The sequence below is a fragment of the Pseudomonas sp. B14(2017) genome, from assembly GCF_002113255.1.
Lineage (GTDB): Bacteria > Pseudomonadota > Gammaproteobacteria > Pseudomonadales > Pseudomonadaceae > Aquipseudomonas > Aquipseudomonas putida_Z.
Map to the genome: position 1 here is coordinate 56,674 of NZ_NEJY01000023.1, position 57,671 is coordinate 114,344.

Annotated in this window: 44 protein-coding genes and 2 pseudogenes (2 of these 46 only partly in view); 29 read left to right on the forward strand and 17 right to left on the reverse strand. The window is 62.7% G+C overall.

Annotation, left to right across the window (positions count from 1 at the left end; all coding sequences use genetic code 11):
• Positions 1-27 carry the 3' end of a hypothetical protein gene (locus tag CAG34_RS22805; RefSeq protein ID WP_015268870.1) on the forward strand. It extends 201 nt beyond the left edge of the window, so 27 of the gene's 228 nt are visible here — the last part of the coding sequence; its start codon lies beyond the left edge, outside the window; it ends in the stop codon at positions 25-27.
• A 501-nt stretch (positions 28-528) separates the two neighbouring features.
• On the opposite strand, the gene CAG34_RS22810 is transcribed toward CAG34_RS22805, so the two are convergent.
• Positions 529-1,806 carry a flavohemoglobin expression-modulating QEGLA motif protein gene (locus tag CAG34_RS22810; RefSeq protein ID WP_085592546.1) on the reverse strand — a complete coding sequence of 426 codons (1,278 nt, stop codon included), beginning with the start codon at positions 1,804-1,806 and terminating at the stop codon, positions 529-531.
• 174 nt (positions 1,807-1,980) lie between these two features.
• Here CAG34_RS22810 and CAG34_RS22815 point away from each other — a divergent pair, with 174 nt between their 5' ends.
• Positions 1,981-2,910, forward strand: a complete 930-nt coding sequence (locus tag CAG34_RS22815; protein WP_085592548.1) for a malate dehydrogenase — start codon at positions 1,981-1,983, stop codon at positions 2,908-2,910.
• 59 nt (positions 2,911-2,969) lie between these two features.
• Here CAG34_RS22815 and CAG34_RS22820 read toward each other — a convergent pair whose 3' ends face one another.
• From CAG34_RS22820 to CAG34_RS22840, 5 genes are all read right to left on the reverse strand, one after another.
• Positions 2,970-3,287 carry a DNA-binding transcriptional regulator gene (locus tag CAG34_RS22820; protein ID WP_075043684.1) on the reverse strand — a complete coding sequence of 106 codons (318 nt, stop codon included), beginning with the start codon at positions 3,285-3,287 and terminating at the stop codon, positions 2,970-2,972.
• Position 3,288: 1 nt separating this feature from the next.
• Complete coding sequence (locus CAG34_RS22825) at positions 3,289-3,516, reverse strand: type II toxin-antitoxin system RelE/ParE family toxin (protein ID WP_237140965.1); 228 nt, start codon at positions 3,514-3,516, stop codon at positions 3,289-3,291.
• A 530-nt stretch (positions 3,517-4,046) separates the two neighbouring features.
• Positions 4,047-5,000, reverse strand: coding sequence for an arsenic resistance protein (locus CAG34_RS22830; RefSeq protein ID WP_085592550.1), 954 nt, complete (start codon positions 4,998-5,000; stop codon positions 4,047-4,049).
• 279 nt (positions 5,001-5,279) lie between these two features.
• On the reverse strand, positions 5,280-6,533 hold the full coding sequence (glyA, locus tag CAG34_RS22835; protein WP_025337620.1) for a serine hydroxymethyltransferase: 1,254 nt from the start codon (positions 6,531-6,533) through the stop codon (positions 5,280-5,282).
• Positions 6,534-6,817: 284 nt separating this feature from the next.
• A complete protein-coding gene (locus CAG34_RS22840) occupies positions 6,818-10,648 on the reverse strand; it encodes a bifunctional diguanylate cyclase/phosphodiesterase (RefSeq protein ID WP_085592552.1) in 3,831 nt (1,276 codons plus the stop codon).
• Between the two features lie 248 nt (positions 10,649-10,896).
• Here CAG34_RS22840 and CAG34_RS22845 point away from each other — a divergent pair, with 248 nt between their 5' ends.
• From CAG34_RS22845 to gdhA, 13 genes and pseudogenes are all read left to right on the forward strand, one after another.
• Entirely contained in the window at positions 10,897-11,304 is a 408-nt protein-coding gene (locus tag CAG34_RS22845) for a hypothetical protein (protein ID WP_085592554.1), read from the forward strand.
• Positions 11,305-11,514: 210 nt separating this feature from the next.
• Positions 11,515-13,245, forward strand: a complete 1,731-nt coding sequence (locus CAG34_RS22850) for a ShlB/FhaC/HecB family hemolysin secretion/activation protein (protein WP_085592556.1) — start codon at positions 11,515-11,517, stop codon at positions 13,243-13,245.
• A 23-nt stretch (positions 13,246-13,268) separates the two neighbouring features.
• Positions 13,269-26,420 carry a hemagglutinin repeat-containing protein gene (locus tag CAG34_RS22855; RefSeq protein WP_085592558.1) on the forward strand — a complete coding sequence of 4,384 codons (13,152 nt, stop codon included), beginning with the start codon at positions 13,269-13,271 and terminating at the stop codon, positions 26,418-26,420.
• Positions 26,417-26,968: a hypothetical protein gene (locus CAG34_RS22860; protein ID WP_085592560.1), complete on the forward strand. Its 552-nt coding sequence runs from the start codon at positions 26,417-26,419 to the stop codon at positions 26,966-26,968. Before CAG34_RS22855 ends, CAG34_RS22860 begins: the two co-directional genes overlap by 4 nt.
• Positions 26,969-27,232: 264 nt before the next feature.
• Positions 27,233-27,433: pseudogene (locus tag CAG34_RS22865) on the forward strand (hypothetical protein); the annotation flags it as partial.
• A 5-nt stretch (positions 27,434-27,438) separates the two neighbouring features.
• On the forward strand, positions 27,439-27,693 hold the full coding sequence (locus CAG34_RS22870; protein WP_075043697.1) for a MafI family immunity protein: 255 nt from the start codon (positions 27,439-27,441) through the stop codon (positions 27,691-27,693).
• A 119-nt stretch (positions 27,694-27,812) separates the two neighbouring features.
• Positions 27,813-28,667, forward strand: a pseudogene (locus CAG34_RS22875) (IS5 family transposase).
• On the forward strand, positions 28,600-28,914 hold the full coding sequence (locus CAG34_RS29520) for a DNA/RNA non-specific endonuclease (protein ID WP_085592562.1): 315 nt from the start codon (positions 28,600-28,602) through the stop codon (positions 28,912-28,914). Before CAG34_RS22875 ends, CAG34_RS29520 begins: the two are co-directional and overlap by 68 nt.
• Positions 28,914-29,243: a hypothetical protein gene (locus tag CAG34_RS22885; protein ID WP_085592564.1), complete on the forward strand. Its 330-nt coding sequence runs from the start codon at positions 28,914-28,916 to the stop codon at positions 29,241-29,243. Before CAG34_RS29520 ends, CAG34_RS22885 begins: the two co-directional genes overlap by 1 nt.
• Before the next feature lie 52 nt (positions 29,244-29,295).
• Entirely contained in the window at positions 29,296-29,670 is a 375-nt protein-coding gene (locus CAG34_RS28605) for a hypothetical protein (protein WP_143516531.1), read from the forward strand.
• Between the two features lie 225 nt (positions 29,671-29,895).
• The gene (locus CAG34_RS22895) at positions 29,896-30,270 is read left to right on the forward strand and encodes a barstar family protein (protein ID WP_085592568.1); all 375 of its coding nucleotides are present in this window, start codon (positions 29,896-29,898) and stop codon (positions 30,268-30,270) included.
• Between the two features lie 848 nt (positions 30,271-31,118).
• The gene (gene ettA / locus CAG34_RS22900; protein WP_015268893.1) at positions 31,119-32,786 is read left to right on the forward strand and encodes an energy-dependent translational throttle protein EttA; all 1,668 of its coding nucleotides are present in this window, start codon (positions 31,119-31,121) and stop codon (positions 32,784-32,786) included.
• Positions 32,787-33,100: 314 nt separating this feature from the next.
• Positions 33,101-34,441, forward strand: a complete 1,341-nt coding sequence (gene gdhA / locus CAG34_RS22905; protein ID WP_085592570.1) for an NADP-specific glutamate dehydrogenase — start codon at positions 33,101-33,103, stop codon at positions 34,439-34,441.
• A gap of 131 nt (positions 34,442-34,572) precedes the next feature.
• On the opposite strand, the gene CAG34_RS22910 is transcribed toward gdhA, so the two are convergent.
• The 4 genes from CAG34_RS22910 to CAG34_RS22925 form a co-directional block, all read right to left on the reverse strand.
• Entirely contained in the window at positions 34,573-35,070 is a 498-nt protein-coding gene (locus CAG34_RS22910; protein WP_085592572.1) for a GreA/GreB family elongation factor, read from the reverse strand.
• 67 nt (positions 35,071-35,137) lie between these two features.
• On the reverse strand, positions 35,138-35,494 hold the full coding sequence (locus CAG34_RS22915) for a hypothetical protein (protein ID WP_025337630.1): 357 nt from the start codon (positions 35,492-35,494) through the stop codon (positions 35,138-35,140).
• Between the two features lie 215 nt (positions 35,495-35,709).
• Positions 35,710-37,563: a DUF4105 domain-containing protein gene (locus tag CAG34_RS22920; RefSeq protein WP_085592574.1), complete on the reverse strand. Its 1,854-nt coding sequence runs from the start codon at positions 37,561-37,563 to the stop codon at positions 35,710-35,712.
• 74 nt (positions 37,564-37,637) lie between these two features.
• Positions 37,638-38,126 (reverse strand): DUF3015 domain-containing protein, encoded by a 489-nt coding sequence (locus tag CAG34_RS22925; RefSeq protein WP_003256313.1) that lies wholly within the window; start codon positions 38,124-38,126, stop codon positions 37,638-37,640.
• Between the two features lie 253 nt (positions 38,127-38,379).
• Here CAG34_RS22925 and CAG34_RS22930 point away from each other — a divergent pair, with 253 nt between their 5' ends.
• The 5 genes from CAG34_RS22930 (at position 38,380) to CAG34_RS22950 (ending at position 43,172) form a co-directional block, all read left to right on the forward strand.
• Positions 38,380-40,818, forward strand: a complete 2,439-nt coding sequence (locus tag CAG34_RS22930) for a Lon protease family protein (RefSeq protein ID WP_075043716.1) — start codon at positions 38,380-38,382, stop codon at positions 40,816-40,818.
• Positions 40,819-40,979: 161 nt separating this feature from the next.
• Positions 40,980-41,318 carry a hypothetical protein gene (locus tag CAG34_RS22935; RefSeq protein ID WP_003247487.1) on the forward strand — a complete coding sequence of 113 codons (339 nt, stop codon included), beginning with the start codon at positions 40,980-40,982 and terminating at the stop codon, positions 41,316-41,318.
• A 198-nt stretch (positions 41,319-41,516) separates the two neighbouring features.
• On the forward strand, positions 41,517-42,005 hold the full coding sequence (locus tag CAG34_RS22940; protein WP_003247486.1) for a TIGR00645 family protein: 489 nt from the start codon (positions 41,517-41,519) through the stop codon (positions 42,003-42,005).
• Between the two features lie 158 nt (positions 42,006-42,163).
• Positions 42,164-42,469 (forward strand): DUF6482 family protein, encoded by a 306-nt coding sequence (locus CAG34_RS22945; RefSeq protein WP_015268897.1) that lies wholly within the window; start codon positions 42,164-42,166, stop codon positions 42,467-42,469.
• A gap of 85 nt (positions 42,470-42,554) precedes the next feature.
• Positions 42,555-43,172 carry an FKBP-type peptidyl-prolyl cis-trans isomerase gene (locus CAG34_RS22950; protein ID WP_025337633.1) on the forward strand — a complete coding sequence of 206 codons (618 nt, stop codon included), beginning with the start codon at positions 42,555-42,557 and terminating at the stop codon, positions 43,170-43,172.
• A gap of 127 nt (positions 43,173-43,299) precedes the next feature.
• Here the strand turns inward: CAG34_RS22950 and CAG34_RS22955 are convergent, their stop codons facing one another.
• The 3 genes from CAG34_RS22955 to CAG34_RS22965 all read right to left on the reverse strand — a co-directional run bounded on the left by CAG34_RS22955 (position 43,300) and on the right by CAG34_RS22965 (position 45,127).
• Positions 43,300-43,545 (reverse strand): hypothetical protein, encoded by a 246-nt coding sequence (locus CAG34_RS22955; protein ID WP_003256316.1) that lies wholly within the window; start codon positions 43,543-43,545, stop codon positions 43,300-43,302.
• Positions 43,546-43,629: 84 nt separating this feature from the next.
• Positions 43,630-43,971 (reverse strand): zinc ribbon domain-containing protein YjdM, encoded by a 342-nt coding sequence (locus tag CAG34_RS22960; RefSeq protein WP_009686103.1) that lies wholly within the window; start codon positions 43,969-43,971, stop codon positions 43,630-43,632.
• A 187-nt stretch (positions 43,972-44,158) separates the two neighbouring features.
• Positions 44,159-45,127 (reverse strand): polyprenyl synthetase family protein, encoded by a 969-nt coding sequence (locus tag CAG34_RS22965; RefSeq protein ID WP_003256318.1) that lies wholly within the window; start codon positions 45,125-45,127, stop codon positions 44,159-44,161.
• Positions 45,128-45,371: 244 nt separating this feature from the next.
• On the opposite strand from CAG34_RS22965, the gene rplU reads away from it, so the two are divergent.
• The 5 genes from rplU (at position 45,372) to CAG34_RS22990 (ending at position 49,068) form a co-directional block, all read left to right on the forward strand.
• Positions 45,372-45,686, forward strand: coding sequence for a 50S ribosomal protein L21 (rplU, locus tag CAG34_RS22970; protein WP_003247466.1), 315 nt, complete (start codon positions 45,372-45,374; stop codon positions 45,684-45,686).
• Positions 45,687-45,724: 38 nt separating this feature from the next.
• Entirely contained in the window at positions 45,725-45,982 is a 258-nt protein-coding gene (rpmA, locus tag CAG34_RS22975; protein ID WP_003247464.1) for a 50S ribosomal protein L27, read from the forward strand.
• 189 nt (positions 45,983-46,171) lie between these two features.
• Positions 46,172-47,398, forward strand: coding sequence for an Obg family GTPase CgtA (cgtA, locus tag CAG34_RS22980; protein WP_025337634.1), 1,227 nt, complete (start codon positions 46,172-46,174; stop codon positions 47,396-47,398).
• A gap of 85 nt (positions 47,399-47,483) precedes the next feature.
• Positions 47,484-48,602: a glutamate 5-kinase gene (gene proB / locus CAG34_RS22985; RefSeq protein ID WP_025337635.1), complete on the forward strand. Its 1,119-nt coding sequence runs from the start codon at positions 47,484-47,486 to the stop codon at positions 48,600-48,602.
• Positions 48,603-48,624: 22 nt separating this feature from the next.
• Positions 48,625-49,068 carry a CreA family protein gene (locus CAG34_RS22990; protein WP_038407896.1) on the forward strand — a complete coding sequence of 148 codons (444 nt, stop codon included), beginning with the start codon at positions 48,625-48,627 and terminating at the stop codon, positions 49,066-49,068.
• Positions 49,069-49,210: 142 nt separating this feature from the next.
• Here the strand turns inward: CAG34_RS22990 and mksF are convergent, their stop codons facing one another.
• From mksF to mksB, 3 genes are read right to left on the reverse strand one after another with little or no spacing between them, the layout of a single operon-like run.
• Positions 49,211-52,045 (reverse strand): Mks condensin complex protein MksF, encoded by a 2,835-nt coding sequence (gene mksF, locus CAG34_RS22995; RefSeq protein WP_015268901.1) that lies wholly within the window; start codon positions 52,043-52,045, stop codon positions 49,211-49,213.
• Positions 52,042-52,749 carry an Mks condensin complex protein MksE gene (gene mksE / locus CAG34_RS23000; protein WP_025337638.1) on the reverse strand — a complete coding sequence of 236 codons (708 nt, stop codon included), beginning with the start codon at positions 52,747-52,749 and terminating at the stop codon, positions 52,042-52,044. Before mksE ends, mksF begins: the two co-directional genes overlap by 4 nt.
• On the reverse strand, positions 52,739-54,028 hold the full coding sequence (mksB, locus tag CAG34_RS23005) for an Mks condensin complex protein MksB (protein ID WP_024086237.1): 1,290 nt from the start codon (positions 54,026-54,028) through the stop codon (positions 52,739-52,741). Before mksB ends, mksE begins: the two co-directional genes overlap by 11 nt.
• Before the next feature lie 284 nt (positions 54,029-54,312).
• Here mksB and CAG34_RS23010 point away from each other — a divergent pair, with 284 nt between their 5' ends.
• The 4 genes from CAG34_RS23010 to CAG34_RS23025 are packed head-to-tail and all read left to right on the forward strand — an operon-like array spanning position 54,313 to position 56,863.
• Positions 54,313-55,098: an energy transducer TonB gene (locus tag CAG34_RS23010; protein ID WP_085592576.1), complete on the forward strand. Its 786-nt coding sequence runs from the start codon at positions 54,313-54,315 to the stop codon at positions 55,096-55,098.
• The gene (gene rimI / locus CAG34_RS23015; protein WP_085592578.1) at positions 55,095-55,550 is read left to right on the forward strand and encodes a ribosomal protein S18-alanine N-acetyltransferase; all 456 of its coding nucleotides are present in this window, start codon (positions 55,095-55,097) and stop codon (positions 55,548-55,550) included. Before CAG34_RS23010 ends, rimI begins: the two co-directional genes overlap by 4 nt.
• 52 nt (positions 55,551-55,602) lie before the next feature.
• The gene (can, locus tag CAG34_RS23020) at positions 55,603-56,241 is read left to right on the forward strand and encodes a carbonate dehydratase (protein WP_025337641.1); all 639 of its coding nucleotides are present in this window, start codon (positions 55,603-55,605) and stop codon (positions 56,239-56,241) included.
• A 46-nt stretch (positions 56,242-56,287) separates the two neighbouring features.
• A complete protein-coding gene (locus tag CAG34_RS23025) occupies positions 56,288-56,863 on the forward strand; it encodes a D-Ala-D-Ala carboxypeptidase family metallohydrolase (RefSeq protein ID WP_085592580.1) in 576 nt (191 codons plus the stop codon).
• On the opposite strand, the gene CAG34_RS23030 is transcribed toward CAG34_RS23025, so the two are convergent.
• Positions 56,803-57,671, reverse strand: the 3' portion of a protein-coding gene (locus tag CAG34_RS23030; RefSeq protein WP_085592582.1) for a LysR substrate-binding domain-containing protein. 49 nt of this gene lie beyond the right edge of the window; the window shows 869 of its 918 coding nt (coding positions 50-918); the start codon falls outside the window, past its right edge — the gene reads right to left on this strand; it ends in the stop codon at positions 56,803-56,805. The genes CAG34_RS23025 and CAG34_RS23030 overlap by 61 nt on opposite strands.

Here is a 57,671-nt window from a genome sequence, read left to right on the forward strand (position 1 = left end):
CGAAACGGGCAGGATCCTGTTAGTTAGGCAGGATCATTGATGAGCGGCGGGGCCAGATATAACCATTGCGGCTGGCCCTCTGCTCAAGGCCGCCTGGTGGTTTATTTCTGTCGGGTAGGGTTATGGGGCTGCTGCGCAGCCCATCGCAGGCAAGCCAGCTCCTACAGGGGGCGCGTTAATTCATGGATATGTGTTTTACCTGTGGCAGGGTGCAGGTGGTGGGGTGGATGGCGCTGGTACCTGGGCACGACAAGCTGGCTGACCTGAAGAAAGTGGATTTTGTGGTTTGGCGGATCCGAGGCTGGCGGATCGTTCTGGCCCAGGTGCGGGTTGGCCTTTTGCTTGGGCCGGAAGTATGTCAGATGCGTTGTTGGGGCTGCTGCGCAGCCCATCGCGACGCAAGGCCGCTCCTACAAGTACGGCGTGATTTTTGAATACTGGTCATGGCAAGTGGCGGTGGGGGATGGCACGGGCTTCGCCCGTGTTCGCGAGTGAACTCGCTCCTACAGGAGTAGTGATGGCTTCAGGTCATTGGGCACTGGCGTCCGCTTCGTGCTCGTCGGCAAAGGCCATGAACATCTGCAGGTCGAGCACATCCAGTCTGATCTGGGCGATGAAGGCCGAGAAGGCCAGGTTGGCGGCGAGGCGGCGCATGTCGCTGGCCCAGGCTGGTACATAGGTCGGCGCTCGGAGCCAGCCAGACTCGAACAGTGGCGCAAGGCGCACGGTATCGGCCAGGCTCAGGCGCCCTGCAAACAGGTGGCCCACCAGCTCCGGGCGGTTGTCACGGATCGCCACGCGCAGCAGGGTATGCACGCCCAGCAAGCCGGTCAGGTAGGCGGCGTCCTTGGTAAAGGCCGAGCCACCACGCAGCTCGGCACCGCGGAAAATCCGTTGGGTGGAGCGGAAGGACTCTTCCGGCGACTGGCCGGCTTGCAGAAAACCTTCGAATACCTGGATGAAATCCGCGCCATCCAGAGCCTGCTGCACCGCGAGCACGCGCAGGGCAACACGGCGCAAGCGGTTGATGTCCATGCTGCCAGTGAACAACTCGGCCAGCGTGGCAATGCCCTCCTGGGTCTGGGTGGTGCGCGGCGCACCAAGGCCCAGGCACTTGAGGTTGGGCTGGTTGGCGCCATTCTGTGCGGTGGCCACATGCACGAAGGCTTCGTGCTGCAACAGTTGCTGCTTGTCCAGTTCGCTGAACAGGGCACTGGCACGCAACCGGATGCGGCTGCTCCCGGCGATCGCCTTGGCGGCCAGGGCCGGGTCCAGCACGATCTTGACCCGGCCGGCACCGAAAAAGCGGTCCAACTCTGGCTGCATCCAGGCGGCGAAATCCTCGGCCGGGATGTCGGCCTCGCTCGGCGGAATCTGGTCACCGCCGAGCAGGGCGTCGGTGGTCGTGAGGAAGAAACGGGCCGCGTCGAGCATGGTCAGTTTCTGCTTGGGGTAGAAAAAGTCCGGGCGGCGGTACAGCGCCGAGGAATATCGAGTAAATGCGGGCGTGCCGATGGCCCCCAGCATGCGCCCGGCAGTGGCGTAGCTACGCGCTGTTGTGGCCAGGAAGTGCCCAGCCGGGTGCCCCTGATCGCACTGCCCGATAAAAGCCTCCAGTGCGGCAATGTCGGTGCTGTGGTCGCGTGGTTGCAGCGCCACCTTGGGTAACTGCGCCTTGCCGGTGCGCCATTGCCTCAGGAATTCCTCTTCGACGCCGTCCGGCCAGGCCAGTGCCTCGAGCACGCGGATTTTGCGAGTCAGCCCTGGCAATGCGGAATCGAGTTCGGGCAGCGAGGCAGCACTCATGGAGGTGTCCTTGGGAGACCAGCTTTGATCGCAACAGCATAGTTGTTGCCGACCCGCTGCGCGGTAGCAGCGAGAGCCTCACATCACCTTCGAGTGGCCTTTTCGCCTCAGCGGGCAATACTTCTGTGTATTGCAGGCGTGTTCCTGGTGGCGCGCGCCGCTGGGAGGTGTCATGTGAACAAACTGACAATCGTGGGTGCCGGCATGGTCGGCGAGGCGGCGGCGCAGATCATCGCCCGGCAAGAGTTGTGCCGTGAGCTGGTGTTGATGGATGTGCAGGGTGAGTTGGCCCAGGGCAAGGCGTTGGACGTGTGGCAGGCGGCAGTCGAGTCGGGTTCCGATACCCGGGTTCACGGCGGGGCCAAGGCTGACATGCTGGACGGGTCTGAGCTGGTGGTCATTACTGCAGGCGTGCCGCGCAAGCCTGGGCAGTCGCGTCAGGACGTGCTGAGCATCAACCTGCCGATTATCGATAGCATCATGAAGGACATCAAACAGCATGCGCCAACGGCGACGGTGCTGGTGGTGTCGAACCCGGTCGATGTGCTCACCTATCGCGCCTGGAGCCTTAGCGGGCAGGGGCGCAGCAAGGTGTTCGGCCAGGCGGGGGTGCTGGATACTGCGCGCATGAAGTGTTTCATCGCCGAGCAGACCGGGTTTTCTGCCCGGGATATCACGGCGCTGGTCCTGGGCGGGCATGGCGACAGCATGGTGCCGCTGATGCGCTATTGCCAGATCGGCTCGGTGCCGCTGTCGCACTTCCTTTCCAGCGAGCAGATCGAGCAGATCGTCGACCGCACCCGCAAGGGTGGTGGCGAGATCCTGGGGCTGAAGAAGCTGGGTAGCGCCTGCGATGCGCCGGGCGTGGCGATTGCGCAGATGGTGGATGCGATCGCCAATGGGCGAAACCGCATCTTGCCGGCGGTGGCGATTCTGGAGGGCGAGTACGGGCGAACGGATATCGCCATGGGTGTGCCCTGTGTGCTGGCAGGGGAGGGGCTGACGCGGGTGATCGAGTTGCCGCTGGATACGCAGGAGCAGGAGATGTTCGACCATTCTGCAGATCAGGTGGCGCGGGATATTGCTGAGATGAAGGCGCTGTGAATGGGGAAATGCTTGATCGCCGACGCGCAGCCGGCGATCAAGCCCAATTGGACCTGTGGTCAGATCGCGGCCAGCTCCAGTGACAGCTCAGGATGCTTGAGGATCAGGCGCATCAGGCACAACACACCGCCTGGCGGCACGAAGCGACCTTGCTCCCAGTCACGCAGCGTCGCGACCGGTGTTGCAATACGCTCGGCGAATGATGCCTGGGTTAGCCCACAGCGTTCGCGGGCCTGGCGAACCAGAATCTGCTCCGGCGTGGTTACTCGCCCAGCGCCAATCTTGGCTTCCTTGAGCGCTTGGCGCAGGTCAGGCAATGGCTCACCCGCATCAGCCTCAATGGCCTTGGCAACACTTTCTATATCGATGTCACGCATTTCACACCACCTTGCTGATTTCAGCGGGGCTCATGTTGGCACGTTCAGCCTTCGCATAAACCGTAAGCAACAGCACAATTTCATCTTCATTCAGGTTGAAGTAGATCACCCGTGTGCCACCGGACTTACCAGAGCCTGCGCGGGTCCATCGAACTTTTCGTGCGCCGTCCGCACCGGGTACTACATCCCCCGCGAGCGGATTGACCGCAATCCAGTCGATGAAAGCCACGCGTTCTTCGTCAGACCACAATTTGGCAGCGGCTCTTTGGAACGTAGGCGTTTCAATTACTGTATGCATATGAATGTACGGGATTCCCTTATAGCATGCAACGTTGAATACGGATGCTCAAAGGGCGGAACGGCGATGGGATGAACGCTGTAGCGTGCCAGGTCAACCCTGGCGCCAGCCACTGAACCCGCTCCCTGAGCTCATCGAGCACATGCTGCATGCGCTCGTCCGGATCATTCTCCAGACTTGGTAGCAGGGAGGCCTTGTCGGTTGATTTGCCGGATATGTCCGAAGTGGCGTTCGAGCAGATTTCTACTCGGGCGTTTGAGTGATCATTCGCCTCGCTGTGGCGAAGTGAGGCTTCGACTTCTGGGATCTTGGGGCCGCGTCGCGGCCCTTTCGCGACACAAGGTCGCTCCCACAGGTACAGCGACAACCTCGAGATCAGCGCTGCACCTGTGGGAGCTGGCTTGCCGGCGATGAGGCCAGCGCAGGCAGCACAGACTGTTGCTCTGGCGCGCGCTGACGGTTCAGCGTACCAGCAGCGGCACTGCCCGCACGTAAACCAGTTCACACACCAGCTCCACCAGCGTCTGGGTAATCACCGCAGCGGCGGCCAGCCCGCGCATTTCTTCGGGCAGCGCCAGCGCCAACGGCAACACCACCAGCGAGTTGCGCGTGGCGGCGCTGAAGGTTACCGAGCGTGCCTCGGTCACCGGCAAGCGCAGCAAGCGCGCCGCAACAAACCCAAGCACCGGCGCCAACAGCATGAAGCCGATGTACACCGGAATCACCGGCAGCAAACGGTCGAAATCACGCAGTACCACGGCAATCTGCGAGGCGATCACTACCACCAGTACCAGGGCCATGGCGGGTACCGGCATCCACGCCCAGGCGTCGCTCCAGGTCGAGACAGTGCGCGAGCGACGGGCGCCGGCGCTGGTGAGCACGGCAAGCGCCATAGGCAGCACGATCAGCAGCACGAAGGCTTCCAGGAATGGGGTGATGGAGATGGCCACATTGCTGCTGTCACCCAGCATCAGGGCCAGGTAGAGCGGCAGCAGCGCCAGCTGCACCAACAGTAGCACGGGGGTGGCGGCCAAGGTCAGGCGGGAGTCGCCTTTGCCGATGTGGGTGAACACCACCACGTAGTCGATGCACGGCGTCAGCAGCACCAGCAAGGCGCCGACGAGTATCGCCGGGTGTGCCACCAGCCCTCGGGTGATGGCCCATACCAGCAGCGGCACGAAGATGAAGTTGGCCAGCAGCAAGGCGCTGATGAAGCGGCGGTTGCTCAGGCCTTGGCGCAGGTCGAGGAAAGGGATCTGCAGGAACATCGCGTACATCAGCACGGCGATGGCGGGGGTGACCAGGACTTCCATGTGGCGCGCAGTGTCGCTGGCCAGCACGCCGAACGCGACGGCGGCCAGCACGGCGACGAAGTAGATCGGGACCTGGTGGGTTTCGAGTTGCTCTCTGGTCAAGGTACGGCCTGTGCTCGGTGGTATGGAGGAGGCACAGGGTAATACCTGCTGCCAGTAGGGGGCGCGGTTTTTTGTGGGAGCGGCCTTGTGTCGCGAAAAGGACCGCAAAGCGGTCCCGGCGATCTCGATGGTGAAGTTGCAATCGTGGGGCCGCTGCGCGCCCCTTTCGCGACACAAGGCCGCTCCCACAATGACCGCATCGACTTCAAGTCATGCCGCCTGAGTCAAACGAAAAAGCCCGGCACTAGGCCGGGCTTTTTCCTGTCAGGCAATCGCCAATCAGTTGCCGTAAACCGGCAGCTTCTTGCAGATGGCCTTGACCTTCTCACGCACGGCGTCGATCACCGCTTCGTTGTTCAGGTCAGCCAGGATGTCGCAGATCCAGCCAGCCAGCTCGCGGCACTCGGCTTCCTTGAAACCACGGGTGGTAACGGCTGGGGTGCCGAAACGCAGGCCCGAGGTGACGAACGGGGAACGTGGGTCGTTCGGTACCGAGTTCTTGTTGACGGTGATGAAGGCTTTGCCCAGGGCGGCGTCAGCGTCCTTGCCGGAGATTTCCTGCTTGATCAGCGACAGCAGGAACAGGTGGTTCTGGGTGCCACCGGAAACCACGTCGAAACCACGCTCGATGAACACGCTGGCCATGGCCTGGGCGTTCTTCACTACCTGCTGCTGGTAAGCCTTGAACTCAGGCTGCAGGGCTTCCTTGAAGCAGATGGCCTTGGCAGCGATGACGTGCTCCAGCGGGCCACCCTGGGCGCCAGGGAATACGGCAGAGTTCAGCTTCTTCTCGATCTCTTCGTTCTTGCGAGCGAGGATCAGGCCGCCGCGCGGGCCGCGCAGGGTCTTGTGGGTGGTGGTGGTGACCACGTCGGCGAACGGAACTGGGTTCGGGTACACGCCAGCAGCAACCAGGCCGGCAACGTGGGCCATGTCGACGAACAGGTAGGCACCGACCTTGTCGGCGATGGCGCGGAAGCGGGCGAAGTCCAGCACCTGCGAGTAGGCCGAGAAGCCGGCAACGATCATCTTCGGCTTGTGCTCGACAGCCAGGCGCTCGACTTCGTCGTAGTCGATCAGGCCGTTGCCGTCGATGCCGTACTGGATGGCGTTGTACAGCTTGCCCGAGGAGCTTACCGAAGCACCGTGGGTCAGGTGGCCACCGTGGGCCAGGCTCATGCCCAGGATGGTGTCACCGGCCGACAGCAGGGCCAGGTAGACGGCGGCGTTGGCCTGGGAGCCGGCGTGCGGCTGGACGTTGGCGTAGTCGGCGCCGAACAGTTCCTTGGCACGGTCGATGGCCAGCTGCTCGACGACGTCGACGTACTCGCAACCACCGTAGTAGCGCTTGCCCGGGTAGCCTTCGGCGTACTTGTTGGTCAGGACCGAGCCCTGGGCCTCCATGACTGCCGGGCTGGTGTAGTTTTCCGAAGCGATCAGCTCGATATGCTCTTCCTGGCGCAGAGCTTCTTGCTGCATGGCTTCGAAGAGCTCGGCGTCGTACTTGGCAATGGTCAAATCACGGCTGAACATGGCGGTCCTCAAGGATCGGGGTGAATTGGGGGGGCATTCTAACCGATTGATTCGCGGCTGGCATATGAAGTGGCATCAAGTCGCGGACCAATGGGCTTCATGTTGCATCCCGCGCCGTGTCTGGGCTGGGCGGGGGTTGGAGTTGACTCGCAGGTCCGTTTTTGGGGGCGCTTTGCGCCCCATCGCCGGCAAGCCAGCTCCCACAGATACTGCACAGGGCTTGAGGTCTATGCGGTCGAGGTGGGAGCTGGCTTGCCGGCGATAGGGCCAGTGCAGGCAACTGCTCAATGGAACATGAAGAGCTTCTCGTTGGCGAACTGCGCCTCGAACTGATGCGCCGGCATCGGCCGCCCGAACAGGTAGCCCTGCACCTCGTCGCAACCATGCTCGCGCAGGAACTCCAGCTGCTCGTGGGTCTCCACCCCTTCGGCAATCACCGCCAGGTTGAGGCTGTGGGCCATGGCGATGATCGCCCGGGCAATCTGCGCATCCTGTTCGCCTTCGGGCAGGCCGTCGACGAAGGTGCGGTCGATCTTCAACACGTCGATCGGGAACTGCTTGAGGTAGTTCAGCGACGAGTAGCCGGTGCCGAAGTCGTCCACCGCGATGCTCAGGCCGAGGTTTTTCAGGCTGGCGAGAATCTGCATGGCTTCGTTCACTTCGCGCATCAGGATGCTTTCGGTCAGCTCCAGCTCCAGGCACGCCGGTGGCAGGCCGGTTTCTTCCAGAATGGTGGCGATACGCGTGCCCAGTTGGCCGTCGGAGAACTGCCGCGCCGAGATGTTCACCGACACCTTCGGCACGCGCACCTTGGCCTTGTGCCAGGCCTTGAGCTGGCGGCTGGCCTCGCGCAGCACCCAGTCGCCGACGTCCACCACCAGGCCCAGTTCTTCGATCACCGGGATGAAGTCGCCCGGCGGCACCAGGCCGCGGGTCGGGTGGCGCCAGCGCAGCAGGGCTTCGGCGCCGGTCAGGCGCTTGCCGTCGCCGCTGAACTGCGGCTGGTAGTAGAGGATGAACTCGTTCTGCTCCATGGCGTGGCGCAGGTCGCTCTCCAGCTCCAGGCGTTCCAGGGCGCTGGCGTTCATCTCCGCCTGGTAGAACTGGAAGTTGTTCTTGCCGCGCTCCTTGGCGTGGTACATGGCGGTGTCGGCGTTTTTCATCAGCTGGCTCAGCTCGCTGCCGTCCTGCGGGCTGAGGGCGATGCCGATACTGGCGGTAACGAAGAACTCGCGGTTCTCCAGCACGAACGGCCGCACCAGGCTGCCGAGGATGTTCTCGGCCACGTGGATGGCGCGGTTGAGTGCCATCTCACGGGTAGCGCGCGGTTGCAGCAGCAGGGTGAACTCGTCGCCGCCCATGCGCGCCACGGTGTCGTCGTTGTCCACGCAGGCCAGCAGGCGCTGGGCCATGTCCTTGAGCATGCGGTCGCCGGCAGCGTGGCCGAGGGAGTCGTTGATCGGCTTGAAGCGGTCCAGGTCGAGGAACATCAGCACCACCCAGGCCTTTTGCCGCTCGGCCTGCTGCAGGGCGTTGTACAGGCGGTCCTGGAACAACGTGCGGTTGGGCAGGTGGGTGAGGGCGTCGTAGTAGGCCAGGCGGTGGATGCGCTGTTCGCTGGCCTTGCGCTCGCTGATGTCGGTGAAGAAGCACACGTAGCTGGCCAGGTCGCCTTCGTCGTCCAGCACCGCGGTAATGCCGACCCAGGCCGGGTAGTGGTCGCCGTCGCGGCGCTTGAGCCACACCTCGCCCTCCCAGCTACCGCGCTGGTAAAGCTGCTTGACCACGTAGCGCAGGTGGCCTTCCTGCTGTTCGTCGACGGTAAGCATGCCCGGCAACTGGTCGAGCACCTCGCTGACGGCGTAGCCACTGACGCGGCTGAACGCTTCGTTGGCCTGGACGATATAGCCGGCCGGGTCGGTGATGAGGATGGCCGAGGTGGAGTGCTCGAATACCGTCGCGGCCATGCGCAGGTCTTTTTCGGCGCGGCGTTGCTGGCTGATGTCGCGGCCCACCCCGAGCACGCCTTCGAAGCGTTCTTCATCGTCCCACACCAGCACCAGGCGCAGTTCGATGGGGATCTTGCGGCCATCGGCGCGCAGGCAGTCGAACAGGAACAGCTGGGTGGGCAGCTGGCTGCGTAGCTGGGCCAGCTGGGCCGGGTCGCCCATGGCCTTGCTGACGCGCTCCATCAGGCTGTAGATACCGGTGAGCTGGGACGGGTTGGCGACGATCGACTGCCAGCCGTTGGCGAAGATCCAGTCGGCCTGGTAGCCCAGCACGGCCTGCACCGAGGGGCTCACATAGTTGAGCTGGAGCAGCCTGTCGGTGGAGAAGATCACGTCGCTGATGCTTTCGGCGAGCATGCGGTAGCGCTGTTCGCTGTCGCGCAGCGACTGGCTGGCCTCGATCTGCACCGTCACGTCCTTGCCCACGCCGATGATGCGCGTCACCAGGCCATCGGCGTCGCGGGTCAGCACTTGTTCGCGGATGTCGTAGCAGCGCCAGCCGCCATCACGGTGACGGAAGCGCAGCTGGCAGTGCAGCGGCTGGTCATGGCCGCTGTCGCGCTGTTGCTGGCGCAGCGCCTGGTAGTGCGCGGCGTCCTCGGGGTGCAGCAGCAGCTCCCAGAAGCGGTCGCCCATCTGCGCCAGCTCGGTACGGTCGTAGCCCAGCGTCTGGCCGAGGTGGCGGTTGCTGAAGATCATGCGCTGGCTGAGCACGTCCTGCACGTACAGCTGGTCGGGCACGGTGCGCACCACGTCCGACCAGAAGCTTTCGCGCTCCAGCAGCGACAGCTCCACCTGCTTGCGGCTGGTGATGTCGCTGATGCTGAGGATGACTGCCTGGTAATCGCGGCGCTGCTGCGGCAGGCGGGCCATCAGCCACAGGTGCAGCTCGCCACCCAGCGGCGCCGGCAGGCGCACTTCCAGCTCCAGCAGCGGGCGCTGCTCGATCAGCGCGTCGATCAGTTGCATGCCAATGCTGTCGCGGCCATCGCCAGTGCCGTCGATCAGGCGCTGCCAGGCGCCTTCGTGGCTGTCGATATTCAACAACTGGCGGGCCACCTGGTTGATCTCGGTGATCTTCAGCTCCAGCAGCAGCGAGCGGCGCAGGCTGGGGTCCAGGGCCAGGCTGTGCTTGAGCGCGGCAGGGTTGCGCAGGTGGTAGCGGTCGAGTTGGCCGGGCAGGCTGGACAGGTCGAGCACACACAAGGCCACGCCGGTGCCTTCGAAGATTTCCTGGTAGCGCCGGCGGTCTTCCTGCAGCGCCCGTTGGCGGCGGCGCATGTTGATCAGGGCCAGCACTGGCAGCAGGGCGCAGAACAGCACCAGCAGGCATTTGCCGAGCAGCGCCGGCAGCAGCTTCTGCTGGGCCAGCTTGGCGTCGAACAGGCCGCGCAACTGCCAGGTACTGTTGTCGATGAAGGCCAGCATCACGCTTTGCAGCGGCTCGTTGCTGGTATCGGCCGGCGCATGGCTTTGCAGTACCTCGCCGTTGCGGCTGTTTTCCAGCAGCCATAGCGGGTGGCCGGCACCATCCAGATGGAGGGTGAGGGTGCGGTAGTAGTCCGGCGACAGGCGCAGCAGCCAGTAGCCGCGGCCCTGTTCGGTGGCCTGGCGTAGCAACAGGTAGAGGGTGCGGTTGTCGGCCGAATTGGTGAAGAAGTACGGGCTGCCCTGGTTCAGCCTGAGCAGCTCGTCAAGCAAATGGCGGTCGGGGCTGCCGGCCAGGCTGTCGGCCTGCACCTGCCCGGTAGCGTCTAGCCAGGCCATGCTCTGCAGGGCCGGCAGGCGCTCGCGCAGGGTGCCCAGCAGGCTGGGCAGGGCCGAGGGCGTCGGCGCCTTGACGTAAGGCTGCACCACATTCACGGCTTGCTGGGCCTTGAACGCCATGTTCAGGCTCAGGTGGTCGGCCAGTTCGGCGGTGGCGTCCAGGCTCTGTTTGCGCAGGTCGGCCTGGGTATGGTTGAACTGGGCGAACAGCTGCCACAGCAGCAGGCCCAGCAGGATCAGGGCCAGCAGCGCCAGCGCACCCTTGATCGACCCGCGCAGCGAGGCGACGGGCGCCTGTGGCGCGGAACGCAATGACGACGGATGAGTAAGATTGGTCAAGCGTTGATCCTGCGATTGGGCTGGCGATGGCAGGGATGGATCATGCACGGTGTGTGCCGGTGTCTGGTTGCCAGACAGCGGTGGCGCACTATAAGGCCGGACACCCGAAACGAGCTAGCATGCCTAGGATTATGGCAAAGTGCCAGCCAATGTGACCGGTGGTGCCTGCCCGGTGGTTCGGCAAGCCCCTGCAACCTGTGCGAGAATAGCGCCCGCTTCAAATGACAACGCATCGGAGATGTTCGGTTTTGGTTACTCACTTTTCCTCCAATGGCCTCGATTCCGCCTGCGGGCGCAGCAGTCAGACCCTTGTCAGCACTGCCGTGACCGAGGACGTATCCTGCAAGTCTTGCCAGCGTTCGCTGAGCAAACCCGAGGCGGCAACTGTCGCCAAGAGCAAGAGCCCTTCGCTGGCTGAACTGCGCAAGACCGCCAAGGCGGCAGCTGAGCCGGTGGTGGCTGTGGCTGCGGCCAGCAAGCCCGCCGCCAAGGTCGTCGGTACTGCGCCTGCGGCGGTCAAACCTGCCCAAGTGGCCGAACAGCAGCCTGCCCGTAACGGTGGCTTCAGCGTGAAATCGGCCTGGGCCGCGCGCCTGGCCGAGCAGGGCGAGCGCTGCCGGTTGCCGCGCGGCAAGGCCAGGCAGCGTCACGTCTGAGCCATCTCAAGACCTGTGCGGTCCCTGTGTGGGGCTTCAGCCGCGAAGAGGCCGGCACAGGTCATGAGTTTTCCAATCATTCAATCGATCCTGCCTCCACCTTCAACCCTTGCTTACCCTACCGTGCGTCGATGGCTTATTGATGCCATGGGAATGCCCGAATAAACTTGTCGGCTTTTCGCTCTACCGCTCTATTTCGAAGGATCGAACATGTTTTTCCCCTCTCTGGGTCAGCGCGGCATGGGCTGGCTTGCATGCGCGTTTCTTGCCACTTTGGCAAATGTTGCCTCCGCTGCGCCGATGGGGACACCCGGCGACCAGGAGCTGATTCGTGACCGTCAGAACCGCCTGCTTGAAGAGCAGCAGCGGCGTCTGGAACAGTTGCAGGAGCTACCTGGCCGGGGCGCCGAGCCGGTCGCGCCGGTCAAACCCGATGACAGCCGCTGTTTTCCGATCAGCGATATTGTGCTGGAGGGTGCTGATGCGCTCTCCACGTCGGAACGCGAGCGCCTGCTCAAACCCTATCTTGGCCAGTGCCTTGGCGTCACGCAGCTGAACGCGCTGCTCAAGAGCGTTACCGATCTTTATATTCAGAAAGGCCTGGTCACCAGCCGTGCCTACCTGCCCCAGCAGGACCTGTCCAACGGCCGCCTGAAGGTCATCGTGGTGGAGGGCCGTCTCGAAGGCCTGAAGCCGGCAGAAGGCAGCAAGCTTTCCCCTCGTGAGCTGGCCATGAGCTTTCCGGGCGGCACCGGCGAGCTGCTGAACCTGCGCCAGATCGAACAGATGGTCGATCAGCTCAACCGCCTGCCATCGAACCAGGCACAAATGGAACTGACCCCGGGCAAGGCGGTGGGCGGCAGCGAAGTGGTGGTGCGCAACGCCCCACAAAAGCCATGGCGCGTGGGCCTGTCGCGAAGCAACGATGGCCAGCGCAGCACCGGCGAGCAGCAATGGGGCAGCAGCCTGGAATGGGACAGCCCGCTTGGCCTGGCCGACCAACTGGTTTTGCGTGGCAGCCACGATGCCATCAGCGACCACCAGAAGACCTCGCGCAGCGCCATGCTCTACTACAACCTGCCATTGGGCTGGTGGAACCTCAGCTACAGCTACAGCCAGAGCGAGTACCGTTCGCTGGGCGAGGCTTCAGGCTTCAATTTCAAGCAGGACGGTGACAGCCAGAACCACCAGCTGCGGCTGGAACGGGTGATACACCGCGATGCAATGAGCAAGACTTCGCTCAACACCGGCCTGAGCTACTTGCGCACCAACAACTTCATCGAAGACAGCAAGCTGGACACCAGCAGCAACCGCTTGAGTGAAGCGCAGTTCGGCATCAACCATGGGCGGCGGGTCGGCAATGCGTTCGTCAACGTCGACCTGGGCATGCAGAACGGCATCGGTGCCTTCGATGCCCAGGGCGAAGACCAGCGCAGCAGCACCGGCAAGCGCCTGCCCAACGCTCGGTACCGCAAGTACACCGCTACGGTCAGCTACCTCCAGCCGTTCAAGCTGTGGGGTGAGTCGCTGGTGTTCAGCAGCCTGGTCACTGGCCAGCGCAGTGAAGACCTGCTGTTCAGCTCGCAACGCATGAGCCTGGGCAGCCAGTCCTCGATCCGTGGCTACAAGGACCAGAGCCTGAACGGAGACAGTGGCTATTACTGGCGCAACGATGTGCGCTGGAGCCGGCCGGTGGCCTGGGACTGGCTGCAACCCGTGCTGGCCGAATACGGCCTGGGGCTGGCCTACGACGTCGGCGCGATTCGCCATGATCGCTACAACAGCGGACAAAGTGGCCGGCTGTCCAGCGATGCGGTCGAGCTGTTCGCTCGCGGCAAGCACCTGTCCGCCAGCGTGACCTTTGCCCACTCCCTCGAGCGGCCCGCCGCAATCGAAGCACGCGAGGCACCGGTTTACTTCCGCCTGGACATCTTCCTTTAACAGCGCTTTTCCCGAGTACCGACATGGACGTTCGTCAATTTGCCTTCCTGGCCCGTCAGCCTTCGGCTGCCCTGCAAACACGCCGCACCTTCTGGGGCCTGTCCAAGCGTGGGCTGGCTTTCATGCTGGCCAACATGATGTTCTGGCAGCCGCTGGTGGCCATGGCCGACGGCATCGTGGTCAACGGCAGTGGCACCAGCCTCGGCCAGGCAGGCAACGGCGTGCCCATCGTCAATATCGCTGCACCCAGCGGCGCTGGGCTGTCGCACAACAAGTTCAGTGACTACAACGTCGGCCAGCAAGGCGTAATCCTCAACAACGCCACCGGCCGCACCCAGGCCACCCAGCTGGGCGGCATCGTTCTCGGCAACAGCAACCTGGGCGGCCGTGCGGCCAGCACCATCCTCAACGAGGTCAATGGTGGCAACCCGAGCCAGCTCAAGGGTTACACCGAGGTGGCCGGGCAGTCGGCGCATGTCATTGTCGCCAACCCCTATGGCGTAACCTGCAACGGCTGCGGTTTCATCAATACGCCCAGGGCCACGCTGACGACCGGCAAGCCGGTAGTCGAAAATGGGCAACTGCAGCGCTATCAGGTGGAGCAAGGCAGTGTCGCCATCGAAGGCGCCGGGCTCAATGCCAGCAACATCGACCAGTTCGAGATCATCACCCGCAGCGCCAGAATCAACGCCCAGATCCAGGCCCGCCAGCTGGCGGTGGTCGCCGGCAGCAACGACGTCGATGCGCAGAGCCTGGCCGCCACCGCACGTGCCGCCGACTCGGCCCAGGCGCCGCAGTTGGCCATCGATTCCTCGGCACTGGGCGGCATGTACGCCAACACCATCAAGCTGGTAGGTACCGAAGCCGGCGTGGGGGTGAAGCTCGACGGCAAGCTGATTGCCAGCGGCGGCGATATCCAACTCGATGCCAACGGCCAGCTGCGCATGGCCGAGGCCACCGCAGCCAAGGGCTCGGTGGCGATCACGGCCAGCCAGCTCGATGCCCAGGGCGGGGTATATGCCGGCAACGAACTGAAAGTGCGCACCCAGGGCGACCTGAACAATCGCCAGTCGCTCGCTGCCGGGCAACGCATCAGCCTGGACAGCGCTGGGCGGCTGAGCAACCAAGGCATCATCGAAGCGGGCGTCAACGCCGACAACAGCCGCAACACCACCGGCGACGCACGCCTGAACGCCAGGCACATCGATAACCATGGCAACACTGTGGTGGCCAGCCGCGATCTGAGCGTCACGGCGCAGCAAAGCCTGAACAACCAGGGCGGTACGCTCGGCGCCCGGTCTCGCCTCAGCGCAAGCGCCGATACCCTCGACAATCGCAACGCCGGCAGGCTGCTCAGCAGCGGCCAGGCGGACCTCACAGCCTCACGCCTGAACAATGCCCAAGGCGGGCTGATCGACGGCGCCAGCGTGAACGCCAAGGTTGGCCAGCTGGACAACGCCGCCGGTAGCGTGCGCGCGGGCCAGCACCTGGCTCTGACGGCCAGCGGCGCGGTGGATAACCGTGGTGGCCAGCTGACCAGTCTGCAGACCCTGAACCTCAACGCTGGCCAGGTAAACAATAGCGACAGCGGGCGCATTGCCAGTAACCAGGCACTAAGCGCCAGTGTCACGGGCCTCGACCAGCACAACGGCGGCAGCCTGACCAGCGTCAGCGAGCTGAGCCTGAACCTGAACAAAGGCCACCTGAACAATCAGGGTGGCCTGATCAATGCGCCACGCCTGACCCTGAACAACCTCGACACGGTGGATAACCACAAGGGCGAAATCTCCAGCGCCCAAGCGTTTGCGCTGGTGGCGCGCAGTCTCGACAACAGCCTTGGCAAGCTGCTCGGCAACCAGAACCTGAGCCTGCATCTGGACCAGGCACTGAACAACGACGGCGGGCTGGTTTCCGCTAACGGCATCAATGTGCGTGCCGCCAGCCTGGATAACCATGCGGGTACCCTGACCAGCCGTGCCGACCTGGCGCTGCAAGTGACCGGTAACAGCAACAACCAGTCAGGCGAGATTTCCAGCGTCGGTACCACCACTCTCAAAGGTGGCAGCCTCGACAACCGCGGTGGCCAGGTCACCGGCGATGCGGCCTTGCAGGTAGCGCTGGGCGACGCCCTGGACAATCGCCGAGGCCTGCTCGGATCGGCCGGGGGCGTCCACCTGCAGGCCGCCAGCCTGGACAACCGCGAGGCCGGCAACCTGGTCAGCGACGCGGGCCTGAGCGCCGAGGTCACCCACTTGCTGGACAACCAGCAAGGCGAGATCAGCGCCAAAGGCAACATCGACCTGCGCGCGGCCAAACTCGACAACCGTGCCGGCAAACTGCGCGCCGGCCAGCAGGCGAGCCTGAATGTCGAGCAACTGGACAACCGCCAGCAAGGGCTGCTGAACAGCCTGGCCGCACTCAGCTACAAGGGTTTGCAACTGGACAACCGTGGTGGCCTGCTAAGCGCCGCCGGGCCGGTGCGCCTGCAAGCCGGCAGCCTGGACAATAGCGGCGGTCGTATTTCCAGTCAGCGCACACTGGTGGCCCAGTTCGGGCAAATGATCAACCAAGGTGGCGAGCTGGTTGCCCAGGGCGACCTGTTGCTGGCCGGCAGCCACCTGGACAACCGCGCCAAAGGCTTGATCGGTGGCATCAGCGCGTTACGGCTGAATGTTGCCGAAATCGACAACCGTGGCGGAGAAATCTCCACCACCAAGGCGTTGGCCATGCAAGGCACCCGCCTGGACAACAGCAACAGCGGCAAGGTCCTGGCCGGCAGCGCCCTGCAACTGCAGATGACCGAGGTGCTCAACCGCAACCTGGGCCTTCTGTCGGCCACCGGGCCGCTGACCCTAAGCGGCCAGCAGCTGGACAACGGCCAAGGGCGTCTGGTCAGTGGTGGCGACCTGGACGTTGGCCTGGTTGGCGGGTTAACCAACCAGCAGGGACTGATCAGTGCCGAAGGGCGCCTGGGCGTTACCGTCGGCAAGCTGGACAACAGCAGCGGCAAGCTCTCCAGCGCTGCCGGCCTTTCGCTGACCAGCGCCGGCACGCTGCTCAACCGCAACGGCTCGATCACTACCGACGCCGGTCTGGCGCTGACCAGCCAAAGCCTCGACAACGGCCAGGCCGGCTTGCTCAGCAGCAAAGGCGCGGCCAAGGTCGTTACCGGCACCTTCGACAACGGCGAGGGCGCGCAACTGGTCAGTGGCGACCGCCTCGACCTTGAGGCCGGCCAGCTCAATAACGGCCAGGGCAGCCGCATCGCCAGTGAAAAGGCGCTGGTCGCCAGCGTCACCGGCCTCGCTCAGGACGGTGGCCAACTGTTCAGCAAAACTGCGCTGACCCTCGACCTGAACCACGGCCAGCTGCGCAACCGGCAGGGGTTGATCAACGCGCCACTGCTGGTGCTGAACAACCTTGCCAAGGTGGATAACCAGCAAGGCGAAATCTCCAGTGCCCAAGCATTCACCCTGGCAGCACGCAGCCTGGACAACAGCAACGGCCGGCTGATCGGCCAGCAAGGCCTGACCCTGCGCATCGACCAGGCACTTAACAACCTCAAGGGCCTGGTAGCGGCCAGTGGCCTGGACCTGCGCAGCGCCAGCCTAGACAACAACCTGGGCCTGATCAGCAGCCGCGCCGGCCTGGGCCTGGCCGTCGACGGCGAACTGCGTAATCAGGGCGGTACGCTGATCGCAGATGATCGCCTGCACATGCAGGCCGGCAGCCTGCTGAACCAGCAGGGGCAGGTTTCCGCTGCGGGCGAGTTGCAAGCGCGAATTGGTACCCTCGATAACCAGGCCGGTGTGCTGGTTGCCTCTGGGTACCTGAAACTGTCCGGTGACCAGCTCGACAACCGCCAGGGTGGCCTGATCGGTGCGAGCCAGGGCCTGGACTTGCAGGTGGCGGCGGTAGACAACCGCGCCGGGGAGCTGTCGAGCAAGGCAGACGTCATCCTCGGCGGTACCCGCCTGGACAACAGTGACGGCGGCAAGGTGCTGGCCGACGGCAAGCTGCAAGTCGCCGTCGCCGAGGTGATCAACCGTAGCAAAGGCATGCTCTCGGGCAAGGCCGGGCTAGGCTTGACCGGCAACAGCCTGGACAACGTCGGCGGCCTGCTGCTCAGCCAGCACGCCATCGATGCCACGCTACAAGGCACACTCGACAACCGTCAGGGCCTGATCAGTGCCGAAGGTAGCTTGGGCCTGGCGAGCAACGCACTCGACAACCGCGGCGGCAGTGTTTCCAGCGCGGGGGCGATGACCCTCAAGCACACCGGCAACGTCCTCAACCAGGGCGGGGAATTGGTCACCGATGCGGCGCTGCAACTGAGCGCGGGTCAGGTCACCAACACCGACCTGGGAACCATCAGCGCCAAGGGGCCGGCCAGCATCGACGCCGGCAGTCTCGACAACAGCCGCAAAGGCCGGATCGACAGCGGCGCCAGCCTGGGCCTGATCACCGGCCAGCTGAGCAACCGCGATGGCGGCCGAATTGCCAGCGTCGGCGCCCTGTTGGTCAACGCCAGCGGCCTTGACCAGCAAGGTGGACAGCTGTTCAGCAACAGCGCATTGACCCTGGACCTCAACCATGGCCAGCTGGATAACCGCCACGGGCTGATCAACGCCCCGATGCTGGTGCTGAAGAACCTCGATGGGGTGAACAACCAGGGCGGCGAGATCTCCTCGGCTCAGGCCGTCACCCTGGCTGCTCGCAGCCTGGACAACAGCAGCGGCAAGGTGCTGAGCAATCAGGCGCTGACCCTGCGTATCGACCAGGCCTTGCAAAACATCAAAGGCCTGGTCGCTGCCGAAACCCTGCATACCCGTGCTGCAAGCCTGGACAATACCGGTGGCACGCTGACCAGCCGTGGTGGCCTCGACCTGCAGTTGGCCGACAGCCTGAACAACAGCCAGCAAGGCCTGATCAACGCCGCTGGCCTGCTGGACATTGCAGCCCACGCTGTCGACAACCAGGCAGGCTCGCTGTTGGGCAACGCCATTCGCATCGATTTCGGCAGTGCCACTGGCGACCTGAACAACGATGGTGGCCTGATCACCACCGATGGCCCGCTGGCCCTCGACCGCCTGCGCGACCTGAGCAACCGCGGCGGTGAAATTTCCTCGCGGCAGGACCTTGCCCTGGCCGGCCGTGCCCTGGACAACAGCGCTGGCAAGCTGATCAGCAGCGGCCAGCTGAATGTCACCGCCCAGCGCCTGCTGAACCAGGGTGGACTGGTCTCGGGCTGGCAAGGCCTGGGCGTAAATCTGGGCAGCCTCGACAACCGCAACCAGGGCACCCTGTCCAGCCGCGATGGCGCGTTGGACGCCGCAGTCAGCGGCGACCTGCAGAACAGCGCGGGTGGCGCGCTGGTCAGCCAGCAAACCCTGAACGTGGCAGCGGCGAACCTCGATAACAGTGGTGCCGGCATCCTGTCCAGTGGCGGCGCGCAGCGCCTGACCATCAGCGGGCTGCTGAACAACGGCCAGGGTGGCCTGATCGACAGCGGCGCGGCGCTGGCCCTCAACGCCATGGCCCTGGGCAACGGCGCCGGCAGCATCAGCGCCCGTCAGGCACTCGATGTGAATGCCGGTAGCCTGGACAACAGCGCCGGCAGCCTGATTGGCAATGCGGCCGTCACCCTCAAGCTGCTCGGCGCCCTTGCCAACAACAACGGCAAGCTTGCCAGCGCCGGCCCCCTGCGCATCGACAATGCCACGCAAATCGACAACCAGGGTGGCCAGATCGCGAGTCAGGGCCTGCTGAGCCTGTTCGCCAGCAGCCTGGACAACCGCAATCGCGGTACCGTGGCGGCCAGCCAGCAACTGACCCTGGGCGTTGACGGCCAACTGCTCAACAGCGCCGACGGCCTGATCTACAGCCAGAACGGCGGCGCCGATGTGCGTGCCGCCAGCTTTGGCAACACCAAGGGCACTTTGCAGAGCCAGGGTGCCTTGCAACTGGTGACCGGTGATGTCGACAACCAGAGTGGCCGTATCCTGGCCGACGCTGGCAACCTCGACGTCACGGCCGGCAACCTGGACAACCGTGGCGGCGTGCTTTCCAGCCTGCAAGGCAAGTTGGTCGCCGACCTGCGCGGTGTGCTGAACAACGGTTATGACCTGAACTACAACCGCCAGGGTGGCGTCACCCAGGCCCAGGCTCTCGACCTCAAGGTACTGGGTGGCATCGACAACTATGGCGGGCGAATTGCTGCACAAGCTGGCGATGCCTTGGTCAGCACCGCCGATTTCGACAACCGCAACGGCGGCCTTTATGCCCAAGGGCTGGTCAAGGTTACAGGTGGCAATTTCGACAACAGCGGCGACAACGATGGCCAGATCGCCGGCCAACGCATCGACCTGGGCCTCAGCGGTGCGCTGAACAACCGCCTGGGCATCATTGAAAGCGACAGTACCCTGGTCATCAAGGCGGCCAGCCTCGACAACCAGACCGGCCAGTTGCGTGCCTTGGGCACAAGCGGCGCCACCCGCCTGCAGATCGGCGGCCCGTTCGACAACCGCAACGGCACGCTGGAAACCGCCAACAGCGACCTCAGCCTAGGCGTTGGCAGTTTCCTCAACGCTGGCGGCAGCCTGCTGCACGTGGGCAGCGGCACTTTCGACATCAGCACAGCCAATGTCACGGGCGCCGGCGGCAGTATCGTCACCCGGGGCGGCCTCACCCTCAACGCTGACAGCTGGAGCAACAGCAACGTTATCCAGGCCGGGCGCCTGACGCTCAATGTCGGCAACTTCAGCCAGACCGCCAACGGCCAGTTGCTGGCCAGCGAAGCGCTGGTCGGCAGCGGCAGCGACTGGAGCAACGACGGCCTGATCGCCAGTGACGGCAGCCTCAGCCTCGATCTGGCTGGCACCTACGCCGGCAACGGCCGCCTGACCAGCCGTGGCGACCTTGGCCTGAGCGCCGCACAGGTCAACCTGAGCAACACCGGCAGCATCGCCAGCGGTGGCACCACCAGCCTCTCGGTAGTCGGGCAGTTGAACAGTGCCGGCCGCCTGACGTCTGCTACCGGCTTCACCCTCGTGGCAGGCGGCGTCAACAACCAAGGCACGCTGGGTGCCGGCGAAGCGCTGAGCGTGACCACCGGCGCCCTGGTCAACAGCGACCAGGGCCTGATTTTCAGCGGCAGGGATATGGGCCTGCGGGTCGCCAGCCTGACCAACAGCTATGCCGACGTCTACAGCCTGGGCGCCCTGACCATCGACCGGGATGGCCAGGGCGGCTTGGCCAACAGCATCGTGAACCGTTCCGGCTCGCTGCAGAGCGACCTGTCGATGAGCCTGGCAGCGAGCACCATTCAGAACGTGCGGGCGGTGCTGCAGACCGACAACAAGGGCCTCTACACCGCCCGCGTTGGCGAGGTGGCCTGCATCGAGGGCTACAACGCCGGCGACTGCGGCGGCAAGCGCAACCACGTCTGGGAGATCGTCCAGCGTGACAAGTTCGAGGTGACCGACGCCAGTGCCGCCTCCAGCATCACCACCGGCGGCAACCTGACCATCCGGGGCGGCGACCTGCTCAACAGCAGCAGCACCATCGCCGCTGCCGGTAACCTGGTGGCCAGCGTCGATAACCTGACCAACAGCGGTGTGGAAACCGGCGAGACCGAAACCACCCGCATCTTCCGTTCCGAACGTACCCGCAACGCCGGGGCCTGGTACCAGCTGGCCAGCTCGATCACCAGCAAGTACTGGTACGAGAGCGCTGGTTACGACCCTGCCAACCTGGGTGGCTTGCAAGCTGACCTGGCCAGGTTCATCGGCATGACCGAAGCGGAGCTGGTGAGCCTTGGCAGCACCCGCAAACTAGCGGCTGGCGACCAGAGCTATGCCGCCATCATGCAGGCCAATGGCGCGGTGAACATCACCGCCGGCAACGGCATCGACAACAGCGTCGTGCGCCCGGGTTACGCCTACATCGGTAGCGGCGCGCGTACCGATACCACCGCACCCGGTACGGCGTTTTCCACCCGCATCACACTCAACCAGCAGCTGCCGCCGGACCTCGCCCAACAACAGGTCAACCCGTTGGCGCTGCCCGGCTTCAGCCTACCCACTGGGCAGAACGGCTTGTTCCGCTTGAGCAGCGAGGCCGGCAGCACGACCGCCAGCGGCCCGCAAAGCTGGAGCATGGGCGGCGCCAGCCTGAGCGTCGCGCAGCGCCAGCAACCCTTGCCGCTGGCCCAGGGGCGCACGGTCAGCATCCGCGGTGCCGACCAAGCGGCAGGCAGCAGCACCACGCTGAATACGGCCGATCGCACCCAGGCGAACGTCGCCGGTAGTGCCAGCGCCGTCGACACCAGCCTGCCCGGGAACGCCGGTAGCCCCGCGCTGCCCGGCCGCTCGGCGGTGGACGACCGCATCAGCCAGGCCTCCACGCTCAACGGCCAAGGCCCGCTCACCATCGAGCGCGTGCAAGGCCTGCCCGACAGCAGCGTGCGCAGCAATCCGCACAAGTATCTGATCGAAACCAACCCGGTGCTCACCGACCTCAAGCAGTTCATGAGCTCCGACTACCTGCTGGCGAACCTTGGCTACGACCCGGATGAAAGTGCCAAGCGCCTGGGCGATGGCTTCTACGAGCAGAAGCTGATCCAGCAGGCCGTGGTCGCCCGCACCGGGCAACGCTTTATCGATGGCCAGAACAGTGACGAACAGCTGTTCAAGTACCTGATGGACAATGCCATCCAGAGCAAGCAACAGCTCAACCTGGCAGTGGGCGTGAGCCTCACCTCCGAACAGGTGGCGGCGCTGACCCATGACATCGTCTGGCTGGAAACCGCCGAGGTGAATGGCGAGCAGGTGCTGGTGCCAGTGCTCTATCTGGCGCACGGCAACAACCGTCTGGCCCCCAACGGCGCTCTGATCGCCGGCAACGACGTCAACCTGATCGCCGGCCAGAACCTCGACAACGTCGGGACCCTGCGCGCCAGCAACAACCTGTCGGCCAAGGCCGGCAACAACATGGTGAACAGCGGCCTGGTCGAGGCTGGCAACCGCCTCGACCTGCTGGCTGGCAACGATCTGGTGAACAAGGCCGGCGGCATCATCGCCGGGCGCGACGTCAGCCTCGCCGCCGTGCGTGACGTGATCAACGAACGCACTTTGACTTCGCACCAGAGCAGCAACGGCAGCTACGCCCAGCAGCGCGACTTTGTCGATAACGCCGCCCGGGTGGAAGCCGCGAACAACCTGGCGATCAACGCCGGGCGCGACCTGAGCAACAACGGCGGCGTGCTCAGCAGCGCTGCCGACACCAGCCTGAAGGCCGGCCGCGATGTGAAGCTGACCTCGGTCGAGCAGGTGGTGGTCAACGACCGCGGCGTGCGCCACACCGACAGCAGCGTGACCCAGAACGGCTCGAGCGTGCAGGCCGGGCGTGACCTGAGCGTCAGCGCCGGGCGCGATATCAGCGCGGTGGCCAGTGCGATCGAGGCCAAGCGGGATGTGGCCATGGCGGCGACGGGCGATCTGCAGCTGGCAGCGGCCGCCAACGAGCAGCACTCGGCGAGCAAGACCCGGAAAGTCACCAGCCAGGAGGACCATGTCCAGCAGGTGGGCAGCACCGTGGTGGCTGGCGGCAATGTGGCATTGAAGGCTGGCGACGACCTGGCACTGAGCGCCAGCCGCGTGACGGCGGGTGATGAGGCCTACCTTTATGCCGGTGGCGATGTACAGCTGGTCGCTGAGGAGAACAGCGACTACAGCTACTACCGCAAGACCAAGACCAGCCACTCCGGGCTATCCAGCAGCCAGAAGGCCCGGATCGACAGTTCGAAGGCCATCACTCAGCAGGGCTCGTCGGTCAGTGGTGACACGGTGGTCGTTCGCGCCGGGCAGGATATCGGCGTGTCGGGCAGCAGCATCGTGTCCACCAACGACACCAGCCTGCTGGCGGGCCGTAACGTGCAGATCGATAGCGCGACCGAAACGTTCGAGCAAAGCCACTCGAGCTCGAAGAAGAAATCGGGCCTGCTCAGCAGTGGAGGCATCGGCTTCACGTTGGGCTCGACCAGCCTGGAGAAAACCTCGACCAGCACCAGTGAGAACGCCAAGGCCAGCACCATTGGCAGCGTGCTGGGCAATGTCACCATCGAGGCGGGCAAGGACCTGGGTATCAAGGGGTCGGAGGTTGTCGCCGGCAAGGACATCACCCTGGTCGGGCAGAACGTCGAGATCGTTGCTGCTGAAAACCACAACACCAGCGAGCAGACGTCCAAGAGCAAGAGCAGCGGCTTGACCCTGGCGCTGTCCGGTACGGTTGGCAGTGCCATCGACACCGCTTACCAGACTACCAAGCAAGCGACCCGGGAAGAGGACAGCCGGCTTTCTGCACTCCAAGGTATCAAGGCCGGGCTGACCGGTGTTCAGGCCTGGCAGGCTGCCCAGCAGAGCGGTGGCATGACGGCGGATAATGCTGGCCAGTTCGTAGGTATCGCCTTATCGCTGGGCGGGCAGAAGTCGAGCTCGCGGCAGACCCAGGAACAGACCGTCAGCCAGGGCAGCAGCCTGACCAGTGGCAACGACCTGAGCATTGTGGCCACCGGCAACGGGGCCGGCAGCGGCGGGGATATCCGGGTACAAGGCAGTCAACTCAAGGCCGGCAATGACCTGCTGTTGTCCGCCGAACGCGACATCCAGCTTGAGGCTGCTGCCAATACGCAAAAGCTCGATGGCAAGAACAGCAGCAGTGGCGGCGCCATCGGCGCCAGCATTGGTGTAGGTTCCGAAGGTGCCGGTCTCAGCATCTTCGCCAATGCCAACAAGGGTGCCGGCAACGAGAAAGGCAACGGCACGACCTGGACCGAAACCACACTGGACGCCGGCAATGAGGCGACCCTGCTCAGCGGGCGGGACACGGCGCTCAAAGGGGCCCAGGTCAACGCCGCGAAAATCACCGCCGACGTAGGGCGCGACCTGACGCTGCAAAGCCTGCAGGACACCGACAACTACAAGTCCAAACAGGCCAATGTCAGCGGTGGGTTGAGCGTCACCATCATCGGCGCGGGCGGGGCAAGCGGCAGTCTCAGCGTCAGCAAGACCAAGCTCGACTCCAACTACCAGAGCGTGCAGGAGCAGACCGGTCTGTTCGCCGGCAAGGGCGGTTATCAGGTCGATGTGGGCAAGCACACCCAGCTTGACGGCAGCGTCATTGCCAGTACTGCCGACGCCGACAAGAACCGCCTGAGCACCGGCACCCTGGGCTGGAGCGATATCGCCAACAAGGCCGAGTTCAAGAGCCAGTTGGCCAGCGCCAGCATCAGCGGTGGCAACGGTGGTGCTGACACCTTCACCAGCAACATGCCAAGCGGCACGTTGATCGCCTATAACCACAGCGGCAGCGCCAGCGGCACCACATCTTCGGCCATTTCCGAAGGCACGCTGGAAATCCGAGACCCGGGCCGGCAGCAGCAGGATGTGACCAGCCTCAGTCACGACGTCGAGCATGCCAACGACAGCATCAGCCCGATCTTCGACAAGGAGAAGGAACAGCGGCGCCTGCAGCAGGTTCAGCTTATTGGCGAAATCGGCACACAGGTATCGGACATCGTCCGCACCCAAGGGCAGCTGAAGGCTGACCAGGAGGCGCGTGCGGAACTTGAAGCACACGGCATCGTGGCGCCGGGTGAAGGGGCAAGCAAGGAGGCGGTGAAGGCGTACCAGAAACAACTGGTCGCCACCGAGGCTTACCAGCGAATCATGGGTAAGTATGGCACCAGTGGTGATTACCAGCGCGTGACCCAGGCCGTGACAGCGGCACTGCAAGGGTTGGCGGGTGGTGATATCGGTTCTGCGCTGGCAGGCGCATCGGCACCGTACCTCGCGCAGGTGATCAAGAAATCCACTGGTGACAATGCTGCACTCAACGTCATGGCCCACGCAGTGTTGGGTGCCGTTGTCGCCCAAGCGCAGGGCAACTCGGCGGCAGCCGGGGCAGCGGGTGCGGCCGGCGGCGAACTGGTTGCCCGCCTGATCACTCAGCAGTTGTATGGCACCAGCGATAGCAACTCGCTCAGTGAAGAGCAGAAACAGACCGTTTCGGCGCTGTCGACGCTAGCGGCCGGGCTTTCGGGCGGTCTGGTGGAAGGTAATAGCGCTGGGGCTGTCGCGGGTGCCGGTGCGGGCCGTAACGCGGTTGAAAACAACCTGCTGGCGAACAAATACGGCGTTGAACGGCTGGATGCCGCCAGCCGGGCGTTGTATGAGAAGCTCAAGGCCGCCGGTATCGGCAGTATTGATGAGTTGCACGAGCGGTATAAAGCCTGTGGTGGAAATGGCGGCTGCGAGGTTGGTATTCGTGATGAGTACCGGCAGCAGGAGAAGCAGGCTGGGGAAAAGCTGGTTGAGCTGTACCAGAGCGGCAGGCTGAGCAAAGCGGAATATGACCTTCTGGTAACGGATTACGCCCTTGCGATGATGAGGGGGGTAGTGGACGCGCAGAAGAGCGACGCGGACGCGAGCTTCCTTGATGTCTACGCGCTGTCGGGCAGCGATTGGTCGCCAATGGGCGTTGTTGCGAATCCGTATGTGAACGCGATCAGAGCGAGTGAGCTGATTGCGGAATGGAGACGGCAAGGGTTAACTGAAGAGGCAATCAATGAACGGGCACGTCAGGACGGCTTGCTCGGCTCGACCTTGGCGCCGGTGGATGTGCCAGGGATCATTAGCCTTGTCGATAAAGGTGCTACGCGGGATGATGTAGTAAAATTAGCGGCGGTAGTGATACTAGGCAAAGCTACCAGCGGTGCAAAAGGTACTGCAACAGATCCGAAAGTCACCATCAAAGATCACTATGATCATCACTTGAATATGGTGGATGACATAAAGGATCAACTTTCGTCTCAAGGGTTCAGAGTCAGCGAAAAGGAAATATCATTCGGTAGCTCCTGCGGAACTGGTCGTTGTAGGCCAGATATCGTGGCCGAAGCACCGGATGGGACCTTGAGAATTATTGAGGTTAAGACAGGGGGCGCGGACTTGAGTATTCGTCAGTCAGAAATTTTCCCTCAAATAAAAGATGGGGCTTCAATTCCAAGGGGGAAAGTTGCCGAAAGTTTTGGCCTCACGCCAGGCGTACCACTAAAGGATCAAGGTTATCCTAACGGTATCCCTATTGAGATAATGAATTTTCCTGGTGCTAAGTTATGAAGGAAAAAGATGTGGCTTCAATTTTGACGGAGCAGGGCTGGGTTTGTAGCAAGGATGAAGTCGGGGATTATTTTTGCGTGACAGATGTTGATGGGGTTAAACTTCAAGTAATCCCGTCTGTGAAGAAGCGCTCGGATCATTTTCGGGTGTCACTTATGCCATCGGTTTCGACCAAAGAATTCTCGGAAACTGTTGCGTTTGTGCGGGGAGAGGGGAGCGGATATTCGCCGGTAATAGTCAGTAATGAGCCTCCAGAGAAGTTGCCTGAATTCTCTAGTGATGATGTTCTCAGGATGTCTGAGAAAGCCATGTCTTGGGCACGCTCTCAAAATATTGAGTCCGGCCTGATGGTTTATAGAAGTCTGCCGACTGACAGTAAAGGCGCGATGCCCCTTCGGCACTTGGCTGCATTGGCAATAGCTGGTGACGTTGAACGATTGGACGGTTACAAGAAGAGCTTTGAGATGGGAGACAGGCTTGGTTTTGTACCCTACATTACTGATGGCATGATTGATCGGGCAGTCTTGAAAGCCAAACTTGCAAAATAGATTTTTTGCCGGTATTGGCAGCATTGATGATTGCACGAGCGGTATAAAGCCTGTGGTGGAAATGGCAGCTGCGAGGTTGGCATTCGTGATGAGTACCGGCAGCAGAAGAAACAGGCTGGGGGAAAGCTTGTTGAGCTGTACCAGAGCGGCAGGCTGAGCAAAGCGGAATACGAACTTCTGGTAACGGATTACGCCCTTGCGATGATGAGGGGGGTAGTGGACGCGCAGAAGAGCGACGCGGACGCGAGCTTCCTTGATGTCTATGCGCTGTCGGGCAGCGATTGGTGGTACGCGCAAACAGGAACCGGTGGGGCTTATACGGCTAAGGGAGATCCTGCCAAATGGGTTGCTTATGAAACTCGTGATGGTGTACGTATGCGAGTTGTATACCAACCAGCTACTGGGAAGGTGGTTACCGCGTTTCCTGATGATGCTCCTGTCCCGCCTTATAAACCTATTAGGTAAATTTTATGTTTGCAGATCGTATTATTGAATTCGGGAAGAAATTCGACGGCCGATTGGAAGCTGGCCTGCTCCAAGGGGCTTTGGACTATGTCGCGTACAATGAGGAAGGCCTAGCCTTTGAGATACTATGCGATCACATTTGTGAATTTGATATTTCTATTACGGACGACGAGTACCAGGAGGCAGTTAGACTTATCACAGATCTAGGGTTTGATTTAGATGAGGGGCCATTTAAGCACTTGGTGGGATTGAAGAAATAAAAACCTAGGGGTCGGTTGGTGCAAAAGGCGCAGGTGAGGTTGCCTCGAAACCCAATTGCCGCCCTTCGGAAGCTGAAATTCTGTAGGGTTTCCGGCCATCTACGGAACGGAGTTCTGTGATGGCAAAGCGTTACGAACTCTCGGACGAGGCCTGGGATGTGGTCTCTGATCTCTTCATCGAAACTCATGGTCGGGGGCGACCGCGTCTAAGCGACCGCCTGATGCTCGATGGCGTGCTCCGGGTGCTCTGCTCGGGCGCTGCGTGGCAAGACATGCCGGAGCGCTTCGGCCCATGGTCAACGGTGTATCAACGGTTTCGCGGATGGCGAAACCAGGGGACATTCGATCAGATGCTCAAACGCTTACCCCTGAGATTGAATGAGCAAGGCTTGATTGATCTGCAAACCTGGATGATCGTCTCGACCGCAGTACGTGCAACCCGAGCCTCATCTGGCGCTCGGAAAAAAGGGGGCCTGACGAACCTGCCGATCACGCTCTAGGCCCCAGTCGCGGTGGCCCGACAACTAAGATCCACTTGCTCTGCGACGCCAACGGGACACCGTTGCGCTTCCTCCTCTCTGGCGGTCAAGCCAGTGACATCAGCTACGCACAACCACTGCTGGACGAAGTCAGCATTCCATCGAACCAACGTGGCCGCCCGCGCAAGCGCCGCAAATGGTTGCTCGCCGACAAGGGCTACGACGCCGAAACGCTGCGCCGTTACTGCGACCAGTACCGTATGCAACCCGTCCTCCCGATGCGCTCAATGAAGCGCAAACCCAAGCCTGGCTTACCCAGACTGTTTGATCGGCCCAAACTGACAGCGCAACATCATTGAGCGCATTTTTGGCTGGCTGAAAGAGAATCGCCGCATCGTCACACGCTTCGACAAGCTCGCGAAAAGCTATGCCGCCATGGTCTCACTGGCTTGTTCCATGTGGTGTTTGCGACATCTCTTTTCGTACGGAGCCTAGTATATTCAGCGGACCTGGGGAGAGGTTGAACCTCCTTCCCATGAATGGAAACTTGAATAAAGGTACTTGGAAATCTATGGGGAATACATGGGCGTCCGCATTCAAGGAGGGAAAGCAAGTTAACGTAAAGATTGAGACTATTTATTTTGGCAATACTGTTCGGCCAGAAAGCTTTAACGTGCAGTGTTCAATAGGTATTGCTCGTCCAAAAGAAATTTTATTTAAAAACTCACCGGGCGTAAATTGATGCGTAGTGATGATGATATCTATAATGACATTGGGGGTATTCTGTTTGAGATTGCTCCCGATGGAGCCTGTAAAGTTATTATGCGTGCACAACTATCCCAGGAGCTAGATAGCTGTGAGTATGAGTATGACTACATTGATGAACAAGGTAACGTTGCCTGGTTTACGGCAGGCGGGCGAGTCAATACAGATATTTTAGATCTTTTAGTGGAGTTGCGTCGTTGGTATGTTGAGAATAAACTGACAGGAGGGCTGCCAGCGTGGAGTGGCTGTGAGGTGGCCTTGGACTTGATTAAATTTAAAATTTGCATCGACTTTATTTATCCTTGAGAATTAAGCGGCAAGTTTAGATGTAGAGGCTTAGGCTGAATGTGGTGTGCTTTTGGAAAATCTTAAGGCAAGAGAAGTTGTTGGAGATGGCCTAGAGCACGACCATAGCCCTTCCTTTGCTGCGTTGCGCACAGCAAAGGAAGCAGAGTTGGGCCGTCCCCTTACCGAGCTGGAAACCAAGACTCTCTACCGAAACTCTAATGCTGTGGAGGTACCGCGAGATGTACATATTGCAGGTCCTATCTATGGCGGAAAAAATACACCTGCTCAGATTCAGCAAGACGCAGCGGATCTGTACGGTGCAGTTTGTCGCGACACAGATGCACTACGAGCAAATTTGAACAGTCGAGGTTATGATTCAAAGCTTGTGGATGAAACTGTTCAAAAAATAGTGGAAAGAAATCGCAAGGCAGGATTTATTAAGTAATGAATACTTGGTCGAATTTTGTTTGGGCTCTTGGTCAAAATGAAGGTGGTTCAATAGTAACTGACTTGTGTCGGGAGGTCGGAGAGCCGCCAGCCATTGGTCGTATAGAGGTGTTTCAGGGCCAGGGCCTCAGCGGATAGTTGTTGGGAAGGGTGGTGAGATATACTACTCTGCAGATCATTACAAGATATTTATCCCAATCAATAAATAAAACAAGGAGTGGAAGTGCTGCCATTCAAGTACTCCGATCTCACGCCCTCATTCGACGCTGCGGAAGTCTTTTATGTCCGTATTGATCCGAAAATTTCTCTCTCGGAAGAGCTGTTAAGCGCGCTATATTACCAGCTATGGCTTCCAGGGTATTTTGGATTCAATTGGGATGCACTCTACGACTGTTTGAGAGATCTTGAATGGATTCCATGCAGCAAGGTGGTTCTTGTGCATGAAGTTATTCCAAACGTGCCAGTAGATGACCTGAAGGTTTATCTGGAGGTGTTGCGCGACGCGGCTCTTGACTGGGGGCGAGATGAGGCGCATCAATTGGAGGTTTTCTTCCGGTCGACTGACCGAAGTGCAGTGGAGGCACTTTTAATGAGCTAATTCAAGTGGTGCAAAAGGAATAGGGAACGCTACAGAGGCGGGCTCTGTTTTTACTCAGCAACGTAATTTTTGGTCAAAAGATCCTATTCAGTTTAGTGGGAATAAGTCTATCAGCGGAATGATTTATTTGATCTTAATTTGCAAACTAGTTGGCGTGAAGGTGGCAAAGTCATAACAGGTTGTTTTATCTGCTTACTGCAAAATCTCCTTTCCTTCGCTGCTTGCTTTGGTCGTGGCTTGAGCGATCAGGGCATCGAGCATCTGCGCAACAGAGTGTGGTTGATGCCGTGTTCTTTGCGCAGGCGGGCAATTCGCTCGCCCACGGCAATGAAAAATTCACGTTTTTCGCTGGTGATGCTCAGTCCGCAGGCCAAGCCCCGTCTTGGTCTATACCAGAGGGGCGTACTCCGCTTTGCTCAGCCTCCCTTTATCCAATGATGAACATGACTACCTTTCTGCCACCCAGCAGGCGAACAGTTGAGCGTGTCGCACGTAGTTGAGATGATAGCCAGCTTGGCAGCGGCGACGACTGGCGCAGGCGCCACAGGAGCGAGCAGCCTGCCGGCTCTGAGCGTCATGGCGAGGTCGATTTTTTGAAGCGAGAACATGAGGTAGGGCGGAAAAGGCTGCTTCACTGCGTTGCACCACCCAGCGACCGCATCCAGACCCCCGGCCAATCCTCGCCAGCTGCGCAACGGATCATTTTCATGGCGAGAAGGCTGTTTACGCGTTTTTGCAGCCCAAATTAACAGCGCGACGCCAGACAACGAATTTTTTGGAAATGGCAGCCCGGTCAAATTCACGTGGGCTGCCCGGTATTTCTTAACCTTTAGACTGGGGTATCCAGAATGGCTCAATACGTCTACACCATGCATCGGCTGAGCAAGGTCGTGCCGCCGAAGCGGGAAATTCTCAAGAACATTTCCCTGTCGTTCTTCCCGGGCGCCAAGATCGGCGTGCTCGGCCTGAACGGCGCCGGTAAATCGACCCTGCTGCGGATCATGGCGGGCGTCGACAAGGAATTCGACGGCGAAGCCCGTCCGATGCCCGACATCAACGTTGGCTACCTGCCGCAGGAACCGCAACTGGACCCGAACAAGTCGGTGCGCGAAGTGGTCGAGGAAGCGGTCAGCGTGATCAAGGACGCCCAGGCGCGCCTGGACGAGGTCTATGCGGCCTACGCCGAACCGGATGCCGACTTCGACAAGCTGGCCGCCGAGCAGGCCAAGCTGGAAGCCATCCTGCAGGCCGCCGACGGCCACAACCTTGAGCGCCAGCTGGACGTTGCCGCCGACGCCCTGCGCCTGCCGGCCTGGGACGCACGCATCGAGCACCTGTCCGGTGGTGAGAAGCGCCGCGTGGCCCTGTGCCGCCTGCTGCTGTCGGCCCCAGACATGCTGCTGCTGGACGAACCGACCAACCACCTGGACGCCGACTCGGTGGCCTGGCTGGAGCGCTTCCTGCACGACTTCCCGGGCACCGTGGTAGCCATTACCCACGACCGTTACTTCCTCGACAACGTTGCCGGCTGGATCCTGGAACTGGACCGCGGCGCCGGCATCCCGTACGAAGGCAACTACTCGGGCTGGCTGGAAGCCAAGTCCGAGCGCCTGGCGCAGGAATCCAAGCAGCAGAGCGCCCACGAGAAGGCCATGAAAGAGGAACTGGAATGGGTGCGCAAAGGCGCCAAGGCCCGCCAGTCCAAGTCCAAGGCCCGTCTGCAGCGCTTTGAAGAAATGCAGTCGCAGGAATTCCAGAAGCGCAGCGAAACCAACGAGATCTACATCCCGGCCGGTCCGCGCCTGGGCGACAAGGTCATCGAGTTCAAGAACGTCACCAAGGGCTACGGCGATCGCGTGCTGATCGACAACCTGTCGTTCTCCATGCCTAAAGGCGCCATCGTCGGTGTGATCGGTGGTAACGGTGCCGGTAAGTCGACCCTGTTCCGCATGCTGATGGGCAAGGAACAACCGGACTCGGGCAGCATCGAGATCGGTGAAACCGTGCAGCTGGCCTGCGTCGACCAGAGCCGCGAGGACCTGGACGGCGGCAAGACCGTGTTCCAGCAGGTTTCCGACGGGTCCGACATGATCCGCATCGGCAACTACGAGATCCCGTCGCGTACCTATGTGGGCCGCTTCAACTTCAAGGGTGGCGACCAGCAGAAGTTCGTCAAGGACCTGTCCGGTGGTGAGCGTGGCCGCCTGCACCTGGCCCTGACCCTGAAGGAGGGCGGTAACGTCCTGCTGCTCGACGAACCGTCCAACGACCTCGACGTCGAAACCCTGCGTTCGCTGGAAGAAGCCCTGCTGGACTTCCCGGGCGCGGCGATCGTGATCTCCCACGACCGTTGGTTCCTGGACCGTGTGGCTACCCACATCCTGGCGTACGAAGACGACTCGAACGTGGTGTTCTTCGAGGGTAACTACACCGAGTACGAAGCCGACCGCAAGAAGCGCCTGGGCGATGCTGCTGCCCAGCCGCACCGTGTACGGCACAAGAAGCTGGCCCAGTAAGCCGGTGTTCTGATGCACAAGAATGGGGCCCTTTGAGGCCCCATTTTTGTGCCTGGCTGGAAAGTGGTGCTGGCTTCATTCGCGGGCATGCCCGCTCCCACAGGAGCCCCTGGAACCCAAGGCCTGTGGTGAACCTGTGGGAGCGGGCGCGCCCGCGAATGAAGCCGCCGCCGCCCCGGGTTTTGTATACACTTATAGAAAACGCACCAAATAATTTCAAAAAAACGACATTTCGCCCTATTCCGGTGCGATTGCTTCTTGGTACATTCGTGAAAAAAACCAATAAGTCCAATCCTCTTGGTGAGATGTCTACCATGATCGAATCTGTCGACAATTTCCTCGCGCGCCTGAAGCAACGCGACCCGGCCCAACCTGAATTCCACCAGGCTGTGGAAGAAGTGCTGCGCAGCCTGTGGCCATTCCTCGAGGCCAACCCGCATTACCTGCAGGCCGGCATTCTGGAGCGCATGGTCGAGCCCGAGCGCGCCGTGCTGTTCCGCGTGTCCTGGGTCGATGACCAGGGCAAGGTGCAGGTCAACCGCGGCTACCGCATCCAGATGAGCAGCGCCATCGGCCCGTACAAGGGCGGCCTGCGCTTCCACCCGTCGGTCAACCTGGGCGTGCTGAAGTTCCTGGCCTTCGAGCAGGTGTTCAAGAACTCCCTCACCTCGCTGCCCATGGGCGGCGGCAAAGGCGGCTCGGACTTCGACCCCAAAGGCAAGAGCGACGCCGAAGTCATGCGCTTCTGCCAGGCGTTCATGAGCGAGCTGTACCGCCACATTGGCGCAGACCTGGACGTCCCTGCCGGCGACATCGGCGTGGGTGCCCGTGAAATCGGCTTCATGTTCGGCCAGTACAAGCGCCTGGCCAACCAGTTCACTTCGGTGCTGACCGGCAAGGGCATGACCTACGGCGGCAGCCTGATCCGCCCGGAAGCCACCGGCTACGGCTGCGTGTACTTCGCCGAGGAAATGCTCAAGCGCCAGGACAAGCGTATCGATGGCTGCCGCGTGGCGGTTTCCGGTTCGGGTAACGTGGCCCAGTATGCCGCGCGCAAGGTCATGGACCTGGGCGGCAAGGTGATTTCGCTGTCCGACTCCGAAGGTACCCTGTACGCCGAAGCTGGCCTGACCGATGCCCAGTGGGATGCGGTGATGGAGTTGAAGAACGTCAAGCGTGGCCGCATCAGCGAACTGGCCGCGCAGTTCGGCCTGGAGTTCCGCAAGGGCCAGACCCCGTGGAGCCTGCCGTGCGACATCGCCCTGCCGTGTGCCACGCAGAACGAGCTGGACGCCGAAGACGCCCGCACCTTGCTGCGCAATGGCTGCATCTGCGTGGCCGAAGGCGCCAACATGCCGACCACCCTGGAGGCTGTGGATATCTTCCTGGAAGCGGGCATTCTGTATGCCCCGGGCAAGGCCTCCAACGCCGGCGGCGTGGCCGTGTCGGGCCTGGAGATGTCGCAGAACGCCATGCGCCTGCTGTGGACTGCCGGTGAGGTGGACAGCAAGCTGCACAACATCATGCAGTCGATTCACCATGCTTGCGTGCATTACGGTGAAGAGGCGGATGGCAGCATCAACTACGTCAAAGGTGCGAACATCGCAGGCTTCGTGAAAGTGGCTGATGCGATGCTGGCGCAGGGCGTGGTCTGATTCGAGGCCCTAGGGGCTGCTTTGCAGCCCATCGCCGGCAAGCGCGGCTCCCACAGGTACTGAACAAGGCTTGAGAGCTGCGCGCTTCCTGTGGGAGCCGCGCTTGCCGGCGATGGGGCGCGAAGCGACCCCTAGGGCCCACCTTCAATTTCGATCACCTCGATCACCTGCTCCCCCACCGGCCGCCGCCAGACCACCTCATCCCCAGGCCCCGCGCCGAGCAAAGCCCGCCCCAACGGCGAACCCCAGTTGATCAACCCCCGCCCGGCATCCGCCTCATCCTCGCCCACCAGCCTTACCACTTGCTCCTGATCCTGCGCATCGACAAACCGCACCCGGCTACCAATCTGCACCTTGCTGCGCGATGTCGCCGCCGGCACCACCTGGGCACTCTGCACCCGCGCGCTGAAGTAGCGCAGGTCACGTTCGGTATCCGCCAGGCGCTGCTTGTCTCCACGTTCGCCCTGTGCCTGCAGTTCGCTGCGCAGGGTGTTCAGTTCGGCCACGCGCTCCTGCAGCTGGCGCAGGCCGCTGGCGGTCACGTAGTTGGGTTGTTCACTGACCCGTCGCTCGACTGGCTGATCAGCCTGGGCGGCGGCCTGGTCTTCGTTGACGAATGCTCGGCTCATGCGTGGCCTCCTTGTGCAGGAGACCATCATCGCAGGCCGCCGGTTTCAAGGGATGTCCGTTTGCGACTCAGTTGTGGCGATAGGCGCGTGCGGCATCGCGGTCCTTTTCCTGCTCCCAGTCGCGCTCGCGCTGGTCCCAGAAGCGCTCGTGGTACTGGCGCTGTTCTTCGCTGTTCTGCATGGCGTGGCACTGGCGAAAACCGTCGTCCCAGCCGCTTTCGTACTGGCGCTCGTGCAGGTAGCGCGGCACGTCCTTGCGAAAACCGCCGACCATCAGCCCTGCCGCCTGGCGGCCGCTGCTGCAGCCATCCTGGAAGCCATCGGCATAGGCGGGGGGATAACCCTGGTTGACCATCTGCTCGTGGGTGGTTTCGCAACCAGACAGCAACAACGCCATGCACACGCCGAACCAGTACCGCGACATAACCACAAAACCCTCCGGTTGATACTGGAAAGTCTAGGTGGCGATTTGTCGGGGGGGCGTTAAAACAGTGTCAAAGAGTCGGTTGGTTCACACTGCTCTGCTGACCTCACTGGCCCATTCGCGGGCACGCCCGCTCCCACAGGATCACCCCAGGATTCGAGGCCAGTGCAGTACCTGTGGGAGCGGGCATGCCCGCGAAAGGCCGCAAAGCGGCCTCAGTAGTGGTACCACTTCAGCTCAAGCATCACCTCGTTCTGCGCCGTAGCCAGGTGGCTGAATTCCCGCGAAGCACTCAACCGCACCCCCAGGTTCTGGCTGATCTCCCACTGCTGGTTCAAACTCACACTGCGCCGTACCTCGCCATTGGTGAAGTAGTCGCCCTTGGCCTCCAGCGTCATGTTGCCCAGCCCGTTGCGCCACAGCAGCCCGCCATTGAAGCCCGCCGCCGGGGCGATGAACTGGGCAAAATCATTGTGGTGCTCGACCCGCACCGTGCCCAGGGCAAAGCCCAGCAACCCGTCGGCCAGTTGCCAGGTGCCGCCTGCCCCGCCGTTCACATGGCTCACCAGCACTTCGTCATCATGCTTGCCCGGCACGCGCTCCAGCCCGCCGGCCACCTGCCACGACCAAGGCTTGAGCAGCTCGTTGCGCGGCGTCAGCGAGCGGATGGTGGCCAGGTCCAGGCGCTGCACCTGCCAGTCATTGCCTTCGTACTGGCGCAGCTTCAGCTGCAGGATCTCGATCTGCGCCCCCAGCGGGAAGCCATAGGCGTTGTCATTCAGGTCGTGGTAGGCCATGCGCAGGCCGTATTCGGCGTAGGCGCGGTCTTCGCGGGTGCCCACGCCAAGCTGCCAGGTGCGCGAGTCATGGCCGTCCTCGGGCAGGCCCGGGCGCTCGATCTGCAGGGGCGGTGGCGGGTTGCTGTTGATTGCCCGCAGCAGTTCGAAGCTGCGTTTCGCCTGCCCGGGGTCGCGCTCCTGGCCATTGGCGCGGTAACGCTCCAGGCGGTACGCGGCATCCTGCACCAGCGCCTGGCGCTGGCGGGGGAGGGCCTTGAACTCGGGGCTCTGCAGGTGCGCGGTGTCGGCGCTTGCAGCCAGCACCTGGCGCTTTTCGTCGTGATCGAGCGGCTCGGCCCGAGCCAGCAGTTCACGTTCGCGAGAGGGGCGGTACGTCTCGCTGGCGACCATGCCGGACTGCTTCACGGCCTTCACCGTGTCGGTCGGGATGGCGGTCAGCGGGAACTGCGAGGTCAGGTCCAGGCTCGGCCGGGCCACCTGCAGCAGCTCCAGCAGGCGGTACGAGCAGTTTTCGTCGAAGAAGAAGTAGTCGAACTGGACCTGCTTCAGCTCCCACACATGTTCGACCATGCGCCCGGTTTCTTCCGGGGTCAGGTCCAGCTGGTACTCCCACAGGTCGCGGTTTTCCAGGCTGCGGTATTCGGACAGTTTTTCCTGGTAGGGCATCAGCGCGAACAGGCCCGGGTAGCCGCCCATCAGGCCCTTCCAGGCGTACAGGATGCTGTTGTCGCTGCCTTCGATGTAGGCGCCGAAGTTGATCGCGTAGCTCAGCAACGTGGTGTCGTCGCTGCGGGTGTTGGACTGGTCGATGCGCAGCAAGGTGTGGCCGAACATCGATGACGGGCTGTTCAGGTAGGCCGCCGGGAAGATCAGCGCCGCACTGTGCGGGTCGATCGACTGGTACCAGGTGGTGAATTCCTGGCAGTCCGGTTGCGGCAAGTCTTGCAGGTCGAGCTGTTCGCGCAGCCAGCGGGTGCGCGCCGGGAATACGCACTGGGCATGTTTGTCGCCGAGGCTGGCCGGGGCGTACAGCGCTTCGACCGTGGCTTGCAGCTCCTGGTCGGGGTGGTGCGCGCCATCCTCGGCGAGGAAGAACGCATCATCGTCCACATAGCTGCGCCAGCCACCCAGCTTGGCGGTTTCGTAATGGCCCAGGGCAATCCAGTAGGGGGTGTTGGCCAGTTGCTGGACACGGCCTTGGTCCAGCACGGGCGCGGCATGAACAGGGGCGCAGGCACACAGCGCCAGGGATACGAAGCGTTTGAGCATGTCGGGCAACTACTTCTTAACGATGCCGAAAAAAGGCGAAACCCGCCCCGGGGCCGGGGCGGGAGCAGCTGCACTCAGGCCTCGGTTGCGTATTTGGCCAGGCGTGGGTCGTTCTTCAGAACAGCCAGGGTGTTGCTGTGGACGGTTTCGGCAGTGACGTCGGCGCTGCTGAAGATCTGGTTGAAGTGCTGATGGGTGACCGATGCGAAGTAGCCACGGTCTTCCGGGGCCACGCCGAGAACCACGGCATAGGTGGTCAGTGCTTCGCCCTGGCCCATGGCCATGTCTTCGGAAAGCTCATTCATCATGCCGTTCATGGCGAACCAGGACTTGCCGCCGTAGGTCAGCGAGGCCTTGGTCGAGCAGCCGTTGGTGCCGGAGGTCATGCCGAAGGTGGCGTTACCGGAGGTGCCGTTGGTGGTAGAAGCCAGGAAGTGTGCCGGAGTGCCGCGCTGGCCTTCGAACAGCATGTTGCCCCAACCGCAGTTCGGGCCGCCTGGCGCTTCGGCCATGGCATTGATCGAGACCACGGTGAACAGAGTACCCAGAAGAATCCGTTTCATAGCATTTGTTCTCTATTTGACTTAACCAAGGGTCAGGGTTTCTGGCAACTCGGTTGCCAGGTCGGGAAAGCTTTTCACCCACCCGCGCAGCTTGGAGTTTAGGCACGATCTAAGAGTTGCGTTGTTGATTGCGAAAAATTTGCTGTTACATGACCCGCACCGGCTGCGACATAAAGTCCCGTGGAGCCTTGCAAGGCGCGCGCGGGCAGCGCCAGAATGCTGCGTATCTGCCCCGCCGAAGTAAGGAAACCCAATGCCCGATCCTGTCGCTGCGCGCCTGCGTCTCGCGCCTGAAGCCCTGACCCGGCGTTTCTCCCCCGAGCAGTTTGCCTTTACCAATACCGACGATCTGGAGCCGTTTCGCGGAGTCCTGGGCCAGGAGCGTGCTGTCGAGGCCCTGCAGTTCGGCGTGGCCATGCCGCGCCCTGGTTACAACGTGTACGTGATGGGCGAGCCCGGCACCGGCCGCTTCTCGTTCGTAAAGCGCTACCTCAAGGCCGAGGGCAAGCGCCAGCAGACCCCGGCCGACTGGGTTTACGTCAACCACTTCGATGACACCCGTGAGCCCCGCGCGCTGGAATTGCCGTCCGGCAGCGCCGGGGCGTTCATCAGCGACATGAGCGGGCTGATCGACAACCTGTTGTCGACCTTCCCGGCGGTGTTCGAGCACCCGTCGTACCAGCAGAAGAAAGGCGCCATCGACCGCGCCTTCAACCAGCGTTACGACCGCGCCCTGGATGTGATCGAGCGCGCCTCGCTGGAAAAGGACGTGGCCCTGTACCGCGACGCCAGCAACGTCGCCTTCACCCCGATGGCCGACGGCAAGGCGCTGGATGAAGCCGAATTCGCCCAGTTGCCGGAAGAGGTGCGCGAGCAGTTCCACGAGGATATTGCCCTGCTCGAGGAACGCCTGAACGAAGAGCTGGCCAGCCTGCCGCAATGGAAACGCGAGTCGAACAACCAACTGCGCCAGCTCAACGAAGAAACCATCACCCTGGCCCTGCAACCGTTGCTGGCGCCGCTGTCGGAGAAGTACGCCGAGAACGCTGCGGTCTGCGCCTACCTGCAGTCGGTGCAGCTGAACCTGCTGCGTACCGTGGTCGAGCAACTGGTCGATGACAGCAAGACCGACGCGGCCGCGCGCAAGCTGCTGGAAGAGCAGTACGCCCCAAGCCTGGTGGTCGGCCACCACGCCGACGGCGGTGCGCCGGTGGTGTTCGAGCCGCACCCGACCTACGACAACCTGTTTGGCCGTATCGAATACAGCACCGACCAGGGTGCGCTGTACACCTCGTACCGCCAGCTGCGCCCGGGCGCACTGCACCGCGCCAACGGCGGCTTCCTGATTCTGGAAGCCGAGAAGATGCTGGGCGAGCCGTTCGTCTGGGACGCGCTCAAGCGTGCGCTGCAGTCGCGCAAGTTGAAGATGGAGTCGCCACTGGGCGAGCTGGGCCGGGTGGCCACCGTCAGCCTGACACCGCAGATGATCCCGCTGAACATCAAGCTGGTCATCATCGGTTCGCGCCAGCTGTATTACGCGCTGCAGGACCACGACCCGGACTTCCAGGAGATGTTCCGGGTGCTGGTGGACTTCGACGAAGACATGCCCATGGTCGACGAGAACCTGGAGCAGTTCGCCCAGCTGTTGCGCACCCGCACCAACGAAGAGGGCATGGCGCCACTGACCAGTGACGCGGTGGCGCGCCTGGCCACCTACAGCGCCCGCCTGGCAGAAAACCAGTCGCGTCTGTCGGCGCGTATCGGCGACCTGTTCCAGCTGGTCAGCGAAGCCGATTTCATCCGCCAGCTGGCCAGTGACGAAATGACCGACGCCGGGCACATCGAGCGTGCGCTCAAGGCCAAGGCCACCCGTACCGGGCGTGTTTCGCAGCGGGTGCTGGACGACATGCTCGCCGGCATCATCCTGATCGACACCGAAGGCGCTGCCATCGGCAAGTGCAACGGCCTGACCGTGCTGGAAGTGGGGGATTCGGCGTTCGGTATGCCGGCGCGCATCTCCGCCACCGTGTACCCGGGCGGCAGCGGTATCGTCGACATCGAGCGCGAGGTCAACCTCGGCCAGCCGATCCACTCCAAGGGTGTGATGATCCTCACCGGCTACCTGGGCAGCCGCTATGCCCAGGAGTTCCCGCTGGCGATCTCGGCGAGCATCGCCCTGGAACAGTCCTACGGCTATGTGGACGGTGACAGCGCCTCGCTGGGCGAAGCCTGCACGCTGATCTCGGCCTTGTCGCGCACACCGCTCAAGCAGTGCTTCGCCATTACCGGCTCGATCAACCAGTTTGGTGAAGTGCAGGCGGTGGGTGGGGTCAACGAGAAGATTGAGGGCTTCTTCCGCCTGTGCGAGGCGCGTGGCCTGACCGGCGAGCAGGGGGTGATCATCCCGCGTGCCAACGTCGCCACGCTGATGCTCGACGAGCGCGTGCTGCAGGCAGTGGAGAACGGCATGTTCCACGTGTACGCGGTCAGCCAGGCCGACGAGGCGTTGAGCCTGCTGGTGGGCGAGGAGGCCGGTGTGCTGGATGACAAGGGCCAGTTCACCGAGGGCAGCGTCAACGCCCGGGTGGTGGAGCGCCTGCGTGAGATTGCCGAGATGATCAGCGAGGAAGAAATCGAGAAGGCGGAGAAAGAACGCCTGGAAGAGGTAATTGCCCAGGCCAAGCCGGCCTGAGTCAAGAAACCGGCGCTGGCGGCGATGTGCTACCGTTCAGCGCCGGTTTTCCATCTTTCTGTACCGTTCTTCTATGCTGGAACTTAAGGACGGTATCAGCGTTCAGGATGGAAACAGCCTGAGGTTCAGGCTGAACAAGGCTTTTTGGAGGGGGCGCGGCCATGCGCAATCTCAGCCTCACACGCCAGTGCCTGGGCCTGGTGACCCGCATCGAATGCAGCATCCGTCCGCTGGCCGGGGACAACGGCATGTGGACGCTGCTGTTCGCCGCCGGCATGGCCGGTGAACAACCGTCCGCGATCAAGGCCCAAGGGCCATTCCATGGGCCGTTGGTGGCCGAATCTGTGCTCAATGCCATTGTCGACAGCCTGACCTTGCATGGGTACCAGGTGGCCGAGGATCCGCAGATCTGGTGTTTGCATTTGCAGGCGCAGTTGCGGCGGATCAATGGTGAGCGCTGCCGGAACCTTGGGGATTACCAGTTTCATCCTGAGACCTGAGTAACTTTTACTGGCCTCATCGCCGGCAAGCCAGCTCCCACAGGTAAAGCAAAGGCCACAGGTCGGTGATCAACCTGTGGGAGCTGGCTTGCCGGCGATTGGGCTGCAAAGCAGCCCCATTCACCGGGCTTTTGCTGTAACAGGTGGCTGGCTATACTCGCCGTCGCTTTTTAGTCACCTGATGAGTCCCAACCCTCCATGGAACGTATCCTCGAAAACGCGATGTATGCCTCGCGCTGGCTGCTCGCCCCCATCTACTTCGGCCTGTCCCTCGGCCTGCTGGCCCTGGCGCTGAAATTCTTCCAGGAAGTGGTCCACGTCCTGCCCAACGTCTTCGCCCTGAGCGAAGCCGACCTGATCCTAGTGATCCTGTCACTGATCGACATGTCGCTGGTGGGCGGCCTGCTGGTGATGGTGATGATCTCCGGCTACGAGAACTTCGTCTCGCAACTGGACATCGACGAGAGCAAGGAAAAGCTCAACTGGTTGGGCAAGATGGACTCTTCGTCGCTGAAGATGAAGGTTGCCGCGTCGATCGTGGCCATTTCGTCCATCCACCTTCTGCGGGTGTTCATGGATGCACAGAACATCTCCACCGATTACCTGATGTGGTACGTGATCATCCACATGACCTTCGTGGTCTCGGCATTCTGCATGGGTTACCTGGACAAGCTGACCAAGCACTGAGCCTGTCAGGCCTCTTCGCAATCCCTGTGGGAGCGGGCAAGCCCGCGAAGAGGCCGGCACGGTCCACCTGACGAGCGGCGTCAGTCATGCCTTGTGCATTCTCCCTTTCTGTACAAAAAATGAGCTCTCATGCGTGGTTCCCATCGCGAGGTGCTCTCATGAACCTGCATCAGCTCAACACCGAGGCCAGGGCTGGCCATGTCGACGAACTGAATCTGATCGCCATCGAAGGCGGTGACTACCTGCTCGAGGCCCGGATCAAAGGCCACCCCCACCCCCTGTCCGATGCCCGTGGTGAACGCTTGCGCGTGCATTCGGTGGAGGACGCGCGCAAGTTGCTGCAAACCATCCCCATGGTCTCGATGAACCTGGTGCACTGGTCGGTGCAGGACGAAATGTGCGGTATGGGCACGCACCCGGAAGAAGACTTGAAGGTGCCGATTTCCCAGCGCTCGGCCTGGTAGCTGCTCGCAGCGCCCCAGTGTGCTAGGCTGCTCGCCCTTTTCATCAAGGGCGCGGCTTCACTGCGCCCTGCAGTGGAGCACGACAATGTCCGAACTCAACCTGTCCACCGACGAAACTCGCGTCAGCTACGGCATCGGCCGTCAGCTGGGCGGCCAGCTGCGCGACAACCCGCCACCAGGCGTCAGCCTGGAAGCCATCCTGGCCGGCCTGACCGACGCCTTCAACGGCGCCGACAGCCGCGTCAGCGAAGCCGACCTGTCGGCCAGCTTCAAGGTCATCCGCGACGTGATGCAAGCCGAAGCAGCCGCCAAGGCTGAAGCCGCTGCTGCTGCTGGCAAGGCATTCCTGGTCGAGAACGCCAAGCGTGACGGCATCACCACCCTGGCTTCGGGCCTTCAGTTCGAAGTACTGACCGCAGGCGAAGGCGCCAAGCCGACCCGCGAAGACAACGTGCGCACCCACTACCACGGCACCCTGATCGACGGCACTGTGTTCGACAGCTCCTACGACCGTGGTCAGCCGGCTGAATTCCCGGTAGGTGGTGTGATCGCTGGCTGGACCGAAGCCCTGCAGCTGATGAACGCTGGCAGCAAATGGCGCCTGTACGTGCCGAGCGAGCTGGCCTACGGCGCCCAAGGTGTTGGCAGCATCCCGCCGCACAGCGTGCTGGTGTTCGACGTCGAGCTGCTCGACGTTCTGTAATGCCGCTGGGGCCGCTTTGCGGCCCATTCGCGGGCAAGCCCGCTCCCACAAGATCCCCACAGCATTCGAACCCTGTGTTGTGCTTGTGGGAGCTGGCTTGCCGGCGATGAGGCCGGCCCTGCTGGCCTCAATTCCAGTCTGTCCCCCCGGGGCGCAACGCCCGCGCATAGCAGAACAGAAACAGATTCCGCACCAGCTCCTTGAGCACCCCCGGTTCACTCGAGTTCAGCCCGCTCATGTCCAGGTCGCCCTGGTCGCGCAGCTCGTCGAGCGCTTCTTCTTCAAGCACCGCGCACACTTCGCCGGTTTCCCGATGAAGAATGCGCAGGTAGGGGTGAGGGCGGTCCAGCCAGGCGTCGATCAGATAAGTCATGGCTATTCTCCTTGGATAGCAGTCACAATGAGAATAATTCTTATTACCTGAATAGCAAGCGCCAATTGCCGGTTTTTTGGAAAATCAGACCTTGCGTACGAACTCGGACTTCAGCTTCATGGCGCCGATGCCGTCGATCTTGCAGTCGATGTCGTGGTCGCCATCGCACAGGCGGATGTTCTTGACCTTGGTGCCGACCTTGACCACCAGGGACGAGCCCTTGACCTTGAGGTCCTTGATCACGGTGACGGTGTCGCCATCCTGCAGGATGTTGCCGACCGAGTCCTTCTTCACCACCTCGTCGCTGGCCGCTTCGGCGTCGCCGCTGGCCGACCACTCGTGGGCGCATTCAGGGCAGATCAGCTGAGTGCCATCCTCATAGGTGTATTCAGAGTTGCATTTCGGGCAGGGTGGCAGAGTGCTCACTTCGGTTCCTCAAACAAACAGACGGGCGGTTAAAAACCCGAATTGTATAAGGTATTTTTTCAGAAGTGATTATGTCCGGACAAAAGCATTCGCGGGCTTGCCTACTCCCACAGGATCTGCGCTACCTTTGAGGCTTGCGCGGTCCCTGTGGGAGCGGGCAAGCCCGCGAAGAATACGACTCGGTCTATCAGTGAGTACGCGCGACCGCAAACTCGCTAAGCTCGACCAGCGCATCACGATATTCGCTGGCCGGCAGCACTTCCAGGCACTGGATGGCACGCTTCACATAGTCACGCGCCAGCTCCGCCGTGTACTTCAGCGCACCCGACTCCTCGACCGCCACGCGAATCTGCTCCAGGTCTTCCAGGCCACCCTTCTGGATCGCCTGGCGCACCAGCGCAGCCTGTTCGGCGGTGCCTTCGCGCATGGTGTAGATCAGCGGCAGGGTAGGCTTGCCTTCGGCCAGGTCGTCACCGACGTTCTTGCCCAGGGTCTGCGAGTCGCCCTTGTAGTCCAGCAGGTCGTCGACCAGCTGGAACGCCACGCCCAAGTGGTCACCGAAGGTACGCAGGGCCTCGCGCTGTTCGTCGGTGGCTTCGGCCAGCGCGGCGGCGCTGTGGGTCGAAGCTTCGAACAGCATCGCGGTCTTGCCGCGGATGACCTCCATGTAGACTTCCTCGGTGGTGCTGGCGTCGCGTACCCGCGACAGCTGCAGCACTTCACCCTCGGCAATCACGCGGGTGGCCTTGGACAGGATCTGCATGACCGGCATCGAGCCCAGTTCGACCATCATCTCGAACGAGCGCGAATAGAGGAAGTCGCCCACCAGCACGCTCGGCGCATTGCCCCACAGGGCATTGGCGGTGGAGCGGCCACGGCGCATGCCGGACATGTCGACCACGTCGTCGTGCAGCAGGGTAGCGGTGTGCAGGAATTCGATGGTGGCAGCCAGCAGGCGCAGGTCGTCGCCTTCGCGGCCCAGGGCCTTGCCACACAGCAGCACCAGCAGGGGGCGCAGGCGCTTGCCACCGGCGGACGTGATATAGTCGCCGATCTTCGATACCAGCGGCACGCGCGAGGTCAGCTGCTTCTTGATGATCTCGTCGACGGCGCTGAAATCATCAGCCACCGCGCGGTAGAAGGATTGGGGTTGCATCGGCTGCTCCAGTGAGGTTGCGCGGCATGCTAGGTCGCAGGTCCCGGTGTGTCAAGGCGCGGTGCCAGCGCCCCGGGGGCGGTACTTGCAAGCAAAACCGCGGTTGCGTACAATCGCGCACCCTAACTTCCTGGGCAGCACCTGCCTTACGCAATTGCGCCGGGCCGTTCCAGCCCTGTGCAGCCATGCCAGCCAATACTCATCATATAAAGCGCTGGGTGAGCAGGATTATCGGAGAAATACCATGTCTTACGCAGTAATCGTTACCGGCGGCAAGCAGTACAAAGTCGCTGAAGGTGAATTCCTCAAGATCGAAAAACTGGAAGTCGCCACTGGCGAATCCGTGACCTTCGATCGCGTCCTGCTGGTCGCCAACGGTGAAGAAGTCACCATCGGTGCTCCAGTTGTTGCTGGCGCTAAAGTAGTGGCCGAAGTCGTTTCGCAAGGCCGCCACGACAAGGTTCGCATCATCAAGTTCCGTCGTCGTAAGCACCACATGAAGCGTATGGGCCACCGCCAGTGGTTCACCGAGATCAAAATCACCGGTATCCAGGCTTAATCCCCTAGATCCCCTGAATTTATTTGGAGAATTGAACCATGGCTCACAAGAAGGCTGGTGGTAGTACTCGTAACGGTCGCGACTCAGAATCGAAACGCCTTGGCGTGAAGATGTATGGTGGCCAGGTTATCAAGCCAGGCAACATCATCGTCCGTCAGCGCGGCACCGAATTCCACGCTGGCTACGGCGTTGGCATGGGCAAGGATCACACCTTGTTCGCCAAGATCGAAGGCGTGATCAAGTTCGAGAAAAAAGGCGAGTTCATGCGCCGTTACGTGAGCATCGTCGCCGCTTAATCGCGACGTCGCTCCAGAAGCCCCGTCATGCGACGGGGCTTTTTCGTTTGTGGTGAGCCTCTTGCAAAGCTGTTTGTATGGGCTGCCGGCGTGGGTTTCTACGGTCGTACGGGGCCGCCGCGCTCATTTTTGCAAGAGCCTCAGGTTTTTCAGGTATTCAACTCGCCAGCAGGCGAGAGGCGGTTTTGAATGAAGTTTGTTGACGAAGTATCCATTCGGGTCAAGGCCGGTGACGGCGGCAACGGTTGCATGAGCTTCCGTCGCGAGAAGTTCATCGAGAACGGTGGCCCCAACGGTGGTGACGGTGGCGACGGTGGTTCGGTGTACATGATCGCCGACGAAAACCTCAACACCCTGGTCGACTATCGCTACACCCGTCACCACGAAGCCCAGCGTGGCGCAAACGGCGGCAGCACCGACTGCACCGGCAAGAAAGGCGACGACCTGTTCCTGCGTGTGCCGGTCGGTACCACCGTGATCGACGCCTCCACCCAGGAAGTGATCGGTGACCTGGTCACCCCGGGCCAGAAGCTGATGGTCGCCCAGGGCGGCTGGCACGGCCTGGGTAACACCCGCTTCAAGTCCAGCACCAACCGTGCACCGCGCCAGACCACCCCGGGCAAGCCAGGTGACCAGCGTGACCTGAAGATGGAAATGAAAGTGCTGGCCGACGTCGGCCTGCTGGGCCTGCCGAACGCCGGCAAGAGCACCTTCATTCGCTCGGTTTCGGCCGCCAAGCCGAAAGTGGCCGACTACCCGTTCACCACCCTGGTGCCGAACCTGGGCGTGGTCAGCGTCGACCGCTGGAAGAGCTTCGTCATCGCCGACATCCCCGGTCTGATCGAAGGTGCTTCCGAAGGCGCCGGCCTGGGTATCCGCTTCCTCAAGCACCTGGCGCGTACCCGCGTGCTGCTGCACCTGGTGGACATGGCGCCGCTGGACGAAAGCAGCCCGGCCGATGCCGCCGAAGTCATCGTCAACGAGCTGACCCGCTTCAGCCCGTCGCTGGCCGAGCGTGAGCGCTGGCTGGTGCTGAACAAGGCCGACATGGTCATGGAAGACGAGCGCGACGAGCGGGTCAAGGAAGTGGTCGAGCGCCTGCAGTGGGAAGGCCCGGTCTACGTGATTTCGGCCATCTCCAAGCAAGGCACCGAAAAGCTCAGCCACGACCTGATGCGCTACCTCGAAGACCGCGCCGACCGCCTGGCCAACGACCCGGCCTACGCCGAAGAGCTGGCCGACCTCGACCAGCGCATCGAAGACGAAGCCCGTGCCCAGCTGCAGGCCCTGGACGACGCCCGTACCCTGCGTCGTACCGGCGTCAAGAGTGTGCACGACATCGGCGACGATGACGGTTGGGACGATGATTTCGAGGACGACGAAGACGGCCCGGAAATCATTTACGTGCGCGACTGACCGGTTGCAGTACACTAAACGCCGCTCTTTGGAGCGGCGTTTTTGTATCCACGGTATCTACAGATTCGACATAGGTTGGAAGAAGATGCGAAGCAAGGTGACGGGCGCCAAGCGCTGGGTCGTGAAGATTGGCAGTGCTCTGCTGACCGCCGATGGCAAAGGCCTCGACCGCGGTGCCATGGCCGTTTGGGTCGAGCAGATGGTCGCGCTGCGTGAGGCAGGCGTGGAGTTGGTACTGGTCTCCTCCGGGGCCGTGGCTGCCGGCATGAGCCAGCTGGGCTGGACGTCGCGACCGAGTGCGATGAACGAGCTGCAGGCGGCTGCCTCGATCGGCCAGATGCGCCTGGTGCAGGCCTGGGAGTCGAGCTTCGGCGAGCACGGCAAGCACACCGCGCAGATCCTGCTGACCCATGACGACCTGTCCGACCGCAAGCGTTACCTGAACGCCCGCAGCACCCTGCGCACGCTGGTCGACCTGGGCGTGGTGCCGGTGATCAACGAAAACGATACCGTGGTTACCGACGAGATCCGCTTCGGCGACAACGATACCCTGGCGGCGCTGGTGGCCAACCTGGTCGAGGCTGACCTGCTGGTGATCCTCACCGACCGCGATGGCATGTTCGATGCCGACCCGCGCAACAACCCCGACGCCCAGCTGATCTACGAGGCCCGCGCCGACGACCCGGCACTGGACGCCGTGGCCGGCGGTACCGGTGGCGCCCTGGGCCGTGGCGGCATGCAGACCAAGCTGCGCGCCGCGCGCCTGGCAGCCCGTTCCGGTGCTCACACCATCATCATCGGTGGCCGCATCGAGCGCGTGCTGGATCGCCTCAAGGCTGGCGAGCGTCTGGGTACCTTGCTGTCGCCCGAGCGCGGCATGCTTGCCGCGCGCAAGCAGTGGCTGGCTGGCCACCTGCAGACCCGTGGCACCCTGGTGCTGGACGCCGGTGCCGTGCAGGCGTTGCGCCAGGCCAACAAGAGCCTGCTGCCGGTTGGCGTGAAAACCGTGCAGGGCAGCTTCCGCCGTGGCGAGATGGTGGTGTGCGTCGGCCCGGACGGCCATGAAGTGGCGCGCGGCCTGGCCAACTACAGCGCCCTGGAGGCGCAGAAGATCATTGGCCAGCCGTCGGATGCCATCGAAAGCATCCTGGGCTATATCGCGGAGCCTGAGCTGGTGCACCGCGACAACCTGGTTCTGGTCTGAGGGCGCGCACGTGCTGAAAAGGATGATTGCCGTGGCGGCACTGGCGTTGCCGATGCTGGCCGGGGCCGAGGAAATCGGCCAGGTGTCCACCGTGTTCAAGTTCCTCGGGCCGAATGACCGTATTGTGGTCGAGGCGTTCGACGACCCCAAGGTCGAGGGCGTGACCTGCTACCTGTCGCGGGCCAAGACTGGCGGCGTGAAGGGTGGGTTGGGGCTTGCGGAGGACCGGGCGGAGGCATCGATTGCCTGTCGTCAGGTCGGGCCGATCAGCTTCAAGGGTGAGCTGAAGGATGGCGAGGAAGTGTTCAAGGAACGCACCTCGCTGGTGTTCAAGACCATGCAGGTGGTGCGCTTCCTGGACAAGAAGCGCAATACGCTGGTGTACCTGGTGTACAGCGACCGCATGATCGAAGGCAGCCCGCAGAATGCGGTGACCGCGATTCCGATTCTGCCTTGGGCTCATTGATAGCCTGGTAGATCCTGGGAGGCCTTCGGCCTCCATCGCCGGCAAGCCAGCTCCCACAGGTACATTGCAGGCCTCGGGGCTTGTGCAATATCTGTGGGAGCTGGCTTGCCGGCGATAGGGCCGCAACGCGGCCCCAATTACCTCAGGCCAATTCCTCGGCCTGATGATCCTCACGCACAACCGCCTTCACCTCATCCCGACGGCTGATGAACTTCCAGTCCGCCTCGTCGATGTAGATGCCATTCGGCCCGCTGCCACCTTCCAGGTCGATCGCCACGCGTGCAGACACCTGCGGCTTCACGCTCGCCAGGATCGGCACGAAGCCCAGCTGCAGGCTGGTTTCCAGCAGCGCAGCCTGGTTGCGTTCGTCGATGTCCGCCGCTTCGTCCAGGTAGTACGGCAGGCGGATGCGCCCGGCCAGGTCGCGGTCCATCAGGTGCAGCAACAGGTACATGTTGGTCAGCGCCTTGATGGTCATGGTGGTGCCGTTGGATGCCGCGCCGTCGATGTCGGCATGGATCACCGGCTGGCCGTTGACCTTGGTGATCTCGAACGCCAGCTCGAACAGGTCCTTCAGGCCCAGCTGGTTGTGGTTGGCTGCCACCAACCGTGCCAGGTATTCCTTGGCCTCTTCGTTCTTGTTGTCCTGCTCGGCGCTCTGGGTCAGGTCGAACACCGACAGGGTTTCGCCTTCTTCGTACTGACCGGCGCTGTGGATGATCTGGTCGATGTGCTTGAGCGCTTCCTTGTTCGGCGCCAGCACCACGCGGAAGCTCTCCAGGTTGGATACCTGGCGCTTGTTGATCTCGCGGTTGAACAGGGCCAGCTGGTGCTCGAGGCTGTCGTAGTCGCTGCGGATGTTGCGCAGGGTCCGGGCGATGTCGGTGACCGCGGCGCGGCGTGCCTTGGCCAAGGTCAGGGCTTCGTCGGTGCGGTGCGCATAGGCATTCACCAGCAACTGCAGGCGGCGCTCCATGTCGTCTTCGCTGTCGAACTTGGCCACGCCTTTCAGGCGCACCTGGGCGTACAGCGCCTCGATCTGGTTGTCCACCCGCTGCAGGCTCTGCCAGCTGTCCTGGTAGTCGTTGAGCAGTGGCAGCAGGTTGTCCATCGAGTCGTCGATGGCTTCCATGTACGGCGTGCCGTAGGGCAGGTCGGCCGGCAGCAGCTGGCGACGGCGCAGGGCGTCTTCCAGGGTGCGCTGCTTGGCCTCGAGGTCGCCGATCTGCCGGCCGACCAGTTGCAGCTTGGCCGACAGCTGCTGGACGCGTTCGGTGAAGGCGTCGCTGGAGCGCTTGAGTTCGTCCTGCGCGGCTTCGAGCTGCGACAGCTGCTCCAGCTTCTCGGGCTCTTCGGCGGCCAGGGTTTCGCTGCGGCGGAAGTCTTCCAGCGCTTTCTGCGCGTCCAGTACTTCCTGGTACAGGGCCTCGGTCTGCGCCTTGGAGGCGGAGCGGTCGGCGGCCACGGCCTGTTGGGTCTTGAGCTGCTTCAGCTCTTTTTCCAGGCGCTCTTTCTGGTCGCGCAGGGCCGCACGGTCGGCCAGGGCCTGCAGCGCCGGTGGGTCGATGTGCGACAGGTCGATGGACAGGCCCGGGGCTTCGAAGCGTTCGCCCTTGAAGCCGTCGAGTACCGCTTCCAGCGATTTTACCCACAGGTCGCTGTCGTCCAGTTCGATACCGCGGTCACCCAGCGGCAGGCTGAACAGCGCGCCATTGAACAGGCGCATCAGGCGGTCGACGTCCTGCTGGGAGAACTCTTCGCGCAGGCGGGCGTAGCTGTTGTTGTCGGCGTGGTCGAGCTGCTGCTTGACCTGCTTCAGGCGCTTTTCCAGGTCGCGGACGCGTTCGTCCAGGTCTTCGGCGCTGAACTGGCGCGACTGGGCCAGGGCGCCGGCCAGTTCGTCGTGGGCGTCCTTGGCCGCCAGCAGTTGCTGCTCCAGCACCTTGACGTCATCGACCAGGGCGAAGCGGTGCTTGAGCACCGACAGCTCGCCCAGCCAGCGCTGGATACCGGTGATTTCACGCTCCAGGCGCATCAGCTCCTGAGTACCGCCGCGCTGGTCGTTCTGCAGGCGGTCCTGCTCGCCACGGTAGTGCTCGGCCTGGATCACCAGCTCTTCCTTGCGCGCCATGGCGTATTCCTGCCAGGTGCCCAGCAGGGTGTCGAGCACTGGCGAAATGCGGTGCAGCTTGCCGCGCAGGATGTCGCGCTGGGCCACGCCACCGGCCAGGGCCTCGACCAGCGGGCCGGCGGCGACCAGGGCGTTGTAGTCCTGTTCCATGCGGCGCACGTCGCGGAAGGCTTCCTCGCACGCGGCGATATAGTCGACGCTACCGGAGCGCAGGCTGTGCTCGAAAGCGTCGAGGAACAGCTGCTTGAGCTTGGCGGCGGTGATTTCGCGCATGTGCAGCAGGTTGATGAACAGCGCGCGGAAGGTTTTCAGGCTTTGCTCGCTGGTCGAGCGCAGCGGGATCATGGTCAGGTCCAGCGGCACCGAGGTGTGGCCACCGACCAGCAGACGACGCAGTTCGTCCGGCTTCAGCTCGTAGGCCTTGATCCCCAGGCGCTCGAGGTTGGTGAACAGCTCTTTCTGGCGCAGGCAGGTGTCGTTCTTCTGGTAGTGGGCCAGGTCCAGTTCGCCCTTGTAGGCAAAGAACTGGTGACCGAAACCGCCGCCCGGGCCGCGGCCGACAACGCCGATGACGTGCGGGCCGTGGGGCAGGCTCAGTTCGCAGAGAATGTACGAGGTGTCGCTGGCGAAGTAGAAGCGGCGCGACTGCTCGAGGCTGTACTTGCCGAAGCTCATGTCCGACATGCGCGCCAGGATCGGGAACTGCAGGGCGTTGATCGACGCCGATTTACCCAGGTTGTTGGCACCGTATACCGACAGTGGGTGCTCCAGCGGGAACAGGCCAAGGCTGTAGCCGGCGGTGTTGAGCAGTGCGAAGCGGCGGATGCCGTAGCGTTCCTGGCTCATGCGTCAATCTCCTGTTGCTCTTCGCGGATCGCCCGGGCCAGGGCTTCCTCTTCGCTTTCCTCGCCCTCGAAGGGGGTGAGGTCGAGCGGGTCGTCGGTGCGGTTGAGTTCTTCGGGGCTTTCTTCCTCTACTAGTACCGGGGTCGGCAGCGGCAGGTCGCTGTGCAGGGTGGCCGCCAGGTCGCGGTCCTGCTGCACGGCCAGGCACACGTCGAGGAAGCGATGCATCGGCGGCAGGAAGCGGTAGATGCCGCCTTCCTCGAAGGCGAAGCCGAGCTGGGTCATGCGGCGCAGGATTTTTTCTTCCAGCTCGTCCACGGTCTGCACTTCGGCCTGCAGGAACAGGTCGCGGTACTTGTCCAGCAGCGAGGGCAGTTCGTCACGGCCGATGCTGCCGCCATCGAGCACGGCCATCGGGTCGCGGCCCTGGTCGGCCAGGTGTTCGACCAGGATGAAGGTGAACAGCGACAGGCGCTGCGCGGTCTTGTTGACCTGCGCGGCGGTCATGTCCGGCACGAAGTAGTAGAAGCCACGGGTGTCGCACACCAGTTCGAAGCCCAGGGCCTTGAACAGGGTGCGGTACTGGTCCTGGAAGTTCGACAGCTGGGCGTACAGCTCGGGGTCGCGGCGGCTGACGTGGAAGCCTTTGAACAGCTCGCGGAAGATCGGCGCGAGCTGGGACAGTTCGGAAAGATCAAGATGCATGGGCTGGGCTCGCGTTGGATTCGGTAGGCGCGCTGGCGGCGTCTTCGCGGCTGGAAGTCAGGGCGAACGAGCGCAGGCTGACCAGGTGTTCCTGGGTGATGTACTCGCGGCGGTCGAGGCGTTCGCGCTTGAAGCGCTTTTCTCGCGACAGGCGCGAGAACCAGTACAGCAGCTCGTCGGTGGCGCCTTCGGGTTCCTGCTCCAGCAGCCAGACCATCAGGTCGGGCAGCGGCAGGGCCTGTTCGCAGCGTTCGGCCATTTCCTTGACCGTGCGCGGTGCACGGGGCAGGGCGCCGGACTGGGTCTTGTGGGCCTTGGGGAAGCGCGCCGGCTTGGGCTCGAAGCGGGCCAGGGCGTAGACATAGGCCTCGACCTGGCTGGCGCTGCCGAGGAAAGTGCTTTGCGGGCGGGTGAACATCGGCATGGCCGCTTGCGGTACGGCGTCGATGCCCTTGCGCCGGATCACCGACAGGGCCAGTGCGGCGCCACGGGTCACGGCGTTGTGCCGGCGGGCTTCCTCACGCAGCGGCAGCAGCAGTTCGCGGGCGTGGCGCAGGGTCAGCTGGGCGCTGGTCTGCATTTCCAGGATGCGCGCGTGGGTGCGCAGCAGCATGTCGTCGTCGACCAGGTGGCCCAGGCGCGCCTGTTCGCCCAGCAGCTTCAGCAGCACGGTCTCGACCTTGCGCACGCCCTGTTCGAAGGCGCCGTCGGCGTTGACCAGCTGGATCATCGGCTCGACGTACTCGTCCCAGGTCGCCAGTACTTCGGCATAGCGCTGGCGCAGCGGGATCTGGCGGTTGCTGGTCTTGGCCCGCTCGGCCACGGCCACCAGTGCCTGTTCGTCGTTGTCGAGCTTCTTCAGTACATCGCGCACGCGCATGTCGAGCAGGCGCAGCTGGCGCGCCAGGTCGTCGCTGTCGCGGTTGTCGAAGGCGTCCTGGATATGCCCGGCCAGGCGTTCCAGGTGGCGCAGGTAGGCTTCGATCTCCAGGCACAGGCCCAGCCGGTGTTCGCGGCGCAGGTAGGCGAGGAAATCGTGGATCTGCGCGTTGAGCTCGAAACGGTTCGGGCTCTTGGCCACCGGGACCAGGATATCCAGGCGGATCCACACGTCGAGCAGCTGGGTGATGTCCTGCGGGGTGCTCTCGACCTGCTGGCGGGCCACATGCTGACGCAATTCGACCAGGCTCAGGGTGCCCTGGTCGAAACGCTCGCACAGCGGCTCGATCAGGGCCCAGTGTTCGGCTAGGGCGCGCAGGACGCGCTTGGGTTCGATCATTGGCTTCGACTCGTTGCCAAGAAAAAGGGGGCGATTGTACTGCATCCGGGGGGGAGGTTTTCACCCCTTGGTCTGTAATGAGAGATAACCTTTGCCGTTGTAGGGGATTCACTGGCCCTTTCGCGGGCACGCCCGCTCCCACAGGTACTGCGCAAGGCCCTGTGGGAGCGGGCGTGCCCGCGAAAGGGCCGGTACAGGCAATAAAAATCCGCCGACCAGTTGCGGCACTCGAATGCCAACGGCGTTAGAATGGCCCTTTGTCTTCGCCCCTCGGAAACCCGCCCTTGCTCACCGAACCCCGTCGCCGCGCCTACCTTTCCGCCATGCAAGTGGTGCACTGGCTGCCGCGCGCCGAACTGCCGTTCGCCGCACCGTCGCGGCCCGAGCTGCTGCTGCCGGTGGCGCCGGTCGAGGACCTCGATTTCGACGTCAGGCCGGCACCGGCTGCCAACGAGGCGCCAGTCACCCCCCAGGCCCGCTCCGGCGAGCGACCGAAAATCGAGATTCCGCGCCCGGGCAGTGCGCCCAAGCCGGCCGCCAAGCCCGCCGAGGCCGAGGAGCAGGCCGCGCCACCGCGCCCGGCCCCGGTGCCACCCCCGCGCTTCTCGCTGCAGTTGCTGCGAGCCGGCAGCTGCCTGCTGCTGGTGGAGTTGGCCACCGGCCAGCCGTTCCAGAGCCGCGACCCGTCCTACCTGCTGCTCAAGGACATGCTGCGCGCCGCCGGCCTGCCCGACGCCCCGCAGATCATCGGCGAGCCGGTGCGCTGGCCGCTGCTGGTGCGCGGCAACATGGACCAGGGCCCGGAGGCGGCGCGCGATTTCGTCCAGGGCTTTGTCCAGGCGCGCCTGGAAGACGCCCCGTGCACCTGCCTGTGGCTGGTCGGCCTGCCGGCGCTGCGCTTTGCCGCCAATGTCGACGGCGAAGCCTATTACCAAACCCTGAAGCTCGAGGGCCTGGGCGAAGCCTGGGCCTTGCCGGGCCTTGAACTGTTGATGGACGAGCCGCAGCGCAAGGCGGACGTCTGGAAAGCCATGCGCCAGCTGATGGCGCGCTGGAAGAGCGTTGAATGAGTGACTCGATCAGCTTCCGCCCGATGACCGAGGCGGATCTGGATGCCGTACTTAAGATCGAATATGCCGCGTTTAGTCATCCCTGGACCCGCGGGATCTTTCAGGATGCGCTCAAGTCGTACGAAATCTGGCTGATGTTCGACGGCCAGCAGCAGGTGGGTCATGGCGTGATCAACGTGATCATCGATGAGGCGCACCTGCTCAACATTACCGTCAAGCCGGAAAACCAGGGCTGCGGACTGGGCCTGCGCCTGCTGGAGCACCTGATGGCCCGGGCTTACCAGCTCAATGGCCGGGAGTGCTTCCTGGAAGTGCGCGCCAGCAACCAGTCGGCCTATCGTTTGTACGAGCGCTACGGTTTCAACGAAATCGGCCGCCGCCGCGACTATTACCCGGTTGCCGGTGGCCGTGAAGACGCCCTGGTGATGGCCTGCACCCTGCTCGAGGACTGACCTTGCAGGGGCTGGCGCTGTCACGCAGGCAAACCCTGATGAGGCAACGACCATGCACGACCTGCAGGAACTGATCGACAACAACGCCCGCTGGGCCGACGCGATCAACCAGCGCGACCCTGACTTCTTCGCCAAGCTGGCCCGCCAGCAGACTCCCGAATTCCTCTGGATCGGCTGCTCCGACGCCCGCGTGCCGGCCAACGAAATCGTCGGCATGCTGCCGGGTGATCTGTTCGTCCACCGCAATGTCGCCAACGTGGTGCTGCACACTGACCTCAACTGCCTGTCGGTGATCCAGTACGCGGTGGAAGTACTGAAAGTGCGGCACATCCTGGTCACCGGCCACTACGGTTGCGGTGGCGTGCGCGCCGCCATGCAGGATCGCCAGCTGGGCCTGATCGACGGCTGGCTGCGCTCGATCCGCGACCTGTATTACGAAAAGCGCGCCGAGCTGGCCAAGCTGGACAACGAAGAGGCCAGGGTCGACCGCCTGTGCGAACTGAACGTCATCCAGCAGGTGGCCAACGTGGCTCACACCAGCATCGTGCAGAACGCCTGGCACCGTGGTCAGGAACTGTCGGTGCATGGCTGCATCTATGGCATCAAGGATGGCCGGTGGAAGAGCCTGGATACCACCATCAGCGGCTTCGCCCAGCTGCCGCCGCAGTATCGGTTGCGGGCGTTGGAGTAGTAACGGTTACCAGTTTGACGCGGCCCCTTGCTGGGATGGTCAAGGAATGAAAAAACTGCTTCTGGCTGCAAGCCTGCTGATAACGGCCACTGCCCACGCCGACGAACGCGACCTGTGGATGTTCGCCCAGTGGGCTGGCGACCATCACACTCGTCCCTTCCGTGAAATGCTGGTGGATGCCCGCCTTTACGGCATAGTGCCTATCCATCAGTTGCTGCGTTCGGCTTCGGACTGGAAGCTGTGCCACGCGTCCCCCTTCGCCGTGCCGCCTGCCAGCAACTGGCCGGCAGTGCGTTCTACGCTCTCGCTGATCAAGGCGCTCGACGACCAGGGCATCCTGCGCCAGTTCGAGGTGGTTTCGGCCTATCGAGACCCGCGCCTGAACGTCTGCGCCGGCGGGGCGGCCAACAGCGCCCATACCCGGGCGTTCGCCGTCGATATCCTGCTACCCGACTGGGCGGACCCCAACCCGCTGTGCCGTTTCTGGCAGCAGTATGGCCAGGCCTGGAACATGGGCCTGGGGCGCTATCCGTCCGGGCGTATTCATGTGGATACCGCGGGTTACCGCACCTGGGGTGGTGACGGCCGTGCAGGTTCGTCGTTCTGTATCAAACCCAGATGAGCCAGGCAGCTCCTGCATTCGCCCATCACCCACGTGGCGAAGCGCTGGCGCTTGCCTTCGTCTTCCAGCGGCTGAGGGCTGAGCAGGTGGTAGGCCGAGCCGTCACGCACAAAGCCGAACGGCGCCTGCAACTGCCCGCTGTCGAGTTCGTCGCGCACCATGAGGGCTGAGGCCATGGCCAGGCCCAGGCCGGCGCTGGCGGCCTGAATCGACAGGTAGAAGTGCTCGTAGTCGCTGCGCTCGGTATGCCGGGCCTGCTGGCCGCTCAGGCGCAGCCAGTTGGGCCAGGCGCCGGGGCGGGTGGCGCTGTGCAGCAGGCGTTGGCCTTCAAGTTGGATAGGGGCGGTGGGATGGCAGACCGGGCCGATCCATTCGTCGCAGATCTTCTGGTTGTACAGCTGCTTGTCCCAGTGGAAGTCATCGCGGCGAATTGCCAGGTCGACACCACTGCGGGCGAAGTCCAGTGGCCCGCCTGCGGCCACCAGGTGCAACTGCAGGTCGGGATGGGCGGCATGGAAGCGGGGCAGGCGCGGGATCAGCCAGCGCATGGCGATGGTCGGCTCGCACGACAGCACCAGCACGTTGTCGCGGGCCTGTTGTTGCAAGCGCTGCACGGCGCCTTCGAGCTGTTCGAAGATCGCTTGGGTGGTGCCCTGCAAGGCACGGCCGGCAGAGGTGAGGAAAATGGCCCGGTTGCGGCGCTCGAACAACTCCACACCAAGGCTTTCTTCAAGCAGGCGCACCTGGCGGCTGACTGCGCCATGGGTGACGTGCAGGTGCTCGGCGGCGCGCACGAAGCTCTCGGTTT

Bases quoted from the DNA above. Each gene is read 5' to 3' on its own strand.
- CAG34_RS22820 (WP_075043684.1), bottom strand. From the start codon at position 3,287: ATGCGTGACATCGATATAGAAAGTGTTGCCAAGGCCATTGAGGCTGAT.
- CAG34_RS22810 (WP_085592546.1), bottom strand. From the start codon at position 1,806: ATGAGTGCTGCCTCGCTGCCCGAACTCGATTCCGCATTGCCAGGGCTG.
- CAG34_RS22965 (WP_003256318.1), bottom strand. From the start codon at position 45,127: ATGCAACCCCAATCCTTCTACCGCGCGGTGGCTGATGATTTCAGCGCC.
- CAG34_RS22910 (WP_085592572.1), bottom strand. From the start codon at position 35,070: ATGAGCCGAGCATTCGTCAACGAAGACCAGGCCGCCGCCCAGGCTGAT.
- CAG34_RS22855 (WP_085592558.1), top strand. From the start codon at position 13,269: ATGGACGTTCGTCAATTTGCCTTCCTGGCCCGTCAGCCTTCGGCTGCC.
- CAG34_RS22920 (WP_085592574.1), bottom strand. From the start codon at position 37,563: ATGCTCAAACGCTTCGTATCCCTGGCGCTGTGTGCCTGCGCCCCTGTT.
- CAG34_RS22955 (WP_003256316.1), bottom strand. From the start codon at position 43,545: ATGACTTATCTGATCGACGCCTGGCTGGACCGCCCTCACCCCTACCTG.
- CAG34_RS22860 (WP_085592560.1), top strand. From the start codon at position 26,417: ATGAAGGAAAAAGATGTGGCTTCAATTTTGACGGAGCAGGGCTGGGTT.
- CAG34_RS22870 (WP_075043697.1), top strand. From the start codon at position 27,439: ATGTTTGCAGATCGTATTATTGAATTCGGGAAGAAATTCGACGGCCGA.
- mksF (WP_015268901.1), bottom strand. From the start codon at position 52,045: ATGAGCCAGGAACGCTACGGCATCCGCCGCTTCGCACTGCTCAACACC.
- rpmA (WP_003247464.1), top strand. From the start codon at position 45,725: ATGGCTCACAAGAAGGCTGGTGGTAGTACTCGTAACGGTCGCGACTCA.
- CAG34_RS22945 (WP_015268897.1), top strand. From the start codon at position 42,164: ATGAACCTGCATCAGCTCAACACCGAGGCCAGGGCTGGCCATGTCGAC.
- CAG34_RS22990 (WP_038407896.1), top strand. From the start codon at position 48,625: ATGATTGCCGTGGCGGCACTGGCGTTGCCGATGCTGGCCGGGGCCGAG.
- CAG34_RS22885 (WP_085592564.1), top strand. From the start codon at position 28,914: ATGCGTAGTGATGATGATATCTATAATGACATTGGGGGTATTCTGTTT.
- can (WP_025337641.1), top strand. From the start codon at position 55,603: ATGCACGACCTGCAGGAACTGATCGACAACAACGCCCGCTGGGCCGAC.
- rplU (WP_003247466.1), top strand. From the start codon at position 45,372: ATGTCTTACGCAGTAATCGTTACCGGCGGCAAGCAGTACAAAGTCGCT.
- rimI (WP_085592578.1), top strand. From the start codon at position 55,095: ATGAGTGACTCGATCAGCTTCCGCCCGATGACCGAGGCGGATCTGGAT.
- CAG34_RS22940 (WP_003247486.1), top strand. From the start codon at position 41,517: ATGGAACGTATCCTCGAAAACGCGATGTATGCCTCGCGCTGGCTGCTC.
- mksE (WP_025337638.1), bottom strand. From the start codon at position 52,749: ATGCATCTTGATCTTTCCGAACTGTCCCAGCTCGCGCCGATCTTCCGC.
- CAG34_RS22925 (WP_003256313.1), bottom strand. From the start codon at position 38,126: ATGAAACGGATTCTTCTGGGTACTCTGTTCACCGTGGTCTCGATCAAT.
- cgtA (WP_025337634.1), top strand. From the start codon at position 46,172: ATGAAGTTTGTTGACGAAGTATCCATTCGGGTCAAGGCCGGTGACGGC.
- CAG34_RS29520 (WP_085592562.1), top strand. From the start codon at position 28,600: ATGCCGCCATGGTCTCACTGGCTTGTTCCATGTGGTGTTTGCGACATC.
- CAG34_RS22915 (WP_025337630.1), bottom strand. From the start codon at position 35,494: ATGTCGCGGTACTGGTTCGGCGTGTGCATGGCGTTGTTGCTGTCTGGT.
- CAG34_RS22935 (WP_003247487.1), top strand. From the start codon at position 40,980: ATGCGCAATCTCAGCCTCACACGCCAGTGCCTGGGCCTGGTGACCCGC.
- mksB (WP_024086237.1), bottom strand. From the start codon at position 54,028: ATGATCGAACCCAAGCGCGTCCTGCGCGCCCTAGCCGAACACTGGGCC.
- CAG34_RS23025 (WP_085592580.1), top strand. From the start codon at position 56,288: ATGAAAAAACTGCTTCTGGCTGCAAGCCTGCTGATAACGGCCACTGCC.
- ettA (WP_015268893.1), top strand. From the start codon at position 31,119: ATGGCTCAATACGTCTACACCATGCATCGGCTGAGCAAGGTCGTGCCG.
- proB (WP_025337635.1), top strand. From the start codon at position 47,484: ATGCGAAGCAAGGTGACGGGCGCCAAGCGCTGGGTCGTGAAGATTGGC.
- gdhA (WP_085592570.1), top strand. From the start codon at position 33,101: ATGATCGAATCTGTCGACAATTTCCTCGCGCGCCTGAAGCAACGCGAC.
- CAG34_RS22930 (WP_075043716.1), top strand. From the start codon at position 38,380: ATGCCCGATCCTGTCGCTGCGCGCCTGCGTCTCGCGCCTGAAGCCCTG.
- glyA (WP_025337620.1), bottom strand. From the start codon at position 6,533: ATGTTCAGCCGTGATTTGACCATTGCCAAGTACGACGCCGAGCTCTTC.
- CAG34_RS22850 (WP_085592556.1), top strand. From the start codon at position 11,515: ATGTTTTTCCCCTCTCTGGGTCAGCGCGGCATGGGCTGGCTTGCATGC.
- CAG34_RS22950 (WP_025337633.1), top strand. From the start codon at position 42,555: ATGTCCGAACTCAACCTGTCCACCGACGAAACTCGCGTCAGCTACGGC.